The sequence below is a fragment of the Geomicrobium sp. JCM 19055 genome (assembly GCF_000698185.1).
GTDB classification, from domain to species: Bacteria; Bacillota; Bacilli; order Bacillales; family Marinococcaceae; genus Geomicrobium_A; species Geomicrobium_A sediminis.
Window position 1 is genome coordinate 1 of sequence record NZ_BAXL01000004.1, and the last position, 57,671, is coordinate 57,671.

General features: G+C 41.9%; 65 protein-coding genes, 4 pseudogenes and 1 riboswitch (1 of these 70 running past the window's edge). Of the genes and pseudogenes, 41 read left to right on the forward strand and 28 right to left on the reverse strand.

The window, feature by feature from the left end; genetic code table 11:
- A partial coding sequence (locus JCM19055_RS04570) for a hypothetical protein (RefSeq protein WP_265181807.1) occupies nt 1–759 on the forward strand: 759 nt, incomplete at its 5' end.
- Here the strand turns inward: JCM19055_RS04570 and JCM19055_RS04575 are convergent.
- Nucleotides 756–1,328: a hypothetical protein gene (locus JCM19055_RS04575; RefSeq protein ID WP_042358762.1), complete on the reverse strand. Its 573-nt coding sequence runs from the start codon at nt 1,326–1,328 to the stop codon at nt 756–758. The two genes, JCM19055_RS04570 and JCM19055_RS04575, sit on opposite strands and share 4 nt — an antisense overlap.
- Before the next feature lie 175 nt (nt 1,329–1,503).
- On the opposite strand from JCM19055_RS04575, the pseudogene JCM19055_RS04580 reads away from it, so the two are divergent.
- Nucleotides 1,504–2,417 (forward strand): annotated as a pseudogene (locus JCM19055_RS04580) (LysR family transcriptional regulator).
- Nucleotides 2,418–2,435: 18 nt separating this feature from the next.
- Here the strand turns inward: JCM19055_RS04580 and JCM19055_RS04585 are convergent.
- Both JCM19055_RS04585 and JCM19055_RS27065 read right to left on the reverse strand, forming a co-directional pair.
- Nucleotides 2,436–3,539, reverse strand: coding sequence for a 5-methyltetrahydropteroyltriglutamate--homocysteine S-methyltransferase (locus JCM19055_RS04585; RefSeq protein WP_042358764.1), 1,104 nt, complete (start codon nt 3,537–3,539; stop codon nt 2,436–2,438).
- A gap of 123 nt (nt 3,540–3,662) precedes the next feature.
- Nucleotides 3,663–3,765, reverse strand: a riboswitch (SAM riboswitch).
- A 353-nt stretch (nt 3,766–4,118) separates the two neighbouring features.
- On the reverse strand, nt 4,119–4,271 hold the full coding sequence (locus JCM19055_RS27065) for a hypothetical protein (protein WP_193745308.1): 153 nt from the start codon (nt 4,269–4,271) through the stop codon (nt 4,119–4,121).
- Nucleotides 4,272–4,475: 204 nt separating this feature from the next.
- Between JCM19055_RS27065 and JCM19055_RS04595 the strand changes: the two genes are divergently transcribed.
- Entirely contained in the window at nt 4,476–6,368 is a 1,893-nt protein-coding gene (locus JCM19055_RS04595) for a bifunctional 2',3'-cyclic-nucleotide 2'-phosphodiesterase/3'-nucleotidase (RefSeq protein WP_042358766.1), read from the forward strand.
- Between the two features lie 34 nt (nt 6,369–6,402).
- Here JCM19055_RS04595 and JCM19055_RS22775 read toward each other — a convergent pair whose 3' ends face one another.
- From JCM19055_RS22775 to JCM19055_RS22785, 5 genes are all read right to left on the reverse strand, one after another.
- Nucleotides 6,403–6,618 (reverse strand): hypothetical protein, encoded by a 216-nt coding sequence (locus JCM19055_RS22775; protein ID WP_052365926.1) that lies wholly within the window; start codon nt 6,616–6,618, stop codon nt 6,403–6,405.
- Nucleotides 6,599–6,907, reverse strand: coding sequence for a hypothetical protein (locus tag JCM19055_RS22780; RefSeq protein ID WP_052365927.1), 309 nt, complete (start codon nt 6,905–6,907; stop codon nt 6,599–6,601). Before JCM19055_RS22780 ends, JCM19055_RS22775 begins: the two co-directional genes overlap by 20 nt.
- Entirely contained in the window at nt 6,904–7,608 is a 705-nt protein-coding gene (locus JCM19055_RS04605; RefSeq protein ID WP_052365928.1) for an AraC family transcriptional regulator, read from the reverse strand. The genes JCM19055_RS22780 and JCM19055_RS04605 overlap by 4 nt, the downstream gene beginning before the upstream one ends.
- 73 nt (nt 7,609–7,681) lie before the next feature.
- Nucleotides 7,682–8,320 (reverse strand): HAD family hydrolase, encoded by a 639-nt coding sequence (locus tag JCM19055_RS04610; protein ID WP_052365929.1) that lies wholly within the window; start codon nt 8,318–8,320, stop codon nt 7,682–7,684.
- Nucleotide 8,321: 1 nt separating this feature from the next.
- Nucleotides 8,322–8,522 carry a hypothetical protein gene (locus JCM19055_RS22785; RefSeq protein WP_052365930.1) on the reverse strand — a complete coding sequence of 67 codons (201 nt, stop codon included), beginning with the start codon at nt 8,520–8,522 and terminating at the stop codon, nt 8,322–8,324.
- Between the two features lie 196 nt (nt 8,523–8,718).
- Here JCM19055_RS22785 and JCM19055_RS31265 point away from each other — a divergent pair, with 196 nt between their 5' ends.
- From JCM19055_RS31265 to JCM19055_RS04690, 21 genes and pseudogenes are all read left to right on the forward strand, one after another.
- Nucleotides 8,719–9,036, forward strand: coding sequence for a PhnD/SsuA/transferrin family substrate-binding protein (locus JCM19055_RS31265; protein WP_370542998.1), 318 nt, complete (start codon nt 8,719–8,721; stop codon nt 9,034–9,036).
- A 106-nt stretch (nt 9,037–9,142) separates the two neighbouring features.
- Complete coding sequence (locus tag JCM19055_RS31270) at nt 9,143–9,607, forward strand: PhnD/SsuA/transferrin family substrate-binding protein (protein WP_370542999.1); 465 nt, start codon at nt 9,143–9,145, stop codon at nt 9,605–9,607.
- A gap of 83 nt (nt 9,608–9,690) precedes the next feature.
- A pseudogene (gene phnC / locus JCM19055_RS04620) lies at nt 9,691–10,513 on the forward strand (phosphonate ABC transporter ATP-binding protein).
- Entirely contained in the window at nt 10,510–10,890 is a 381-nt protein-coding gene (locus JCM19055_RS28495) for an ABC transporter permease (RefSeq protein ID WP_265181808.1), read from the forward strand. The pseudogene phnC and the gene JCM19055_RS28495 overlap by 4 nt, the downstream one beginning before the upstream one ends.
- Nucleotides 10,865–11,014, forward strand: a complete 150-nt coding sequence (locus JCM19055_RS28500) for a hypothetical protein (RefSeq protein WP_265181809.1) — start codon at nt 10,865–10,867, stop codon at nt 11,012–11,014. The genes JCM19055_RS28495 and JCM19055_RS28500 overlap by 26 nt, the downstream gene beginning before the upstream one ends.
- 20 nt (nt 11,015–11,034) lie before the next feature.
- Nucleotides 11,035–11,313 (forward strand): ABC transporter permease subunit, encoded by a 279-nt coding sequence (locus tag JCM19055_RS28505; protein WP_265181849.1) that lies wholly within the window; start codon nt 11,035–11,037, stop codon nt 11,311–11,313.
- A complete protein-coding gene (gene phnE / locus JCM19055_RS04630) occupies nt 11,313–12,110 on the forward strand; it encodes a phosphonate ABC transporter, permease protein PhnE (RefSeq protein ID WP_052365931.1) in 798 nt (265 codons plus the stop codon). The genes JCM19055_RS28505 and phnE overlap by 1 nt, the downstream gene beginning before the upstream one ends.
- A 361-nt stretch (nt 12,111–12,471) precedes the next feature.
- On the forward strand, nt 12,472–12,849 hold the full coding sequence (locus JCM19055_RS04635) for a peptidoglycan-binding domain-containing protein (protein ID WP_042358767.1): 378 nt from the start codon (nt 12,472–12,474) through the stop codon (nt 12,847–12,849).
- 104 nt (nt 12,850–12,953) lie between these two features.
- A complete protein-coding gene (locus JCM19055_RS25175; RefSeq protein WP_081833434.1) occupies nt 12,954–13,427 on the forward strand; it encodes a 3D domain-containing protein in 474 nt (157 codons plus the stop codon).
- A gap of 179 nt (nt 13,428–13,606) precedes the next feature.
- Nucleotides 13,607–13,963: an Lrp/AsnC family transcriptional regulator gene (locus tag JCM19055_RS04645; protein ID WP_052365932.1), complete on the forward strand. Its 357-nt coding sequence runs from the start codon at nt 13,607–13,609 to the stop codon at nt 13,961–13,963.
- Nucleotides 13,964–14,179: 216 nt separating this feature from the next.
- Nucleotides 14,180–15,457, forward strand: a complete 1,278-nt coding sequence (locus JCM19055_RS04650) for an aminotransferase class I/II-fold pyridoxal phosphate-dependent enzyme (protein ID WP_052365933.1) — start codon at nt 14,180–14,182, stop codon at nt 15,455–15,457.
- 180 nt (nt 15,458–15,637) lie between these two features.
- The gene (locus JCM19055_RS04655) at nt 15,638–16,477 is read left to right on the forward strand and encodes a VOC family protein (protein ID WP_042358769.1); all 840 of its coding nucleotides are present in this window, start codon (nt 15,638–15,640) and stop codon (nt 16,475–16,477) included.
- The gene (locus tag JCM19055_RS04660) at nt 16,470–17,465 is read left to right on the forward strand and encodes an aliphatic sulfonate ABC transporter substrate-binding protein (protein ID WP_042358770.1); all 996 of its coding nucleotides are present in this window, start codon (nt 16,470–16,472) and stop codon (nt 17,463–17,465) included. The genes JCM19055_RS04655 and JCM19055_RS04660 overlap by 8 nt, the downstream gene beginning before the upstream one ends.
- 17 nt (nt 17,466–17,482) lie before the next feature.
- Complete coding sequence (locus JCM19055_RS04665; RefSeq protein ID WP_042358772.1) at nt 17,483–18,250, forward strand: ABC transporter permease subunit; 768 nt, start codon at nt 17,483–17,485, stop codon at nt 18,248–18,250.
- A gap of 11 nt (nt 18,251–18,261) precedes the next feature.
- The gene (locus tag JCM19055_RS04670; RefSeq protein WP_152549756.1) at nt 18,262–19,014 is read left to right on the forward strand and encodes an ATP-binding cassette domain-containing protein; all 753 of its coding nucleotides are present in this window, start codon (nt 18,262–18,264) and stop codon (nt 19,012–19,014) included.
- Nucleotides 19,015–19,322: 308 nt separating this feature from the next.
- Nucleotides 19,323–21,356 (forward strand): gamma-glutamyltransferase, encoded by a 2,034-nt coding sequence (ggt, locus tag JCM19055_RS04675; RefSeq protein ID WP_370543000.1) that lies wholly within the window; start codon nt 19,323–19,325, stop codon nt 21,354–21,356.
- A 121-nt stretch (nt 21,357–21,477) separates the two neighbouring features.
- On the forward strand, nt 21,478–21,609 hold the full coding sequence (locus tag JCM19055_RS28510) for a hypothetical protein (RefSeq protein ID WP_265181810.1): 132 nt from the start codon (nt 21,478–21,480) through the stop codon (nt 21,607–21,609).
- A 14-nt stretch (nt 21,610–21,623) separates the two neighbouring features.
- Nucleotides 21,624–23,006, forward strand: a complete 1,383-nt coding sequence (locus tag JCM19055_RS04680) for an ATP-binding protein (RefSeq protein ID WP_265181811.1) — start codon at nt 21,624–21,626, stop codon at nt 23,004–23,006.
- A 58-nt stretch (nt 23,007–23,064) separates the two neighbouring features.
- Nucleotides 23,065–23,277, forward strand: coding sequence for a hypothetical protein (locus JCM19055_RS22790; protein WP_052365934.1), 213 nt, complete (start codon nt 23,065–23,067; stop codon nt 23,275–23,277).
- On the forward strand, nt 23,234–23,770 hold the full coding sequence (locus tag JCM19055_RS22795; RefSeq protein ID WP_193745309.1) for a response regulator: 537 nt from the start codon (nt 23,234–23,236) through the stop codon (nt 23,768–23,770). The genes JCM19055_RS22790 and JCM19055_RS22795 overlap by 44 nt, the downstream gene beginning before the upstream one ends.
- Before the next feature lie 81 nt (nt 23,771–23,851).
- Nucleotides 23,852–25,534 carry a DASS family sodium-coupled anion symporter gene (locus JCM19055_RS04690; RefSeq protein WP_042358774.1) on the forward strand — a complete coding sequence of 561 codons (1,683 nt, stop codon included), beginning with the start codon at nt 23,852–23,854 and terminating at the stop codon, nt 25,532–25,534.
- 130 nt (nt 25,535–25,664) lie between these two features.
- Here the strand turns inward: JCM19055_RS04690 and JCM19055_RS26215 are convergent, their stop codons facing one another.
- Nucleotides 25,665–25,817, reverse strand: a complete 153-nt coding sequence (locus JCM19055_RS26215; RefSeq protein ID WP_265181812.1) for a hypothetical protein — start codon at nt 25,815–25,817, stop codon at nt 25,665–25,667.
- A gap of 165 nt (nt 25,818–25,982) precedes the next feature.
- Here JCM19055_RS26215 and JCM19055_RS04695 point away from each other — a divergent pair, with 165 nt between their 5' ends.
- The gene (locus JCM19055_RS04695) at nt 25,983–26,828 is read left to right on the forward strand and encodes a GNAT family N-acetyltransferase (RefSeq protein ID WP_081833440.1); all 846 of its coding nucleotides are present in this window, start codon (nt 25,983–25,985) and stop codon (nt 26,826–26,828) included.
- A 52-nt stretch (nt 26,829–26,880) separates the two neighbouring features.
- Here the strand turns inward: JCM19055_RS04695 and JCM19055_RS04700 are convergent, their stop codons facing one another.
- From JCM19055_RS04700 to JCM19055_RS04710, 3 genes are all read right to left on the reverse strand, one after another.
- Nucleotides 26,881–27,735 carry an alpha/beta fold hydrolase gene (locus JCM19055_RS04700; RefSeq protein WP_042358776.1) on the reverse strand — a complete coding sequence of 285 codons (855 nt, stop codon included), beginning with the start codon at nt 27,733–27,735 and terminating at the stop codon, nt 26,881–26,883.
- Nucleotides 27,736–27,740: 5 nt separating this feature from the next.
- Nucleotides 27,741–28,796: a tartrate dehydrogenase gene (locus JCM19055_RS04705; RefSeq protein WP_042358777.1), complete on the reverse strand. Its 1,056-nt coding sequence runs from the start codon at nt 28,794–28,796 to the stop codon at nt 27,741–27,743.
- Nucleotides 28,797–28,959: 163 nt separating this feature from the next.
- Nucleotides 28,960–29,667, reverse strand: coding sequence for a hypothetical protein (locus tag JCM19055_RS04710; protein WP_193745310.1), 708 nt, complete (start codon nt 29,665–29,667; stop codon nt 28,960–28,962).
- A 377-nt stretch (nt 29,668–30,044) separates the two neighbouring features.
- On the opposite strand from JCM19055_RS04710, the gene JCM19055_RS04715 reads away from it, so the two are divergent.
- Entirely contained in the window at nt 30,045–30,338 is a 294-nt protein-coding gene (locus JCM19055_RS04715; protein WP_042358780.1) for a hypothetical protein, read from the forward strand.
- A 103-nt stretch (nt 30,339–30,441) separates the two neighbouring features.
- Here the strand turns inward: JCM19055_RS04715 and JCM19055_RS04720 are convergent, their stop codons facing one another.
- The 12 genes and pseudogenes from JCM19055_RS04720 to JCM19055_RS04755 all read right to left on the reverse strand — a co-directional run bounded on the left by JCM19055_RS04720 (nt 30,442) and on the right by JCM19055_RS04755 (nt 39,780).
- Nucleotides 30,442–32,010 (reverse strand): ABC transporter substrate-binding protein, encoded by a 1,569-nt coding sequence (locus tag JCM19055_RS04720; protein ID WP_042358781.1) that lies wholly within the window; start codon nt 32,008–32,010, stop codon nt 30,442–30,444.
- Complete coding sequence (locus JCM19055_RS28515) at nt 32,007–32,351, reverse strand: amidase family protein (RefSeq protein WP_265181813.1); 345 nt, start codon at nt 32,349–32,351, stop codon at nt 32,007–32,009. Before JCM19055_RS28515 ends, JCM19055_RS04720 begins: the two co-directional genes overlap by 4 nt.
- Nucleotides 32,329–32,664, reverse strand: coding sequence for a hypothetical protein (locus JCM19055_RS28520; protein WP_265181814.1), 336 nt, complete (start codon nt 32,662–32,664; stop codon nt 32,329–32,331). The genes JCM19055_RS28515 and JCM19055_RS28520 overlap by 23 nt, the downstream gene beginning before the upstream one ends.
- The gene (locus JCM19055_RS28525; RefSeq protein WP_265181815.1) at nt 32,648–33,442 is read right to left on the reverse strand and encodes an amidase family protein; all 795 of its coding nucleotides are present in this window, start codon (nt 33,440–33,442) and stop codon (nt 32,648–32,650) included. The genes JCM19055_RS28520 and JCM19055_RS28525 overlap by 17 nt, the downstream gene beginning before the upstream one ends.
- Nucleotides 33,443–33,669: 227 nt before the next feature.
- A complete protein-coding gene (locus JCM19055_RS28530; protein WP_370543001.1) occupies nt 33,670–33,834 on the reverse strand; it encodes an MlrC C-terminal domain-containing protein in 165 nt (54 codons plus the stop codon).
- A gap of 23 nt (nt 33,835–33,857) precedes the next feature.
- Nucleotides 33,858–35,000 (reverse strand): M81 family metallopeptidase, encoded by a 1,143-nt coding sequence (locus tag JCM19055_RS04730; RefSeq protein ID WP_265181816.1) that lies wholly within the window; start codon nt 34,998–35,000, stop codon nt 33,858–33,860.
- A gap of 130 nt (nt 35,001–35,130) precedes the next feature.
- Nucleotides 35,131–36,084: an ABC transporter ATP-binding protein gene (locus JCM19055_RS04735; protein WP_305047331.1), complete on the reverse strand. Its 954-nt coding sequence runs from the start codon at nt 36,082–36,084 to the stop codon at nt 35,131–35,133.
- A 111-nt stretch (nt 36,085–36,195) separates the two neighbouring features.
- Nucleotides 36,196–36,756: an ABC transporter ATP-binding protein gene (locus tag JCM19055_RS31275; protein WP_370543002.1), complete on the reverse strand. Its 561-nt coding sequence runs from the start codon at nt 36,754–36,756 to the stop codon at nt 36,196–36,198.
- Nucleotide 36,757: 1 nt separating this feature from the next.
- Nucleotides 36,758–37,162, reverse strand: a complete 405-nt coding sequence (locus tag JCM19055_RS31280) for an ATP-binding cassette domain-containing protein (protein ID WP_370543003.1) — start codon at nt 37,160–37,162, stop codon at nt 36,758–36,760.
- Between the two features lie 17 nt (nt 37,163–37,179).
- Nucleotides 37,180–38,114: pseudogene (locus JCM19055_RS04745) on the reverse strand (ABC transporter permease).
- Between the two features lie 18 nt (nt 38,115–38,132).
- Nucleotides 38,133–39,083, reverse strand: a complete 951-nt coding sequence (locus JCM19055_RS04750; RefSeq protein WP_042358782.1) for an ABC transporter permease — start codon at nt 39,081–39,083, stop codon at nt 38,133–38,135.
- 487 nt (nt 39,084–39,570) lie between these two features.
- Nucleotides 39,571–39,780: a hypothetical protein gene (locus JCM19055_RS04755; RefSeq protein ID WP_042358783.1), complete on the reverse strand. Its 210-nt coding sequence runs from the start codon at nt 39,778–39,780 to the stop codon at nt 39,571–39,573.
- 100 nt (nt 39,781–39,880) lie between these two features.
- Here JCM19055_RS04755 and JCM19055_RS04760 point away from each other — a divergent pair, with 100 nt between their 5' ends.
- Nucleotides 39,881–40,393, forward strand: a complete 513-nt coding sequence (locus tag JCM19055_RS04760; RefSeq protein ID WP_052365937.1) for a GNAT family N-acetyltransferase — start codon at nt 39,881–39,883, stop codon at nt 40,391–40,393.
- On the opposite strand, the gene JCM19055_RS04765 is transcribed toward JCM19055_RS04760, so the two are convergent.
- Entirely contained in the window at nt 40,390–41,112 is a 723-nt protein-coding gene (locus tag JCM19055_RS04765) for a metallophosphoesterase family protein (protein WP_042358786.1), read from the reverse strand. The genes JCM19055_RS04760 and JCM19055_RS04765 overlap by 4 nt on opposite strands.
- Nucleotides 41,113–41,427: 315 nt before the next feature.
- On the opposite strand from JCM19055_RS04765, the gene JCM19055_RS28535 reads away from it, so the two are divergent.
- Nucleotides 41,428–41,706, forward strand: a complete 279-nt coding sequence (locus JCM19055_RS28535) for an LLM class flavin-dependent oxidoreductase (RefSeq protein WP_052365938.1) — start codon at nt 41,428–41,430, stop codon at nt 41,704–41,706.
- Between the two features lie 5 nt (nt 41,707–41,711).
- Nucleotides 41,712–41,918, forward strand: a complete 207-nt coding sequence (locus tag JCM19055_RS28540) for a hypothetical protein (protein ID WP_265181817.1) — start codon at nt 41,712–41,714, stop codon at nt 41,916–41,918.
- Nucleotides 41,919–42,320: 402 nt separating this feature from the next.
- On the opposite strand, the gene JCM19055_RS04775 is transcribed toward JCM19055_RS28540, so the two are convergent.
- Nucleotides 42,321–42,983 (reverse strand): tetratricopeptide repeat protein, encoded by a 663-nt coding sequence (locus JCM19055_RS04775; protein ID WP_042358787.1) that lies wholly within the window; start codon nt 42,981–42,983, stop codon nt 42,321–42,323.
- A gap of 253 nt (nt 42,984–43,236) precedes the next feature.
- On the opposite strand from JCM19055_RS04775, the gene cls reads away from it, so the two are divergent.
- Nucleotides 43,237–44,688, forward strand: coding sequence for a cardiolipin synthase (cls, locus tag JCM19055_RS04780; protein ID WP_042358788.1), 1,452 nt, complete (start codon nt 43,237–43,239; stop codon nt 44,686–44,688).
- Here cls and JCM19055_RS25185 read toward each other — a convergent pair.
- Nucleotides 44,619–45,347: a YitT family protein gene (locus tag JCM19055_RS25185; protein ID WP_193745311.1), complete on the reverse strand. Its 729-nt coding sequence runs from the start codon at nt 45,345–45,347 to the stop codon at nt 44,619–44,621. The two genes, cls and JCM19055_RS25185, sit on opposite strands and share 70 nt — an antisense overlap.
- Nucleotides 45,348–45,598: 251 nt before the next feature.
- Between JCM19055_RS25185 and JCM19055_RS04785 the strand changes: the two genes are divergently transcribed.
- From JCM19055_RS04785 to JCM19055_RS04810, 6 genes and pseudogenes are all read left to right on the forward strand, one after another.
- A complete protein-coding gene (locus JCM19055_RS04785) occupies nt 45,599–46,963 on the forward strand; it encodes an FAD-binding oxidoreductase (RefSeq protein WP_042358789.1) in 1,365 nt (454 codons plus the stop codon).
- 13 nt (nt 46,964–46,976) lie between these two features.
- Nucleotides 46,977–47,967 (forward strand): annotated as a pseudogene (locus JCM19055_RS04790) (bile acid:sodium symporter family protein).
- A gap of 168 nt (nt 47,968–48,135) precedes the next feature.
- On the forward strand, nt 48,136–49,719 hold the full coding sequence (locus tag JCM19055_RS04795; RefSeq protein WP_042358790.1) for an ABC transporter substrate-binding protein: 1,584 nt from the start codon (nt 48,136–48,138) through the stop codon (nt 49,717–49,719).
- A gap of 17 nt (nt 49,720–49,736) precedes the next feature.
- Nucleotides 49,737–50,846 carry an o-succinylbenzoate synthase gene (gene menC / locus JCM19055_RS04800; RefSeq protein WP_042358791.1) on the forward strand — a complete coding sequence of 370 codons (1,110 nt, stop codon included), beginning with the start codon at nt 49,737–49,739 and terminating at the stop codon, nt 50,844–50,846.
- A gap of 223 nt (nt 50,847–51,069) precedes the next feature.
- Entirely contained in the window at nt 51,070–51,726 is a 657-nt protein-coding gene (locus JCM19055_RS04805; RefSeq protein WP_042358793.1) for a MurR/RpiR family transcriptional regulator, read from the forward strand.
- A gap of 18 nt (nt 51,727–51,744) precedes the next feature.
- Nucleotides 51,745–52,764 (forward strand): amidohydrolase, encoded by a 1,020-nt coding sequence (locus tag JCM19055_RS04810; RefSeq protein WP_265181818.1) that lies wholly within the window; start codon nt 51,745–51,747, stop codon nt 52,762–52,764.
- Nucleotides 52,765–52,890: 126 nt separating this feature from the next.
- Here the strand turns inward: JCM19055_RS04810 and JCM19055_RS04815 are convergent, their stop codons facing one another.
- Nucleotides 52,891–54,012 (reverse strand): S8 family peptidase, encoded by a 1,122-nt coding sequence (locus tag JCM19055_RS04815; protein ID WP_042358795.1) that lies wholly within the window; start codon nt 54,010–54,012, stop codon nt 52,891–52,893.
- A 266-nt stretch (nt 54,013–54,278) separates the two neighbouring features.
- Here JCM19055_RS04815 and JCM19055_RS04820 point away from each other — a divergent pair, with 266 nt between their 5' ends.
- From JCM19055_RS04820 to JCM19055_RS04835, 5 genes are all read left to right on the forward strand, one after another.
- Nucleotides 54,279–54,911, forward strand: coding sequence for a GerAB/ArcD/ProY family transporter (locus tag JCM19055_RS04820; protein ID WP_042358797.1), 633 nt, complete (start codon nt 54,279–54,281; stop codon nt 54,909–54,911).
- A gap of 11 nt (nt 54,912–54,922) precedes the next feature.
- Nucleotides 54,923–55,183 carry a hypothetical protein gene (locus JCM19055_RS28545; protein WP_265181819.1) on the forward strand — a complete coding sequence of 87 codons (261 nt, stop codon included), beginning with the start codon at nt 54,923–54,925 and terminating at the stop codon, nt 55,181–55,183.
- 195 nt (nt 55,184–55,378) lie between these two features.
- Nucleotides 55,379–56,779, forward strand: coding sequence for a spore germination protein (locus JCM19055_RS04825; RefSeq protein ID WP_042358798.1), 1,401 nt, complete (start codon nt 55,379–55,381; stop codon nt 56,777–56,779).
- 11 nt (nt 56,780–56,790) lie between these two features.
- Entirely contained in the window at nt 56,791–57,246 is a 456-nt protein-coding gene (locus tag JCM19055_RS04830; RefSeq protein ID WP_042358799.1) for a hypothetical protein, read from the forward strand.
- Between the two features lie 40 nt (nt 57,247–57,286).
- Nucleotides 57,287–57,671, forward strand: the 5' portion of a protein-coding gene (locus JCM19055_RS04835) for a Ger(x)C family spore germination C-terminal domain-containing protein (RefSeq protein ID WP_081833444.1). The gene runs 239 nt beyond the window's last position; 385 of the gene's 624 nt are visible here — the first part of the coding sequence; it begins with the start codon at nt 57,287–57,289; its stop codon lies beyond the right edge, outside the window.

Consider the following 57,671-nt stretch of genomic DNA (forward strand, 5'->3'; position numbering starts at 1 on the left):
CTTGCACCACGACCGCCCCGTCTTGCACCACGCACCCCTTGCCTTGCACCACGACCGCCCCGCCTTGCTACACAAATCTTATATCTTAAGAAGCAAGCTGTTTTAATTCACTGTCCATCGGGTAATCATGATACGTATGTAACTAAACTATTGGCGGTGTCGACTTTGTTTGACTTCTTAGATTTTCTTCGTTTACTTATGTCAGCTTTTATTATTTTACCGATTGTTTCTCTCATTCGAGAGGCTGGGTATTATGCAGTTGTTTCAATGTTTGGTGCTACGAATAAGCAAATTGTCATCGGCTGTGGGCCTGTCTTATTTCGCTTCCCTTCAATTGAAGTGAGACGGTATTTCTTTATGTTTAGTTGGTGTCATTATGATGAAATTAAACCTAATCATAAATTTTGGCATGCCTTTATCTACGCATCTCCAATGCTCAGTAACATTGTCGCGGCAATCATCGTAAACGTATTACTCGGACTCGAGCTTATGCCTGGCAGTGAGACATTATGGAATACATTTTTGTTTTATACCTTTTATTTCGTTCTTTTTGACGCCTTACCGGTCTACATGCCAGATGGTCAACCGACGAACGGTCGGGCGATTTGGGACTTGTTCCGACACGATCGTTGGTACACTTCCGATGAACGACAAAAAGAAGAGCATACAGAACGTACAGAAGAGCAAGAAGAGACGATTGAAAACCGCGACCGCGATGAACGTGAGCGCGACGATCACCGGGAACCTGAGCACGCCTAAAACTTGTGGTAATCATCTTGATCCCACTTCAAGGCGCGCTCTTCTCGCGTCTCTCCAGTTACACCATCCAAGACAATAGAGCGATGAAACTCACCGATCCTAAGGGAAACAAGAATCATAGGCTCGTAAGCAAGAATAATCTCCTCTCGGTCATAACTTGGTCGTTTCCCTACATATTGGCGGTTCCAATAATTTTCTAGATCAACCATATAGGGTCGTAGAATTCGCTCATTTTGAATAACCGCTTCTACGATTGGGACTGAATGATCAACATTGTCAGTAAGAGAAGGGAGCGCATCGATTTCAGTGCGGTATCCCGACACTGCATCAATAAATGCATACACACGCTCCTCTTTTGGAGGAAACAATCCCCTTTCGCACGTTCTCTTAAATGCAACGAGCCAACAAGGATGATAAAACTTCATGTTCTCAACGATGTAATGACTAAACTGAGTGAGCATCGCTTGACGTTTTGCTACTTTATCTAGGCTTTTGTAAATGGATACGTGTAGTTGATCGGCAGAAAGCTCAGAAAATGTTCCGATCATCTTAAGGTCGTTAATCGCCATCACAGCACGCTCCTCTCGTCTATACCGATAGATTCTCCTTCATTTCGCTCAGTTCCTTTATCGAATGACCGCTACTTTTGTCGTAACATTCCTTTCGCTTTCAATCCGTTAGCAGGGAATTCTTCACTATAAATCGAAATTACCAAGGATAGTACGATTAAAAAGGTGGACAGACATGGATATTCGACATTTAACTTACTTCATTGAAGTCGCGAAGCATTCAAGCTTCACGAAAGCAGCCCGCACCTTACACGTATCTCAACCTTCTCTAAGTAAAACGATTAAGCAACTTGAGCGAGAGTTTGACGTACCGTTATTCTATCGTTCTTCAAAAAAACTCGAATTAACCGATGCTGGAGAAGCGGTATTAAAGAATGCCCAAAACGTCATTGATGCTTTTCAAAATTTGCAAGCAGGAGTGACCGATCTTGCAGACATAAAAAAAGGCCAAATCCGAATTGGACTGCCGCCGATTATTGGAGCCGCTTTCGTCTCTTCTCTCATTAGTTCATTCATCGAAGACTTCCCGCTCATCGACTTACGCTTAAGTGAGGTTGGAAGCATCGCGATAAAAAAAAGGCATTACTGAAGGCTCACTTGATGTTGGGTTCATTTGCAATGTTCCTTTGCAAGGGGAAGATTTTGAATGCAAGCAAATTCTTCATGACCCCCTTGTAGCGGTCATGCACCACGACCACCCATTATCGTTAAATGAACACATTCCTTTGAAAGCACTTGAAGAAGAACACTTTGTTCTTTATCGCAATGACTTTTCATTGCATCGCTCAATTATTGAAGAGTGTTTACGACAAGGTTTTTTTTCCAAACGCTGTATGTGAGAGTTCTCAGAAAGATTTTATGCTACAAATGGTTGAAGCGAAGCTCGGGATTGCCTTACTTCCTGAACATATCGCAAAAACGATGCAATCCCATGTACTTTCTTATGTTCCACTAGAAGACAATCCGCTTCACTTAGAGCTCGTGATGATTTGGCGTAAAGATTCATACTTACCCTTTGCTGCACGAACATTCATTGAAGAGGCCAGCTCATATTATTCAACCGCACAAAAAGAAGCTAGGGGCTCCTAGCTTCTTTTGTGGTTCGTGTTAGTTTGTTAGCTCTTTAGATAGTTCAACAATATAACGTAGTTTCTCCCACTGCTCTTCTTCCGTTAAGATGTTACCGTGATGAGTCGATGCAAAGCCACATTGAGGGCTTAGACAAATTTGCTCTGCAGAAACGTGTTGTTTCGCTTCTTCAATACGTTCTTTAATCGTCTCTTTATCTTCAAGTTCCCCATGCTTTGATGTGAATAAACCGAGTACCACTTGTGGGCCATCACTCGGAATGTGATCGAGTGGACCGAAGTCACCAGAACGATCATCGTCGTATTCTAAGAAGAAGCCGTCCACATTTTCTTTGGCAAACAATGTGGGTGCAATCTTTGCGTAGCTTCCTTTAAAAGCCCACTTTGAACGATAGTTTCCACGGCATAAGTGCGTCGTAATCACTAAGTCTTCTGGTTTATTTTCAAGCACCGCATTTGCTACTTTTAATGCGTGTTCAATTAAGTCTTCTCTTGAATAACCACTATCATTAAACGGAATGTCATCTGAATTAAGTCCAGCGATATACACATCATCGAGTTGCAAATAACGACAACCCGCATCATAAAATGCTTGAATAGCATCGCGGTACGTTTGAACGATGTCTTCTGTGTACGCGTCTAGGTCTGGATAAATGTCTAGATTACGAATTCCCGCATTAAACAATTGATTCGGACTCGGAATCGTTTGCTTTGCAACTGCACGATCTCCGACAATTTCTTTGAACTGAATAAATTCTTTTACGTGCGGGTGATCTTCGTTAAATGAAATCTTACCAATCACTCTTACATCATAACGCTCTGTTTCCTCGCCTTTGAATTGGAAACCATGGTCAGGCACGTAACCTTCGATTCCGTTTAAGTGCTCAAGAAAATCTGTATGCCAAAAACGACGGCGGAACTCTCCATCTGTAACAGCTTCTAGACCCACTTCAATTTGCTTATCAACAACTCGAGTAATCTCTTCGGTTTCAATGTTGTATAACTCTTCAGCGGTAATGTTACCTGCTTGAAAATCTTTTCTCGCAATATGAATTCGTTCCGGACGTAATAGGCTTCCTACGTGATCTGCTTTAAATGGTGCGTGCGTTGCTGTTTTTGTCATGATAATCTCTCCTCTATGTGTGTAGTCTCCTAGTTTTAAGCGATCAATCAACAATCGTTACGAACAAAACCCCCTCTTCTTGTAATAAGAAGAGGGGGTAAATGGTTGCCATTCATCCGACTCTTCTCATCTTTGTAGTATCGCTACTACTGGAATTGGCACAGTACTTAAAAAGTCCGCTGCCGAGGTTTCAAAGGGCCAGTCCCTCCACCTCTCTAGATAAGAAAAATGAATTCATTGAATTTATTAAATCTAATACTAACATCCACAAAATGATTGTCAACAGAAAAGTATATTTTTATTGAATATTATTTCAATGTAATTGTTTCGTCAGTAGGTATTGCCGGTCATTCATCGTTTTCACGTTCTTTTTGCTTTTTGTCACGATTATAGGTTACGAGTTCTTCTGATTTTACGTTCTCTTTATCTTTTTTTCGTGACCATTTCTTCAGACCGAATCTTCTTACCAGATAACTCTTCTGATTTTACTTTATGTTGATCAGACATCTTCTTACCTCCTTGTTGCACTCATCGTTACAATTCAGCTTTGACGTCTAAGCTGCATTGTATTCCATGAACTTATAGTAGATTGATTCCATACCTGACTAAAGCCAGAATGGCGATTACGATCAGGATGACTACTGTAAAAATAAACATGCCATAGAAGACAGCGCCAACACCGTGAGCAACATCGAGCCCGACTTGTTTTAATAAATGTCTTATTCTACTCAATCGAAAACACCTCAACGATTAGAACTTAGTTCATTAAATTATAACAACGAAACGCTATAGACATAACCTTTTGCGCCAATTATTTGACTACAACTCATTCTTTTCGCTTAGCCATCGTAGTGCAATCCTCTTGATCGTCCTCCCAGTTATTGTTCAATCAGACGAACGTTGCTACCATAATGGGTGAAATCAGGAGGGGATTTTATGGGAAAAACAAAAAGATTTTCCATTTTTATGGGGAGCACCTTACTCGTTGGGATGCTAGCAGCCTGTGGGGATGATGAGGAACAATCGGCAGATCCAGTCGATGAGGAAACGAATAACGAAACAAATGAAAGCGATTCAACAAGTACATTTACTGTGTTTGGAACGACTGATATTCATGCTCACCTTTTGCCTTATGATTATATGAATGATGAAGAAGACTCAACAATTGGATTAACGAAAGTATACTCTCTTCTCGAAGAACTTCGTGAAGAGTATCCAAATCATATGCTTGCGGATAACGGAGATACAATTCAAGGGAGTATTTTAGGCGATATGCCTGCCCAAATTGAACCACTTGCAGATGATGAGTCTCACATCGTGATGGATGCGATGAATGAGATGGGATACGACGCAGCTGCACTTGGAAATCATGAATTTAACTTCGGTCTCGATTTCCTTGATGAGACGATGGAAGATGCAGATTTCCCATGGTTATCGGCCAACGTTGTTGAGCCTGGCACTGAGACGCCTGTCTATGAGCCGTACACCATTGTAGAACAAGAAGTGGACGGTGAAGTGCTTAATGTAGGCTTTATCGGGTTCGTTCCACCACAAATTATGAGTTGGGACGCTGCACACCTTGAAGGTGAAGTCGAGACGTTAGAAATTGCAGATGCCGCTGAGAAATTTGTGCCACAACTTCAAGAAGAAGGTGCAGACCTTGTCATTGCACTTGCTCATACAGGCATTAATGATGGCGATCGTATGAGTGAAAATGCCGCACTATCCATTGCTGAAGTTGATGGCGTGGACGGAATGTTACTTGGGCACCAACATAACCACTTCCCAAGCGAAGACTATGAAGGTGTTGACGGTGTGGATGTAGATGCAGGAACAATCCACGGGGTACCAGCAATGATGCCAGGCTCTTGGGGAAGCCACCTCGGCGTGTTAGCTTTTGAATTAGAGAATGCTAACGGAGAGTGGAATGTCGTTTCAGCGACTTCTGAAATTCAAAGCACTGAAGATCAACCTTCACACGAGGGACTTGAAAACCTCGTCATGGATGCTCACGAAGCGACGGTAAGCTACGTAAATAGCCCCGTTGGCGAGATTACTGACGATATCCATACATTCTTCGCACGTGTTGAAGACAATGAAGTTGTACAGTTAATTAATGACGCACAACTCGATTATATGGAACAAATGCAAGCAAGCGGTGAACTAGAAGAAGACGTTCCCCTTCTATCAGCTGCTGCCCCGTTTAGAGCAGGACGCGGTGGTGACTTTACGTATGTTGAAGAAGGTGACGTTGCCATTCGTGACATGAATGACGTTTACGTCTTCCCGAACACATTGCACGTCGTTGAAGTGGACGGCGATCAACTGAAGAACTGGTTAGAATACTCTGCCCTTAACTTCAATCAAATTGATCCAGATGAAAACAATGAGCAAGCATTGATTAATGAAGACTTTGCAAGCTATAATTTTGACGTCATCGAAAACGTTACCTACGAAATTGATGTCACGCAAGATGAAGGTGAGCGAATCGTTGACCTACAACATGAAGGTGAAGACGTAACGAGCGATGACCGTTTCTACGTCGCGACGAACAACTACCGTGCTGGTGGCGAGGACCATCTTGATAGTTCAGTAGAAACTGTCCTTGAGACGACGGACGAGAATCGCCAAGTCATTATTGACTACATCGTGAATCATGACGGTGCCTTGAACGTTGAACGTAGCAACAACTGGCAGATCACGCCATTTGAATCTGCTGGAGAAGTCATTTTCGAAACTGCTTTAGAAGCACAAGACGCAAGTGACGATCACGAACGTATTGAATTTATCGAAGAAGACGGCGACGGCGCAACATTTAGCTTCAACTAAAGAAAAGGGGACAGTCCCCCACCACTGCACAGAATTAACGCAGTGGGGGACTGTCCCCTCTGTTTGTCATGAGTAGAAATTCAACGTCTGTTTCGCCGTAATTCATGAATGTCATTTCGGTGTTAAATCCGAACTTCTTGTAGAGAGTAACGGCTCGTTGATTCCACCTCGCAACGCTTAACCGAAAGAATTCTGGCGCATACAATTCTTCACCTACGCTAAGTCCGAGTTCAAAAAAACTGAAGTCCATACCCTTGCCCTGTGTATACCGGATTCATACCTAAGCCAATATCGATTGGGCGTTGATCGTCGTAACACCCTTCTCGCTTTCCACCCGGTACTTTTGCACTTTCACCATAGCAATAGAAACCAAACACATCATCTTCTGCTGTTACAACAACATAGTAGTTACCGTTAAGCAATTCATCTTGTTGCTCTTTACTCTCACTCAAACTGTATAAAGAGTACGGAGGTTCATATGTCCAACTCATAATAATGGACGCCTCTCGCTTACTCATCGGCAACACATTTAGCTTCATCGCTTTATCCTCCGATACGATGTAGGAGTTACTCCAGTCACTTTCAAGAACGTTCTGCTAAACGTCGAGCAGTACGTATACCCGACTTGCTTCCCTACTTGAGCAATGGAATGATTCGTCTCAATTAATAAATCCTTCGCCCGTTCAATTCGGTAATCTTCCAAGTAGACCCGAGGCGTTTTCCCCGTTTTCTGCTTAAACCATTCTACATAATACACAGGATGAAAATGCTCTATGGACGCCAAACTTTCTACTGTAATCGGTGAAGAAAACTGTTCATGAATATGAGCAATTGATGCGTATTCATGGGTAGATACTTTTTCTTTCATTATAGCAACAAGGTGAGGAAGTAAGTGGCCTTTTGCTTGATTTGTATTCTCGAGTAGTAGCTGACGAATCGCGTGCCAGGATTGATCTTTCTGAAACCTTCGCTCACTTCGCAAGTCTTTCGTATCAACGTAAAACTGCGGAAGATCGACGACTAGAAATTCGTTATAGCCCTTGCAGTAAAACGAATGTTCCAAATTCTGAGGGAGTAGTACAATGCTCTTATCCTTCAACGTCAGTTTCCCATTTACCGTCTCAATTTCCATAGAGCCTTGTAATGGAAATAAAATTTGCGCATACGCATGACGATGTGTGTACGGTTCTTCCCGATACGTTCGCCTCTCACAAATCATCGATTGATTGTCTGCTCCCAAAGCCAATCCTCCTCATTCTCTCATTACGTTACAGTGAGCGAAGCTCTCATGCCTACCATTCAATCAAAGCGCATTAGACTTCTTTCATTTCTTCGATTAATTCACTAACACTCGTTACTTTACGATCGCCATAAGCGACAGCACCATTATCAAGATCAATATAAATTGCCTTCATTCCCTCTGCCTTTGCAGGAATAATCTCGTTTAAATAATTGTCCCCAATGCTTAGTGTCTGTTCAGTAGTCACATTGTACCTTTTCATAATCGAGATAAAGTGCGCCCTCGTCTCCTGTGGCTTCATCGCATTTGTAACGACTTCGTGAAACACGCCTTCTAAATGAAGAAGCTTGAGCAAACGCTCTACATCATCATCTGTACTGTTCGTAAGTAAAACAATTGATTTCTTCTCTTTCAATGACAATAATCCTTCACGAAGTCCTTCGATAACCGATAGTGTAAACGCATCCGTTGCCATAAACTCTTTCGTTTTATGATATGCCGGCTGAGGATCTTTCACACCGTAATGTCTCGCCGCTACATTTGGGAGCCACCATCCATCACCGATTGCAATGACCTGGTCGAAATCGTACTCTACTGGCCCTTCGTGAATCTCTCTCCAGGTGGAGTCTGCCACTTTCTCCCCTTCCCATGTTACGACACGCTCAATGTTTCCTGTAAAAGGGTCGACGTCTAAAACCCAATCGTTTTGCACATCATAAGCCTTTCCAATTGAAACTGCGTGATTTCCTTTTTTTCATATGTTCATAGTCGCTAAAAAACGACAGCTTGTGCTCTTCGATGACTTCCTCTGATAACGTTTTGGCATAGTAATCGAAATGATCAGTATCTTCATATAATGTTCCATCAAGATCAAATATAATCAGTTCACTTTCTTTAAAAAGGTTTGTCTCCATGTTGTCCCCTCCTATGCTTTGATTATAAAGTAAAGGATTTTGTTGATATCGTCAATTTTTCCTATGTAAATTGTTAATTTGCTCTAGATTTAAACAATTCAATATAAAAAACATGAAATATTGTGGTAGAATAGTGGGGGTTATTACCAATCATGTTGGTAAATCTTACATATTACGGGAGGGGGAAATCGTCATTATGAGAAAATTTACCATTGCAAGTACAGCAGTGCTCATGACTACGATTTTAGCAGCGTGCGGAACAGGGGCAAGTGACTCGCCTGACACGCTTTCTATGGGGTTTGTTCCATCACAAGATGCCGATGAGTTGGCAGATACTGTCCAACCATTAGCAGATCGCTTATCAGAAGAACTTGGTATGGAGGTTCAAGCAGAAGTTGTTACGAACTATGTTGGTTTAGTCGAGGCTATGGGGAACGACCAAGTCGACATAGGTTCTTACCACCACTTGGATTTGTTCAAGCAGAGCAACTACACGATGTTGAAGTGCTATTGAAATCCGAACGTTTTGGAGATTATGAATACTTAGCACAATTCAACGTTCGTGCTGACAACGATGAGATTGACAGTATCGAAGACTTAGTGAACTCCGAAGGCCTCGTTTGGCATATGGCGATACGTCATCTGCTGCCGGATTCTTGTTCCCAGCTAACGAATTAATGGATGCTGGCGTTGAAGATCTTAACTCACAGTTCCAACATTCTCAAGTCGGTGCACACGATACTGCTTTGATGGCAGTCCTTGACGGAGATGCAGACTTCTCCACCTCATTTGATGATGCACGTGATAATCTTGAAGACGATTATCCAGACATTAAAGATGACATCAAAGTAATCGGTTATACACAACCAATTCCTAACGATACAATTTCAGCTCGTCCTGGACTTGATGAAGATTTGAAAAACCAAGTCATTGAAGCCTTCTTAAGCTTTAATGATGATGATGAAATGTTAGAGGTCCTTGACAGCATTTATAACTGGACAGGCATTGCAGAAGCAGACTCTGCGGATTACGAAGTCGTTCGTGATACGTATGAGCGTTTCCAAGAAGATGTTTCATTAGATTAATGATAGGAACACACAAAAGGGAGTGCGCAAGCTCTTCCTTTTTTTTAGAATCAATCTTTTAATAGAAAGTAGGAGAAACGCAAATGATCGAATTTAAAGACGTTTCTTTAACCTATCCTAACGGACACCAAGGACTCAAAAACGTCAATCTAAAAATCGAACAAGGCGAAATGATCGTGGTTGTTGGCCTTTCTGGCGCCGGAAAATCAACGCTCATTCGCAGCATTAATCAACTCGTTAAACCGACATCTGGTGAATTAATGGTAGACGGGAAGAACTCACTTGCATTTAACGAACGCGACCTCCGCAAAATGCGAACCGACATCGGTATGATCTTCCAAAGCTACAATCTTGTGCGACGCATGTCCGTCCTGCGCAACGTGCTTTCTGGAGCGCTCGGACGAACGAGTACGGCACGAAGTATATTTGGCTTATTTAAGCATGAAGATAAACAACTTGCCCTTCGTAGTCTAGACCGAGTAGGAATTGCGGAGAAAGCTTATTCGAGAGCGGATCAACTGTCGGGTGGTCAACAACAACGGGTGAGTATTGCACGCGCACTCACTCAGAAGACGAAAGTATTCCTTGCGGATGAACCCGTTGCCAGTCTTGATCCTCCAACATCACATATCGTTATGAAAGACTTAAGGAAAATTAATCGCGAAGACAACATTACGATGATCGTCAACTTACACTTTATTGATATGGCGATGGAATATGCAGATCGTATTATTGGCATGCGTAATGGCGAAGTCGTTTTTGATGGTCCTGCATCAGAAGTTACTGAAAAAAACGTTCGAAGACATTTACGGTCGTCCAATTAAAGAAGACGACAAAATGAGTGAACAAGACGAGGAGACGGCTGAAAACGAAACAGCTAGTCATAAAGAAGGTGATTCCGCTTGACGCCTGCACCGAAAATGGACAAAATTCCAATCTTACCTCGTCGTTCTAAATTAAACATTTTATCCATTCTCGCCGTAGTAGCTGGTCTCTACATTGCAGCCGCTTATTTAACAAATGCTGCTCCTGACCGAATCATTAACGGATTACCACAGATTATTAATTTTGTTTTCGGAAACTTAATTCCACCAAATTGGGGCTATTATGACACAGTTGCTTCAAGTCTACTTGAAACGTGGAACATTGCACTGCTTGCAACGACGCTATCGGTCATCTTCTGTTTACCGATTGCCTTTTTATCTGCATCGAACGTGAACCCGAGCTCTATTCTTTACAATGCTGTTCGTTTTTTTTATGAATGTGTTGCGTACCATTCCTGATCTCGTTCTTGCAGTTATTTTTGTCGGTCTCGTTGGACTCGGTGCAATGGCTGGTGTGTATGCGCTATTCTTCTTTAGTGTAGGTATCTTGCGAAACTTATTAGTGAGACGATTGAATCCATAGATCCTGATCCGCTTGAAGCGATTCGCTCCACGGGTGGAAATACGCTCCAAGTTATTTGGTACGGCGTTATGCCACAAGTGTTGCCTCATTACATATCTTACAGCTTATATGTATTAGAAATTAACGTACGAGCTTCAGTCGTTCTTGGTTTTGTCGGCGCTGGTGGTGTCGGTCTCATACTCAATCAACAGCTGAACTTCTTTAACTACGGGAATGTTTCTCTCATTATCATTATGACGTTTGTTGTTGTTACGTTGATTGATATGGTGAGCATTCGCTTGAGAGAGAGGATCGTCTAATGAGAGAAATCGAAATTACGAAGCCAAAAAAGCCACCAATGTATTGGGTTAAGCTCGGCGGTATTGTTGCTTTTATCATTATTGCTTACTCGATCGCTTTTACAAACCTTGATCTTGACTCAGCATTTCGCTGGGAACAAGCGTCTACGATGTTACAGCGCCTCATTTTAGGTCCGTTTACCGATGCGGCGGCAATTGAGCGTATTCCTGAATTGTTTATGATGATGATGGAGACCGTTGCTATTGCTTACGCGGGTGTACTCGCAGGCTCCATTTTAGCCATTCCATTCGCATTCTTTGCGTCTAGAAATATTGCAAAAAGAGGTTCAATTGGAGGAAAAGGCGTCTTAAACGGAATTCGGTCATTCCCAGAATTGCTTTTTGCCATCATCTTCGTATCTGCTGTCGGTATTGGGCCACTAGCTGGTGTCCTGGCGATTACGATTAACTCCGTCGGGATGCTCGGGAAGCTTTATTCCGAAGTCATTGAGTCGATTGATCAAAAACCTCTAGAAGCATTACGAGCGAGTGGTGCTGGTAAAATCCAAGTCATTTGGTACGGTGTACTACCGCAAGTGTTACCTGAATTTATGAGCTATGCGTTATATCGTTATGAAATTGATTTACGATCTGCAACGGTACTTGGAATGGTCGGTGCCGGAGGACTCGGTGCCCCGTTAATTATCGCATCACGTTCAAGAGAATGGGAACAAGTCGGTATGATGTTGCTCATCATCATCGTTGTCGTCACGCTCGTAGACATTCTCAGTCGTAACATCCGAAAACGCATCGTTTAACTTCCTGAACCTAAGAAGAGTACTCTTCTTAGGTTTTTTTATTCGTCCGAACACCAAGTAAATAATCCGTTCATCAATGAATCAATGAAACTTTCCATCTAGTAACTTAATCTTTTACCCGCTTAAATACAAACTAAAACCGTTTTTATCCATGTAAGTTATTTACACTATGGTAAAGTGACGGTAATTCGACATGAAATCTATGTAAATATGTAATAAAAGTTGGATAATGACGGAAATAGGTTACAATGAGATTTCAAAACGATTAAATAGCAGAATAACCCTTGTACCCCTCCGATTCTGTTGTTAAGATGCAACTTGTGGATTGAGATAACTACTAACAACCACTAGGAGGGTAACAATGAAATCTATTAGAAAGATTGCTTATAGCCTCGGTTTCACAGCATTCGCTGCGGGATTTGCTTTCATTACAGCACCTACAGCTGCAGATGCTAGTGATTTCAACACAGACCTAGAGAACAGCTCAGACGTAGAACTACTACAAGAAACGTTAATCGATAAAGGCTATTTAAATGAATCAGAAGTTACAGGGGAGTATGACAGCACAACTACAGATGCTGTACAAGCATACCAGTCTGACTTCAACCTATTAAGTGACGGCATCGCTGGCACACAAACACTCGGAGCACTTGCTGCTCTATCATTAGAAGATGAAGGCGAACTCGTTGAAGACTTCAATCAAAACTACAAAACAAAGGGTTTGACCCAGTATATGTAGATGGAATCTTCGGTCCACGCACTGAAGAAGCCGTACGTGATTTCCAATCTGCAGCAGGTATTAGCGTTGACGGAATCGCTGGCCCTGACACTTTCGGTCAGTTAATGTACAATGACGCACCCGTTGCAAACAACAATCGCAGTGAAGAAGAACCAGTAGCTAAAGAAGAAGAGCCTGCTGAAGAAACACAATCTGAAGAAACTGTAGCTTCTGAATCCACAGAACCAACAGAATCAACTGAAAGCAGTTCATCAGAATCTGCTAGTTCTTCAAGTGAGTCACCTGAAGGCACAACAATGACAATGGAAGCAACAGCTTACACAGCTGATTGCGAAGGTTGCTCAGGAATTACTGCAACAGGAATTGACCTTCGTAACGATCGCAATGCAAACGTAGTCGCAGTAGACCCTAATGTTATTCCACTCGGTTCAACAGTTTATGTTGAAGGATACGGAGAAGCAATTGCCGGAGACACTGGTGGCGCGATTAATGGAAACAAGATCGACCTTCACATGGCAACAACTGAAGAAGCACTTAACTTCGGTCGCCAAAGTGTTGAAGTAACAGTCTTAGACTAATTCTATAACACAACCTCTGATGCCCTGTGCATCGGAGGTTTTTTTGCGTTCGAATAATTTCCGAAATCCATCTCTTTTTTTCATCGCTTTAGAAGATTCTTCGATTATACTTAGATTAACAGAAGGAATCACGTTATTTTTCCTATTATTTAGAATAAATAATGTTCAGGGGTGAAATCATGGTAAAATTAGTTGACAGTACAGATCGACAATTATTAAAAGCACTCCAAGAAAATGCACAAATTGCAAATGTTGATTTAGCAAAGCGAATTAACTTGTCGCCATCTGCCACTCACACACGCCGTAAGAGACTAGAGAGTGAAGGAATTATCCTAAGCTATGAAACAACGATTGACCGACAAGCATTAGGCTATGATTTACTCTGTTTTATCTACATCGCAATGAATGCGCATCAACGAGACGATATTACTCAATTCCAACATAATGTCACTTGCCTGCCAGAAGTATTAGAATGCCACCATGTTACCGGAGAATACGATTATATCCTCAAAGTCGTACTAAAAAAACACGAATGATCTCAAACATTTTATCGTTGAAAACCTAAGTTCCTTGCCTAGTGTGACGAGAATTCAAACGACCGTTTCTTACGGTGAAGTGAAGCAAACGACTGCACTACCACTCTAATTCGTAGGGGGATTTCAAATGAGCCAACAAGTAAAGACAGGCATGCAACACTACATTGAAATTGGACAACAAAAGCAACAAGCTGAGCAACAATACCGGGAAAAAAAATGCGCAAAAAACGTTTTGACACGATTGCTGCCCACGGGATGTACAGCCTTGAAGAAGCTTCTTCGAACTATGGAAGTACGATGGAGCCTCTCGTCATCTCTCCAGCCCAACATTTTGAGAACTCCGACCATCTTGAGGCGGCATTGTCTTATGCAACTCCTGCGTGGGGATATACACGTATTCATAACCCTTCGCTTCATTATTTAGAAGAAACGTTATCTCTTTTAGAAGGATACGGGTATCATGGTGAAACAAATGCAACTGTAACAAGCTCTGGGATGTCTGCAATTTTCATGGCCACTCAGCCCTTTTTAGAAAATCCCGTATCGGGTGTGAACTTTATTGCAGATGCAAAGTGCTATGGCGGTACGTTTATGCTATTTAACGAACGTTACCACAAAGAGCGGAATATCGATGTGCGTTGGATTGAAGATTCATCTGATCTTTCTCATTGGGAACGTTCGATTGATGAACATACGCGCTTTCTCTATGTAGAAATGCCATCAAACCCAAGCTTAACTGTTGTCGATCTTGAAGGTTTATCAGCACTTGCACATCACCACAATCTTCCTTTAATTGTCGATGCAACGATTGCTACACCTGCGCTCATGCGTCCCCTTCGTCACGGTGCTGATATTGTCATCCATTCGTTAAGTAAAGCGATCGGTGGCAGTGGTTCAGCAATTGCTGGTGCAATTATTGCTAAGAACCACATTACGACGAAACTTGACAATGACGACTTAAAGGCAAACTTCACAGGGTATTTAAAGCTTTGGCCAATGCGCGATCACGGACCAGCATTATCTCCGATGAGTGCTCATTTTCTACTCAATGACATCCGCACACTTCGTACACGCGTAGATGCAATGAGTAAAAACACATTAACCGTTGCCAAGCATTTAGAAAGTATCCCATCAGTAGAATCCGTTTATTATCCTGGTCTCCCATCAAACGCAGGCCATACGACAGCAAAACGTTACATGCAACTGGTCGACCACCCTGAACAATCAAACCGGTATGGACACCTAATCAGCTTTACAGTGGCAGGTGGCGCTCAAGCAACAAGGGACACACTTGATCGACTCTCGCTCATTTGGCGGGCAACGGACCTTGGACGCCACAAATCCGTTGCTGTTATCCCTTCAATTTCGACCCATCAACAACAAGGAGAAACGGGTCGCTCGCTTGCATCAATTCCAGCGAATTTGATCCGCTTATCCATTGGCATGGAACATCCTGATGATCTTATGGCCGATTTAGAGCAAGCACTTCAATAAGCAGCTTTCAACTGTAGTAGAAACCAGTTACTCTTTGTAACTGGTTTTTTATTTTCTAGCATACCTATTTTCTTTTTAATTTTCATAAATTGATTGACATCAATCTGCATTTTACATAGACTAAAAACATAAACTCTATATTTCATATGAATTTAATCGGGAATGAATCGGAGGATACTAATGAGCTTAAACATTTCATTTGACCATGTAATCCACTACATTAATGACGCTCATGAGCTCAAAGATGAGTGGTTAAATAAAGGCTTTCATGCAGTTGAAGGCGGCCGTCACGAACATCGCGGTTCATACAATACGCTTCTTCATTTCGGGATTGAATACATCGAATTTTTAGCGATTGATGATTTCGAACTTTTCAAGCGTGTCGGTGCACAGGATGTAAAAGATAGTCCATTTTATGCAATCGGTGACGATCAATTCGAAGAAGGGTTCTACAAGGTATGTATACGAACGAGGAACTTAGATGCTTTAGCTGAACGCTTCCGTGAAAAAGGGCTTCAAGTGAATGGTCCTGTTCCTCTTAGCCGAAAACGACCAGACGGTACGCTTCTCGAATGGTCATTGTTATTTGTTGGTGACGAATCTTCGGATTTACCTTTGCCATTTTTCATCGATTGGCATGAAACAGATGAAGAACGAATCGCTGGTTTAAAAGACGCCAACGTTATTCATTCTCATGAAGCTGGCAACACATCAATTACAGGCTTTACGATGGCGGTTCACGACGCAAAGCAAACAGCCGATAATTGGTCAACATGGTTTGAGCTAGACGTAGAAGAACCTGCTTTTGACGAGACGCTTAACGCGACTGTTTATACAGTAAATTTACCAGGGGCAAAGTTGCATTTCGCCGAGCCAAAAGGAAACGGCCTCGTTCAAGACACGTTAACGAAACGAGGAGAGCGACCGTTTGAGCTTCGCTTACACAATGCGAACAACGTAAGCTCCTTCACGACAAAAGGTGCCCATTATACAATCTCAGGAGGAAACAACCATGCGTAAATCAACACTGATTGTCGGTTCATTTTTACTAGCAAGTGGAGGCGTACTCGCTGCTTGCGGAAATGATACCGATTCTTCTGAAGCGAGTGGAAATGATACCATTCGCATCGGCTTTCAAACAGGTAATACATTAAATGTACTTCGTGATAGCGGTTATCTCGAAGATCGAATTGAGGAAGAGGAACTAGATGTTTCTGTAGAATGGATTGAATTCGACCAAGGTAATGCCGTTATGGAAGCCTTGTCTACGAATAACATTGATTACGGCAACGCTGCTGACGGACCAGGGATTTTCGCTCAAGCGCAAGGTCGAGAAATCGTTTACGTCGGTGCTAGCCTTCCCCATGAAGAAGGCGTTGGGATCATGGTGCAAGCAGACTCTGGAATTGAATCAATCTCAGATCTTGAAGGGAAAAGCATCGCTGCACTAGAAGGCGGAAATCATCATTACCTCGCATTACTCGCACTCGAGAATGCAGGAGTTGCTATTGATGATGTTGAGTTCCGCTATATGGGAGACGCTTCACAAGGTCGTGCAGCACTTGAAACCGGAGAAGTTGATGCGCTTGCCTCTTGGGATCCGTTCTTTGCAGGTGTTGAACACACCCTTGATGTAACAACACTTGATGATGGGGTTACTGATTATCCGAACCGTACGTTCTATTACGCGACACCTGAATTTGCTGAACAATCACCTGAACTCGTTCAACTCGTATTAGAAGAAACAAACCGCTCAGACCAATGGGCAAATGACAATCCCGATGATGTTGCAGAGCTTCTCTCTGGCTTGATTGGTATTGATAAAGAAATTCTAGATACAGTTGTAAACCGTCGTGATTACGGTGTTGAGAATATTAATGAAGAAATTATTGCTGCTCAACAAGCACAAGCTGATGATTATTACCGATACGAACTCATTCCAGAGGAAATTGACGTTTCATCAATCATGCCACTTGAACCTGCTTGGGCGTCTGACAACATTGAGTAAGAAGTAGGTGGCCGACAATGTCAAACACATTCCAAAAACAAATATTACCTTGGCTATTACCGTTTGTCGTTTTGATCGTATGGCAAGTTGTTTCAATGTTAGAAGTTGTATCGCCAAGCCTGTTCCCGGCTCCAACGGCTGTACTTGAATCCTTTTATGATTTAGTCGTTTCAGGAACATTGGCTGAGCACATTCAAATTAGTCTCTATCGTGCCTTTGTTGGTTTGATCATCGGAGGAAGTATCGGGTTATTACTCGGAATTCTAAATGGATGGTCAAAGTGGTCGTTTTTCACATTTGATACTTCCATCCAAATGGTTCGAAACATCCCCCATCTCGCGTTATTGCCTCTTGCAATCGTGTGGTTAGGAATCGGTGAGACATCAAAGATCTTCCTCGTCGCACTTGGGGTTATGTTCCCGATCTACATTAATACGTTACACGGCATACGTAGCGTAGATCGAGGCTACGTTGAGATGGGCCGTATGTACGGCTTACGAGGGTGGCAACTATTCCGCCACGTCTATCTACCAGGTGCTCTGCCTTCCATCTTCGTTGGGTTACGGTACGCATTAGGTGTGATGTGGTTAACACTGATCGTTGCAGAAACGATTGCAACGAGCGATGGACTCGGTTATCTTGCAATGAATGCACGTCAATTTATGCAAACAGACATTATTATCGTCACGATTATTATTTATGCGTTGTTTGGTAAATTGGCCGATATGATTGCTCAGGTCGGTGAAAAGAATGCCCTTCGTTGGCATCCAAACTATCGGAAATAGGAGGAGCTGTTTTGACGAACTCAGCAGAAGAACACGGTGTCAGAATTAACGTCTCACAACTCCAAAAATCATTTGGAGACAACGAGGTATTAAAAGACGTCGATCTCACCATAGAAAAAGGTCAATTTATCGCGATTGTCGGGAAGAGTGGTAGCGGTAAAAGTACACTATTACGTCTCGTTGCCGGACTTGAACAACCGTCAAGCGGTACGCTATTGTTTGATGATCAAACGATTAAGAAAACAGATGCGAGTGTCACGATGATGTACCAAGACTCTCGACTGCTTCCTTGGAAAACTGTTATTGATAACGTAGGGCTTGGACTTAAAGGCGATTGGAAAGACCGGGCACTTTCCGTGCTTCAAGCAGTTGGACTTTCCGAGTTTCAAAAAGAATGGCCTGGTACGTTATCTGGTGGTCAGAAACAACGAGTCGCTTTAGCAAGGGCGCTCATTCGTGAGCCAGACTTACTCATGCTCGATGAACCCCTTAGCGCATTAGATGCACTGACACGAACGGAAATGCAAGATTTAATAGAACAAATTTGGAGAGACAATCAATTTACATCTCTTCTCGTTACCCACGACGTTCGAGAAGCAGTTAAGCTTGCTGATCGCATCGTGTTAATTGAAGACGGTGAAATTACGCTCGACCTTGAGAATCCGTTGCCAAGGCCACGAGATGTCACCGACGAACGACTTGTTGCACTCGAAAAACAAGTAACAAGCAGAATACTCGAAGAAGAACCTTCAACAAGCCATTGAGAGATTCCCCTCTCAATGGCTTTTGTTCGTTAATAAGACGAGCTCTTCATTGCTATTCACAAAAACAGATTGCCATTGCCTATTCGAGCATTAGAGAAACTTTTATAGTCATAAATGCTCAATGCACTCTGTGCTTTTTATCACATTCTATAATAAGTAACTAAGTACTAGTTTTTGCACCTCCACCCTCTCTAGCCATCAATGACCTGCTTCCCACGTAATAATTGACTAAAACGAATGTAACTAAGTTATCCAACTTTTACCTTATAACTCTTAAGCATAAAAGAAGTTAGATTAGTTAAACTTTTATGAATGTTATACTATTTATCTATCATCTCAAGGAGGGGTTTTTATTGAAAAAGAAGGCGGTCTCATCGATTACGAGTGCAGCAATGGTTGGTTCTCTCATCCTAATGAACGTGCAGCCTGCATCCGCAGAAGAGCAATCGGTTCCTGTAGACTTAGCAGAGCATGGAATGGTCGCAAGTTCACATGACCTCGCCACTCAAATTGGCCAGCAGTTTCTGAGCGAAGGGGCAAATGCCGTTGATGCAGCGGTAGCGGTTCAGTTTGCATTGAATGTTGTAGAACCACATATGTCCGGAATCGGTGGTGGTGGATTTATGATGGTCTATGACTCAGACACGGGTGAAACGACGATTGTTAACAGTCGTGAACGTGCTCCACTTGGTGCTACTCCCGATATGTTCCTTGACGAAGACGGGAACGTCATTCCTTTTGCAGAACGTTCAACAAGCGGTCCAGCGGTCGGCGTACCTGGAACGTTAGATGGGGTGAATGCCGCACTTGAAGAATGGGGTAGTTTCGAATTAGAAGAACTCATTCAACCTGCAATTGATTTAGCTGCAGATGGCTTCCACATTGATCGTCAACTTGCCGATGCCATTTCCGATAATCAAACGAAGTTGCTTAACAGCACAGCCAAACACGTATACTTACCCGATGGCGAACCTTTAGAACAGGGAGATTTTATCATTCAGGATGATCTTGCTCATTCACTTAACCTCATTCAAGAGCATGGTCTAGATGTGTTTTATCACGGTGAAATTGGAGATGCCATCGCAGAAACCGTTCAAACATATGGTGGCACAATGACTAAAGACGATATCGCACGTTTCAACTCAACGATTGAACAACCGGTTTGGGGAGAATACAACGACTATTCTATTGCAAGTATGCCTCCACCGAGTTCAGGTGGTCTCACCTTACTACAAATGCTTTCTATCCTAGATGGCTTTGATATTGGACAATACGATCCAAGAGACCCGATGCGCTACCACATTCTAGCTGAAACGATGCGTCTGGCTTATGCAGACCGTGCTGAGTACATGGGTGATCCAGAGTTTGTTGAAGTCCCATTCGACGGGTTGCTGCACCCTGAGTACATCGAGCAGCGTCGCGACCTTATTCCACTTGATCGCTCTTCAGAAAACGTCGAAGCTGGAGATCCTTGGGCCTTTGATGAGCGTAAGGATGACTCGCTTGTCAGCCAGTATGAAGATCAAGACGGCATGGGCGAAACCACTCACTTCACGGTCACTGATGCCGACGGGAACATGGTGAGCTACACGAGTACGATTGAATCCTTGTTCGGTACTGGAATTATGGTCCCAGACTATGGAATTATGCTTAATAATGAATTGACCGACTTCGATGCTGTACCAGGTGGTGCGAATGAAGTTCAACCAAACAAACGTCCTCTCTCAAGCATGACGCCAACGATCGTTTTTGATGGTACTGGCGAGCCTGTCATGAGTGTTGGTTCTCCAGGTGGTCCTCGTATTATTAATGCTGTATTCCAAGTCATTACAAACGTACTTGATCATGGAATGACCCTTGAAGAAGCCGTTGATGAACCGAGAATTCATAGCATGGGCGCGAAAGACATTACGTACGAAGATACGATTCCAACTTCTGCAATTCGCGCTTTAGAAGAAATGGGCCATGAGTTTAACACACAAATGGCAATCGGGAACGTCCAAAGCATCCGAGTTACGAGCGAAGGTCTTTACGAAGGTGTCGCTGATAAACGCCGCGACGGTGCCTCACTTGGACTGACTGTTGATGCAACCTCCATGCGTTCTTTAGTACGTGAATTAGAAGCAAACGAGGAGATCGAAAGCGCTGACGTGGCTGATGAACTTTACCGTGATCTTTCCGTCATTCGTCTGTTTCAACTGCACGGCTTCACACGTGAAATTGTGAGCCATACCGAAGCCTTTCAAGACACAATCGATGCCCTTTATGAAGAAGGAGAACTATCATTTAAAGTACATCGTATGCTCCACGCACAAGCATCCATCATTATTCATTACGCATAGAACCTTCCTTCGTCCACTTTACTGGTTGTAAAGTGGACGATTTACGTAGTAAAACAGGAATTGGCATATGTTGTTAAAATTCCCTATAATAGAGCAATACATGTTTGAAGGGGTGAGGCACATGTTCCGTACAAGAAAATTACCATTGCAATTTCGAGTCATGATCTATGCGATGGCGATGCTATTTGGCACCATTTTATTAGGCGGAATATTTGTAGCTTCTCACAAGCTCAACAAGCAAGACAATCCTTAGAAGATCAAGTGTTGTTGAGTGCTAGTCACCTTGCAGAAAGTCCTATGGTTGTTGAAGCGTTGCAGGATGACTACGTTGACGAAACATTACGTACAATGCTTCAAAAATTACGTGTTGAGAATGACTTACTTTATATTGTCATTGTCGACATGACAGCTACACGCCTCACACACCCTAACCCATCAGAAATTGGGGAATTATTTGTAGGTGATGATATCTCCGATGTATTAGAAAACGGGCATACATATACATCAGAATTTGAAGGTACTTTAGGACCCTCACTACGTGCATTTACACCGGTTAACAATCTTTCAGACGAACAAATTGGAGCAGTCTCTGTCGGCATTTCGACTGATCGGGTCGACGCCTATGTATCTGATCATTTAAGTTCGCTTTTCATTAGTGTTGGCATTAGTTTGATGATCGGAATAATTGGGTCATTTTTCCTTGCCAAACGTATTAAACAATCACTCAATGGCATGGAGCCAGAAGAGATTGCCCACCGTCTCAAAGAACGTGAAGCCATGCTTTCAAGCGTGCAAGAAGGGGTCATCGCAACAGACCAAAGCGGGATGATTATCGTAGCAAATACTTCTGCTAAATCGATCTTTAACTCGAAGCTAATTGGTTTGTCAATATATGATGCATGGCCTGACTTACCAATTAAACAGCAATTAGAACAGCAACAAATGGCGAAAGACGAACTTCACCACTATCAATCAACAGAAATGATTACGAATCGAATACCCGTGATTGTGAATGAATCGACAGTAGGTACATTGATTACATTTCGAGATAAAAGTGAGCTAGACCATTTGGTAGAACGACTTGCAGGTGTTGAAAATTATGCTCAACAGTTACGCATGCAAACACATGAATTCATGAACAAACTCCACATCATCGGTGCAATGGTGTGTACAGAGTCTTATGATGAACTTGAAGAGTACATCGAGACACTTTCATCATCCTATCAAGCTGGTGTGAATGAAGTTGGGAAATATGTGAAAGACGTAACTTTAGCAAGCTACCTTTCTAACCAATTGGAACGACTTCATCAATCGGGTGTTCAAATTACCGTTACTGGTGAAGGAGCTTGGCCAGAACTACACTATTCGAGTCAATTGGACACATGGATTACCGTCATTGGAAATGCGTTAAATAACGCCTATGACGCCATAAATCAACAAACCAATCGAAAAATCACACTACGGTTCTCAAGTGAAAGCACAAACCTTGTGCTTAAAATTAGCGATAATGGTAACGGGTTTACAAATGAGCAATTATCAACCTTTAAGCAACAAGGTTTTTCTACAAAAGGAGCTGACCGAGGGTTTGGGTTAACGATTATGCTAAATGCCATTACTACTGCCAATGCACGTATGAATTTAATAGTTTAGTAGGTAGAGGAACAACGTTGAAAGTGAAAATCCCATATAAGAAAAAGGAGGATTAGTGATGTATTCCATTGGAGCAATTGATGATGAACCATTAATTATTAAATTTCATGAGCTTTACACGGATAAAGTTAATGGCTATGTGTGGAAAGGTTCTGCAAACACATTGGCTTCAGGCAAAGAAATGATCTTAAACAAAAAAATTAGATTTGTTATTGCTAGATATATACTTGGACCAAGAAAACGGCCTCCAATTATTACAGTTCATACGTAATGAGAATATTGACCTTGACGTAATTTTAATTACTTCAGCAAATGATTTGGAATCCATCACTCTCGGGAAAAGGTATGGAGTTATTGATTTCCTCGTGAAACCCTTTACTTTTGAACGTTTCAAAGAAGCATTAGAGCGCTACCAATCCTTTCAGAAACTTGCAAAACCGTTAAATCAACAAACGGAAATTGATCAACTTTTTCATGACCAAAGATTCGAAGGATTCTTACCTAGAGACCTTCCAAAAGGGATCACAAAAGAAACAGCGATACGAGTTCTCCATGCTTTTAATGACTGTACAACTTGGTTGACTACCGCCCAACTTTCAGGTCAAACCCAGATCTCTCATGTTTCATTGCGAAAATACTTACGTTTCTTTAGCGAAACTGGTTTGCTTTCTAAGGAAGTGATTTATCAATCTTCCGGTCGACCTTTACAACAATATCAACTTACAAGCAAAGGAGAAGAAATAAAACAAAATGGTTTCATTTAATTAAAAAAAGCTAGTCGAAACGTGTCTAAATATGCAAAATGTAAGTAAGCGTTTTCAATCGACATCAAGGAGGGATATTTTATGAAATCAACCTTTATAACGACTTGGAATAGTTTATGGAGACAACACAATCGCACGAAAGACCTCCTAAACATTTTCTCTTATAAAAAAGACATCGACAAAGCTGCTGAACAACGTAAAAACAAAGAAGAAGCAGATACGACAAACGGTTCAGAGCCACCTTCTTCTACAAATCAGCCTAAAAAGGCGTATTCAAAAGCTCAAATGATCGGGCTATTACTCGGTCCAACACTGTTTATTCTCACAATGGCTTTCTTCAATCCAGAAGGTCTGGCTTCAGAAGCAAGAGCTGTATTGGCGGTTACATTGTGGATTGCGACTTGGTGGGTCACCGAAGCCTTGCCGATTCCAGCAACTTCATTACTGCCTTTAATTTTGTTACCGACTACTGGTGCTCTTGAAGGAAGTGCGGTTGCCTCATCATACGGTGACGATGTTATCTTCTTATTCCTTGGTGGTTTCTTCATTGCTACAGCGATGGAAAAGTGGAACTTACACAAACGCATGGCTTTATTAATTATTTCTTTAATTGGAACAAGCACACAAAGAATTTTGCTAGGGTTTATGGTAGCTACCGGATTTATCTCAATGTGGGTATCTAATACCGCAGCAGTTATGATGATGATTCCGATGGGACTTGCAATTACCGCTCAAGTAGCTTCTGCATTAAAGGACAAGCCTGAAGAAAAAGACTTTCCAAAATTCGAAAAGTCCCTTATTTTCGGTATCGGTTATGCAGGTACGATTGGTGGCGTAGGTACACTCATCGGTACACCACCAAATATTATACTTGCTGGACAAATGCGAGAAATTTTCGGAATAGAAATTTCATTTGCTACTTGGATGTTATTCGGTATTCCAGTTGTTGCAATTATGCTTTTCTTCACTTGGTTCTATCTTGGTAGAATTGCTTTCAAAACCGAAATTAAATCTCTCCCAGGTGGTAAAGCCGTTATTCAAGATGAGCGAAAAAGCCTAGGTAAGACTTCTTATGAAGAATGGATGGTAGGAATTGTTTTCCTATTCGCTGCATTTATGTGGGTAACACGTACCTTCTTCTGGGATTATGAGAACGGAATTATCTTAAATATTCAAGGTTTAAGTGATGGTCTAATTGCAGTGCTCGCTGCTGTGTTACTTTTCTCCATCCCAGCAAGTCGAGCAAAGGGTGGCCGTATTCTAGTATGGTCAGATTCTAGAGACATCCCTTGGGGCGTATTATTACTCTTCGGTGGTGGTCTTGCGATTGCTCAAGGATTTACTGCATCCGGATTGTCAGACTGGCTCGGTCAACAACTGACGATTCTAGATGGATTTAATTTATTAATTATTATCTCTGCCGCTACAATTCTCATTATGATTTTAACTGAGATCACATCGAATACTGCTACAGCTACAATGATTTTACCGGTCGTTGCAGCACTAGCAATCGCTCTTAATGTTCACCCGTTCGCACTCATGATTCCTTGTGCAATGGCTGCGAACATGGCATTTATGTTACCTGTTGGTACGCCACCAAATGCGATCATGTTTGGAACAGGCAAGCTTAAAATAATCGAGATGGTAAAAACAGGATTCTTCGTAAACATTGTTGCAACCATAATCATTATTTTCGGTGTCTACTATGCTGTACCACTCGTATGGGGAATTGATTTATCAGTATTCCCAGAATCACTTCAATAAAAAAATCTCCCTTCTTGGGAGATTCAGATTGTCGAAAAAGTGCTGTTCTTATATAAATGAAGTAGAGAGTTAATGAATTTGTAGATTTTAAAGTGTTGAAGTTATACATTTTACTTTTGCTTTTACAAACTCAATATGCTGTATAAAAGCGGCTGTCGTGGCGAAGACGCCTGCGGCGGCCTGCAAAGCAGGTTGGTTCGACACCATTGCTATAAGCAATGGCTGTTGAACTTCCTTTATTCGTTAGCCGAAGATCATCGTGCGAAGCACTAAGCTCGTGCAACGCCCGCGGCAAGCGTAGCCACAGAAGCCGCTTACTCATTTACGAGTACGCTTTTGGTCCGTTTAAGTTTCTCAACAGCCTGAATCTCCCTTCTTGGGAGATTTTTTATTTGGCAACATGCAAAACAATCGTCATACTAAACATGACGAAAGGGAGGGTTAACCATTGATTCGCCAATTACATCCAGAAGATCAAACGTACTATGAACAAATGGACACTGGCATCGAGGACGATTACATTGCAGCCATTTTTCCGTACCTCGTTACAGGGCCTAACAAAATGTATGGACTATTCATTGAGAATCAACTCGTTAGTACAGCCGGATTTACGATTTACCATTCGGTCTATGCCATGCTTGGAAGATTGCGCACCGACCGTCGCTATCGTGGACAAAACTTAGCAACAGAAATTCTAAACAATGTGTTAGACCGAGCTTGGGAACATTCAGCGATTCAATGGGTTGGTGCCAATACCCAACAATCAAACGCACCCGCTCAAAAAGTACTCCGTAAAATTGGGTTAACACCACGGATCACTTTGCAATCAGCGACAACAACATCGCCTAATCAATTGGCTGATGAACACACTCAATGGACGGAGATCACAAGTCTTACAAAGAAGAAAACGTTACTTTCAGAACAATATGTCCAACCAGGACGAGTATTCCCATATGAATGTTATTATCCGTTCGAAGCGAAAACTGAATTGTTCCACGATGATGAAGTTGCTATGTGGCGTTTCTTTGAAAATCATCAATGCGATCGCTTTTTTATAACGAAATACGACCAAAAGAAATATCACTACTTGCATGTTGTCTATCCATTTCAAGATCTATTCAATCAATCCGGTTTATGGGCGACGATCACTCACGCACATAACGACTCCCAGTCACAATTCGAAGAAGACGTTCACGTTTGGGTGGACATAACAAGCGATCAAATTTCAAAGCTTCCGACTCAACACCCTTTTGACCTACCTTCACCGTGGAACCTGTATGTTGACCAACGATAATTCTCACCTCAATCGATGCCCGATTCTAACAGCTTGATTGAGGTGAATTGTTTTAGAGAGTTGATTGATCAAACGCTAGAATATGCTCCGCAATTTCCTTTGGCTTCTCTTCTGGCACGTAATGACCGCACCCTTTAATCTCATACCCTTGAACGTGGTCAATCGTCTTTTTCCATACATCCACGACTGGTAACCCAGCCAAGTTGCCATGTTCTCCCCAGAGCACTAACGTCTCCTTCGACAACTTGCCAACCCCTTGTTCATATTCAGGAAGATCGGTACGATAGGTTGCTCGGTAATCACTGAGCGCTGCTTGAACCGCTCCTGGTTCTTTAAACGCTCGTAAGTACTCATCAAAAGACCCGTCTTCCTTTAGGCGTTCGTATAAGCCTTCACCACGACTCAATAGAAACGTTAAGTACTCTTCTTCTTTCCCCTCAATTAACGTCTCAGGAAGGTCTGGAACGATTTGAAATACCCAGTGCCAATACTTCTTTGCTGCTTCTTTTGCCGGCAATTGATAGACGTATTCCATAGGCATAATATCGATGAATACAAGCTTTCTTACAAGTTCTGGACGTAAGTAAGCAAGCTTTCTTGCAACCCTTGCTCCTCGGTCATGACCAACGATTAGTGCGTTACGAATGTCTAGTCTGTCTAGAACAGATGCGACGTCATGTGCCATCACATCATTCTGATACAACGCTTCTCCGATTGGCTTTCCTGACTTACCGTATCCTCTCAAGTCAACTTTAATGACACGATAACGCTCTGTTAGATGAGGACTAACATACCTCCACGTTAACGAGCTCTGAGGAAATCCATGTAGCAAAAGGCAAACCGGCTTATCAATCGCTCCATCATCCTCATAATGAATCCCTACGCCTGCAACTGAAACCTCCCCCACCTTCGTCACCTCTTTAACTCTTGAATAATGGCATTCGTCACTTCTTCAGTTGTACAATTGCCACCTAAATCAGGCGTCACCATTTGTTGACGTGTGACCTGCTCAATCGCTTCAAGAACTTTTGTCGCTGATTCTTCTTCCCCTAAATGATCGAGCATCATTTTTGCAGTCCAAATCTGACCGATCGGATTCGCAATCCCTTTGCCAATAATGTCTGGGGCGGAACCGTGTACAGGTTCGAACATAGATGGGTACTTCCCATTTACATTTAGGTTTGCTGCCGGAGCGACACCGATACTTCCCATAATCCCTGCACCGATATCCGTTAGAATATCCCCAAACAGGTTGGAGGCAACCACAACATCTAACGTCTCAGGCTTCGTAACGAGAAAGGCTGCAAGGGCATCAATGTGTTGTGATTCAGTCGTCATCTCAGGGTAATCTTGGCTTACATCTTTGAAAACCTCATCCCAAAACGGCATGCTATGAATAATGCCGTTTGATTTCGTTGCGCTTGTCACATGATTTCTACGTTTCTTCGCTTGTTCAAATGCAAAACGCATCGCACGTTCTGTTCCTTTTCGTGTAAATACAGCGTTTTGAATCGCAATTTCTTCTTCACCATTGCCAATTCGGCCACCGCTAGAACTGTATTCTCCTTCACTATTTTCTCGAACGACGACAAAGTCAAATTGATTAGGGTTCGCCAATGGCGAGGCAATGCCTGGTAACACTTTTGCAGGACGCATATTAATAACTTGCTCGAATTCTCGGCGAATTTTGATTAATAATCCCCAAAGTGAAACATGATCGGGAACGAGCTGTTCATTACCGACAGCACCAAGAAAAATCGAATCAAATGAGGCTAATGTTTGAATCCCGTCTTCTGGCATCATCACACCATGTTCTAAGTAATATTCTGAACTCCAAGGAAAGGACGTAAATTCAAATTGAAACCCACCATGAATATCTGCAATTGTATTCAACACTTGTTCAGCTGCAGGGACTACCTCTTTCCCAATGCCATCACCTGGAATGCTTGCAATGCTCCATTTCTTCATCGTTAGTTCCTCCTGTTTTCACTTTCTGTCGGCTGTCGACAGGTATTAGTTTTATTATACATGATTCTTGAGGAAGAACGTACAAAGAAAAACTGACATCGTCTAAATAAAAAAACGTGCGCGACTGTCTGCACACGTTTTCTAGACACAAACCTTCGTGTCTTTAAGGTTCTGTATGGTCGTCTCGCACTGCTTCATCCCGATCTCTGTTCTCTTTTGTTTTCTTCTGCGTTTCCGTGAAGTTAGTATCTTCCCCCTCGTCTGAACTGTCACTAGAAGGGTTTGTGTGATCGCCTCTTTCTTTGTCATCTTGATCTCTGTTCTGCATCGTTTCTTCCTGTGCTTCTGTGTAACTACGCTGATTGTCGCTTTTCTTGTTATCTTCTCTTTTCCGTTTAAAGTCTGATCGCTCTCCGTGCCAAATGAGGTCAAAGATCGCTCTACCGTTCGTAGGTTGTCCATCCGGCAAGTACACAGGAATGACATCAAACAACACGTAATAAAAACAATAAAAAATGAATGTTGTCCAGAAGATATTATCTGCTAATACACCGTTTAACACTAAAGAGTTTGCTGTAAAAGCAATACCACCAGTCATCATAATCGGCGCAGCATAGATTAACCCGTGCCAAAAACGATTTTTAGGCTTGAGTTCATCGTACTCCATCCAGCTATACATAAAAAAATACCGTCGAACCTCGACAGTAGGTATCGTAAACAATATAGGTCCACTACCAACAATGAGCTTCTTATTCTCACCTCGTAGAAGCGTCGCCACAAGATAATAACCAGACTCACGAATGACCGTGACAATTGGCAAGATAAAAAGCGCTGCCATAAATAGTCTGAACCAGTCGATTAAACTAAACATATACTCTCCTTTTCTCTCTGTTTTGTTTGTAGTTATATCATTGATTTAAATCGTTTATTTTAATGACGGACGTACTATACTACATGGTATAGATCTACGATGCAAATGTAGAACTCTATGTTCAATTGACAAAAACTTGTGTCATTTTTGCAGAAGACCTTTTTAATGCGTGTTTTAGATTTACCAAAAAGGGAAAACCTTGAAGTAAGAAACTAAAAATATAAAAGGTCGGTATTCCTTATGATCCGCCCTTTAGAAAACTGTCCTCTAAAATCACACTCATTATTCTTATATAGACACGATCATAGAAGAACAATAAGATCCGCTCACCTTCAGGTAAAGCGACCGCTCCATAATTAATAAAGGACGTGATGAATTTGAGTAAGCCAATGTTTAAAGAATTTAAAGAAGAAAAAGATGCACTTGAAGCAGTAAAAAAAATGCGAACAAAATTCTCTCCTAGTTGTATAAATGTTATTAACCCTTATCCACAAGATCGTCATACACTATCAGCTGCGGACTATGGATTACCAGAGGAGAATGTTTGTTATAAAGGCGTTCAACAAAGTTATCAATCCAAACTTATTTCATGCGGATTTAACGCGAATGAAATAACACAATTAGAACGAGAAGTACAAGAAGGTACGCTATTAGTTATAGTTTGTCAATAAACCTTCCTTTCATCCCTTTTAAATCTTCCAAAATGAAAATAGGAGGAGGGAACTTGAATTGATATGCTCCCTCCTCCTATTTTTATTTAAATAAACGTTTAATTTATTCTTCAACCTGAACGTTCCAGAAGATCGGCCCCATTAATAATTCATAATCTATCAGACGATCACTTACTGCCTCTACATTGTCATAATGACCGATGTTCACGACCGGTACGTCTTCATAGAACAATTCTTGCAATTCTTCAAACAACGCGAGTGCCTCATCTTGTGTTTCGGCTTGATCAATTTGATCAAAGTATTCTTCATAGCCAGGGTGATCTGTCCAACCAGCCCAACTTGGATTAAAGAATGGGTATTGATGAGGAACAGCATAGACAAAGAATGACGTGACAAACATCTCATACTCATTTGGGTCATCACGCAGACTGAGCAGTGTTGCCCAATCCACTACGTTAAGCGTTGCATTGATTCCCATCTCTTCAAGCTGCTGATGAGCAACGACCGCGACATTATAATGAAAATCATAATCCCGACTCGTCAGAATGCGAATTTCTTCCCCGTCATACCCTGCTTCTTCAAGCATGGATAATGCGAGTTCTGGATCATTCACATCGTAATTCTCTTCTCCAGCTCGTGTGTACCAATCCGTTTGATCCGGGATCATTAAGCCAGGCTCTAAGCTGTAGAAGTCCTCATAGTTAAATGCCGCTTGCAAAATCGGTTGCTTATCAAGAGCAATGTTCATTGCTTGTCTTGCTAATGGATCCGAAAATAACCCTTGCTCTTTGTTAAATACCAGCACTTCCATTCCGCTCGGTGTTGTCATCAACTCAATGGAATCATCCGCTTCTAACATTTCGTAATTATCAAAAGGAACTCCGTTAATCGCATCGTACTCACCTGTCTGCATTCCAGATAACCTCGTCTGTGAATCAGGCACGAAATGAACTAGAATTTCATCAGCATACGCATTCTTTTCACCGCTCAGCCCGTCAGCTGGTGCATCCACGCCAACATAATCTTCAAATCGTGTTAATTGAACATGTTGGTCTTGGTGCCACACACCAAACTCGTACGGACCTGTACCGATGTACTCATCGACTCCTGTCGCAGGAGCGTTTGAAGCAATCTCTGCTGGCATGATTGCCGCCATTTGGCTGATATCTGCTAACAGATGTAAAGCCGTGTTGTTCATTTCATCTAGCAACACATTTACGGTATAATCGCCATCTGCCTCGTATTGTGCTTCAGGTAAAACGTTAGAAACTTCTTGCCAACGTTGCATCGAGGCCACAACATCTTCTGATGTCATTTCTTCACCATTATGAAATAGGACACCTTCGCGAAGCGTAAATGTGATCGTTTTACCATCTTCACTTACATCATAATCTTCTGCGAGCATCGGGGCTACTTCGTAGTTACTATTTAACGTAACAAGTGATTCGTAAATGGAACGACTAATATCTCTAGTTGCAGCCGCTGTCGTGAAATGTGGGTCCAACACTTCAGGTTGAGTACTGTATCCGTAGTTGATTGTACCTCCAAGATTCGAACTCTCTTCTCTAGTTCCTTCTTCAATCGCTGCCTCTTCGTCAGAGCTACCTCCGCAACTTGCCAACAACATGACTCCTACCATTGAGCCAATCAGCGGCATCATTCGTTTCTTCATAACGGCTTACTCTCCTCGACATTCATTTTTGGTTGCTTTTGATAATGCTTTGTGACACTTTCATACGCGTGCGCCATTTGCAACAGCTCAAAGTCTTGCCCAATTGGTGCAACGAGTTGCAATCCAAACGGTAACCCATTCTCTGTAAATCCTCCTGGTACTGAAATCGCTGGCGTATTTAAGACCGAGATGAGCGAACATGATTGCATCCAGCTCGTATACGACTTCATCGCTTCACCCGCAATCATCGTCGGATATTCAACGTTGGCATCAAACGGCTCGACTTGCGTCGTTGGCAGCATAAAGAAATCATAGTCACTAAAAAAAACGAGCCATTTCATGGACGAGCTCTGTTTGCTTACGTAATGCACGACCGACTTCTGGACCCGTCAGATTCATGCCCTTTTCAACATTTTTGACATACGTCGTTTTTAATTCTGCTCGGTGCTGTTCAACAAAAGCGCCACCGGCAGCTTCCATTTCAAACGCACGCAACGTTTCAAAGACGTCTGCGGCCTCCGCTAAATCCGGTGCTACGTCCACAAGTTCACAACCAAGGCTTTCCCAAACCGCTAATTGGTTTTTAAATGCTTTTCTCACGGGCTCATCTAGTGCAAGTAGACCACCTAAGTCTTCGCTATATGCAATCTTCACTTTTTTTGTCATCAAGTTCAAGACGTTGCAAAAACATGATCCCCTCTTCACGTAAAGCAATTGGTACACGCTTGTCGTACCCAGCGATTACCGACATCATATAGGCAACGTCAGATACCGTTTTTGCTAACGGACCTTGTACCGATAGGGTCCCAAAACCGTTCGCTTTCGGATACGTAGGAACTCTTCCGGGTGATGGACGCAACCCTACGACGTTATTGAACGCTGCAGGATTCCTGCATGATCCTCCCATATCTGAACCGTCAGCAAGCGGAATCATTCGTGCAGCAAGAGCTGCAGCTGCCCCGCCACTGCTACCACCAGCACTCTTTTCTACGTTGTATGGATTTCTCGTTAGCCCAAACACCGGATTAAATGTATGAGATCCTGCCGCAAATTCAGGTACATTTGTTTTCCCGATTCCGATTGCCCCCGCTCTCCTTAAGCGAGACACGAGCAGTTCATCTTCTTTTGCGACGTTGTCTTTTAGCACCGTGCATCCTTTCGTCGTCTTAAATCCTTTTGCATCATGCGTATCTTTGAACGCCATCGGAATGCCATGAAGCGGACCATCAACGTTTCCTTTTGCAAAACGCTCATCTGCTTTTCTAGCTTCTGATAATGCATACTCCGGTTGAAACGATACGATCGCATTAATGCTCGGGTTGTGCGTTTCAATTTGCTTAATAAACGCACTCACCACTTCATGGGAAGAGACTTCTTTCCCCTTAATCATCGCGACTAGTTCCACTGTCGTAAGATCAACCAATGAACTCACCGAATCCCCCATTTCTCATTTATAAACCTGAAGAAAGCGCTTACTTTTGTTGTCATTCAGCGGAAGTGCCAGTGTAATCTTTACTTCTATAAGAAGTGCACCAAACGGCACGTATACACATTTGGCGCAGTCTCATTGACTGAATCAGTTACTTCTCGAAATGACGATCGAGCGGATAGATCGGTCGGTTCACATTCACATATTCAAAGTGATCGAGTGAGTAACTGCTAAGTCCAGGAGAATCGACAGTAATGATTTTTTTTCGCTAAATCTTGGAAACCCGCACGGAAATGCTGGCTTGATTTTAAAGCAATTATTTTATAATCTAATGGATTAATTCCTGTTAATGAGATAATTTCTGGATCAAAGGTTTGTGTGCGTACAGAGATCACAATGACTTCAACTTGACCGATGACTAGCCTAGCTGTCTTCCCATAATTCGATTTTTTTTGCCGGCCATCATCGGGTTCGTGTGTACGAACACCCCATCGGTAAGTGCTACTACCTTTGCTGTGACTCTTAGCGGTTCACCGTGAAGGTGATCCGTTTTTCCACCAAGTTCTACGTCAAGTGTTGCGCCATTGCCTTTTTCATGGGCGAGCGCTGCCACGTCAGGGTCGTATATGCATGCAAAAACGGTATCAGGTAAGTCTTGTCTCAGTAAATCTTTTAATAGATTCGTTCCGTCTCCAGGGGTTCCTGCACCTGGATTGTCACTCGTTTCATTGATCACGACAGGCTTTCCTTCTACGTTTAAAGCCGTGTCGATCCCTTCAGCAGATGATAGCAATTCGACGATAAAGTCGGATTTGGCATCCCAAAGGTCTTGAGCTACTCGCTTTGAGATCGCTTCTGCTAATTCACGTTGATTGTTCGTTGTCGTTAAGATGGCACAACCAATATGTGCAACATCTGTATGTGGGAACGAATGGTAGAACGTACAATCTAGTACATCTCCAAGCTTTTCTTCCTCGAGTGTGAGCTTCATGTCAAAAGCCGGACCACTTATTGTATGTGTAGTCGGAATCATCATCGGAAGCTTCGTCATGTGCATAACTGGGATAACCTTGTTAACAACTATTTCTTTGACGAGCTTAACAGCATCCAAACCTCGTTCATAACTATCCACATGTGGATATTCTTTCACACCGAGTAATGCACTCGCATTCTCGACCATTCTTTCTGTTAAATTTGTATGTAAATCGAGGGTTACGACAATTGGAATCTTCGCATCAAGTGCACGCCTTAACTCTTCTAATAACTCTCCTTCAAGATCATCAATTCCTTCAACAACACCTGCACCGTGAAGTGCTAGACAAACTGCGTCCAACTCTTTGATTTCAAGAATACGATTGATTAACTCTCGCTTCATCGTTTGGAATGTCTCCAAAGGAATAACACCTGAAGGGTTTGCTCGAGCAGAAAACGTCGGAATGACGGTATACCCTTCGTGATTCGCTTGATCAATCATGCCACCAATGTAATCTCGCACTCCATCGTAATGCTCAAAAATCTCTTCTCCATATAACCATTCATATAATTTAAAAAAAATTCTCATCAGAACTTACATTTGAGAACGTATTCGTTTCGTGTTGAATGCCTCCGACTGCAATGTTCAAAACGCTCACCTCTCTTTAAGTCTATACAAAACGATTGATTTTAAAAAAAACCAATCGCCTTGTACGTGTCTATGCATTTACTACTTCCTTCTCTTCCGTTGTGATGCCTTCATCATGCAAATGACATCTGACCGTATGATTACCTGCTAGATGTAATGATTGTGGAATCGTTGTTTTGCATACGTCCATTGCAAACGGACAACGTGTATGGAACACACACCCAGAAGGAGGGTTTAACGGTGACGGAATGTCTCCTTGTAAAATAACGCGTTCACGTTGTACGTTCGGGTCAGGTAACGGTACCGAACTAAGTAGAGCCTTCGTATACGGGTGCTTCGGATTTTCGATCACATCATCTGTATACCCTTCTTCAACGAGGTTCCCTAAATACATAACCCCGATCCGGTCAGAGATATGTCTTACAACGCTAATATCATGAGAGATAAACAAATACGTCAATCCAAGATCTCGTTGTAAACTTTGCAAAAGGTTAATAACTTGAGATTGGATGGATACGTCCAAAGCAGATACTGGCTCATCGCAAATAATCACTTTCGGATCGACGACTAACGCTCTTGCAAGACCGATCCGTTGGCGCTGCCCACCTGAAAACTCATGTGGATATCGATAATAATGATCGACTTGCAAGCCAACCTTGCTCATCACTTCCATAACAATGTCTGTACGCTCACTCTTATTACCGATGTTATGAATGTTTAGCGGTTCTTCTAAAATGTTGCCAATTCGTTTTCTTGGATTCAAAGAAGAATAGGGATCTTGAAACACCATTTGCATATCTTTCCGAACCTTGTTCATCTCTTTATTCGAAAGCTTGAAAAGATCTTTTCCGTTATAGATCGCTTCACCTTCTGTAGCATCGTGCAGTCGCAATAATGTTCGACCCGTTGTACTTTTGCCACACCCTGATTCTCCTACAAGTGCATAGGTTTCCCCTTTTCTTAAGTCAAAGGAAACACCATCCACTGCTTTGACATAAGTGTTGCCGCTTTTAAGTTTGTTCAAGCCTTTTTTTTGCCTGATAATACTTCTTCATGTTTCGTACTTGAATTAAGGCAGTCTCCTCATGTTGAGCTTGCATGGACGTGACCTCCTTCTTCCCTAGCAATGATTTCTTCATAATGCCAACAACGCACTTTTTTTCGTATCGCTATGTGTCTTAAGTGGTGGCATTTCCTCTAGACACTTCTCATCTGCGAATTCACATCTCGTAGAGAAACGGCATCCTTTAGGCTTATTTGTAAGGCTTGGGACATTGCCTTTAATGACACTTAGTTCTGACTTACGTTCGCCAGTCATTTGCGGAATCGATTTAATCAATCCCCGTGTATATGGATGGAGTGGCTTTTCGAAAAGCGTCTTTACATCGGCCTCTTCAACAATCTGACCTAGATACATAACCATGACACGATCACAAAGCTCAGCAACAACGCCCAAGTCGTGAGTAATAAAAATAATGCCCATCTGTAGCTTTTTGTTCAAGTCTCGCATTAGGTTTAAAATCTGCGCTTGAATCGTTACATCGAGTGCAGTTGTTGGCTCATCTGCAATTAATAATTTCGGCTCACACGCAAGCGTAACGGCGATCATCGCTCGTTGGCGCATCCCACCTGAAAGTTGATGAGGGTATTCATGAACTCGCTTTTCTGGTGATGGAATTCCTGTTAATACAAGCAATTCAACAGCACGTTCGTACGCTTCTTTTTTTTGATTTTTTATGATGGAGCATTAACGGTTCGGCAATCTGCTTCCCGATTGTAAATACAGGATTTAATGAGCTAAGTGGATCTTGGAAAATCATCGAGATTGCGTCGCCACGAATCTTTTGCATCTTTTTAATCGGATAGTTGAGGAGATTGTCACCGTTGAATTCGATTTTCCCTTCGTACTCAACCATATATTCATCATATAGACGCATGATCGATTGGGACGTCACACTCTTTCCACAACCTGACTCTCCTACTAAACCGACAATCTCACCTTCGTGAATCGTAAAACTCACATCATCAACTGCCGTAACCGTACCTTTTTCCGTATAAAAATGCGTTCTTAATTCCTCTACATTAAGCAATTCAGTCGCCATCAGATTTCCCCCTATCTTTATCCACGTGCTTTTTGAGAATTAAAACGAAAGAGGTTAACACGTTTTTTCTTCGATCTCGGCTTTGTATGTGGATCAATCATATCTCGAAGCCCATCGCCCACGAAGTTCAACCGATTACGGCAAGGATAATCATAATTCCAGGGAATACAGTCATCCACCACGCATTAAAAATAACGAGTTTTCCGTCGTATAAAATGTTCCCCCAACTCGGGTCAGGTGTCGGCACCCCAGCACCGAGGAAACTTAATGCAGCTTCTGTGATAATACTATCCGCAAAAATAAACGTCGCTTGAACAACTAGAGGTGAGATCGTATTCGGCGCAATATGTAAGAATATAATTCTAAGAGGACTCGCACCTTGTGCCCTCATTGCCTCCACATACGTCTCCTCTCGAATCGATAACGCTTTCGATCGTACAACCCTAGCAATGTGAGGGGTAAAGACAATACTCAAAGCGATAATTACGTTTTGCGTCTGTGGTCCAAGTGCTGCCATTAGCGCAATTGCAAAGAGAATTCCAGGGATTGCCATTAAGCCATCGCATATTCTCATAAGAATATGATCGAGTGTTTTGTAGTAACTTGCGAGTAAACCGATGACTAATCCGACAACAGAAGTAATGACTGCTACAGCAAGACCTACACCTAATGAAATTTGTGCACCGTAGACGACTCGAGAGAATAAATCCCGTCCAAAGTTATCTGTACCAAGTAAGTGTTCTGCACTTGGCGGACTTAACCGGTTTTCGACGACCATTTGATACGGTGTATAGCTTAAAAAGAACGGACCAATGAGCGCTACACCGACGACAAATAACATGATGACACTACCTGTTAATAACAGTTTATTTGACAGAAAGCGCTTGAGTAACAATGAGCGCTGCTCTTTCTTTAATTCTTTTCGAATGTTCGATAAACTCGTCGTTGACATGTGACCCCACCCCTTTCCTTATTTACTATCAAGTCGTACCCTCGGATCGATGAATCCATAGAGTAAATCAATGATTAAGTTAATCGTTACATAAATGAGTGTCACGAATAAGACGATGCCTTGAATAATCGTATAATCACGTCGCTCAATTGAGTTAATAATAAGCTGTCCAATTCCCGGAATATTGAAAATTGTTTCTGTAACAACTGCCCCAGTTACGAGTGCTCCAAAAGTTGCTCCAATGACCGTAAGAATCGGTAGAAAAGCATTTTTAAGTGCATGACTATAAATAACTGTCCGCTCTTTCATCCCTTTAGAACGAGCCATCTTAATGTAGTCTGTATTAAGTACTTCTAACATCGATGCACGCGTCATTCGAGCAATTAACGCTGCCTGAATCGCACCTAATGAAATGGCAGGTAGAATTAAATACTGCAAATGATTCCATAGACCATTCGATAACGGTTGATATCCTGCTACTGGTAACCACCCGAGTTGCACTCCGAAAATTAAAGCAAGAAACAAGGCAAGTAGAAAGCTCGGAATCGCCATACCCATTAATGATACGACCATAACGGATTGGTCCGTTGCGGTTCCCCTTTTAATTGCTGCAACAATACCAATAGGAATAGAGATCGACAGTGCAATAATCTCTGCAACAATGGCAAGGGATAACGTCGGCCCTATGTGAGAAAATATCGCATCAAGTACCGATTGATTCATAAAATAGGAATCACCAAAATCCCCTTGTACAACTCCCCCAAGCCAGTTCAAGTATTGAACAGGTATTGGATCGTTTAAGCCTAATTCTTCACGTAATTCATTGACTTGCTCTGGTGACGCTTCTTCCCCTAGCATGTAGGAAGCTGGGTCCCCAGGGGTTAAATGTACAATCCCAAAAATAACAACGGAAACGACAAATAACACTGGTAACAATGAAAGTATTCGTTTGAGAATATAGATTCCCATCACGCTTTGCCCCCTCTTTGTATGGTTGTCCTCTATCTTTGTCTAACACGATAAAGTATAAATAGTCAGATAAATTAAGGTTTACCTGACTGTCATGCGTGCATATCTAAGTTTTTTCCTATATATAATACGAAAGCATCTCTGCTCATCACATCATTCTCTTAAATACGTTCATTATGTATGAGTTGATTCGTCTAGACTTTCTTCGTATGCTTATTATCCGAAGCAAATGCTTTATGTTTTTATGATTATGAAGTATTTCCTGCTATAAATCAATATAGTATTTAAAATTTTTAAAAAGTTCTTGTAAGATTTCCTCACGGTCAAAACTGTTTCTGTAGCGATTTCTTACATTCTTGAATTGCTTACGATTTTTTTTCGCCCTATTCACTAGAATGATCTAACCATTTATCGCAAGCTTGAAACGATGAACTACCTCAAAATACGCACTAAAAAAAGCCTCCCCATTACGAAGAGACTTACGTATTTACTGCTTTTCTTTGTCTTCCATCTTCTTTGCACGATCTCGTCGAACCATATTCACGAAAACGGTTACTGCAATCCAAATGATGAGAAACAATAAAATCATACCGTACCAAGGCAATTCATAGCCAAGTGTATTCAAAATCGTTATTAAGACGAAAGCAATGATAAAATAAATAAACATGCTCGTCCAATCAAATTGTGTTCGCTTCATACCTTCTAATCCCCTTGAATCGTCCTTATGATTAGCATATCGGAAATCGCTCCTCACTGCAACGCTCATGCAATTCAGCCAATTGAAAGGAGTCACATTGATGTCCAACTACACTGTTCGTGCTGCTACTGCACACGATGCATTGCAACTCTCAAACTTACGCCAACTCGTCGACAAAGAAACGGATCATCTAGACCGAGAAGAAGGTGAACAAGTCTTAAGCGAAGCGCAATTTCGCGAGATTCTAATTAAAGATCACGAAGAAGAAAACCGGTATTGTGTTGTCGCTGAACACAATCAAAAGCTCGTCGGGTTTGCTAGGTTACAGGGAAATAGCTTACACCGGTTTAAACATCACGTTGAATTTGGGGTTGCCATTCAAAAGAGTCATTGGGGCAAACGACTTGGCACGAGATTATTACAAGAATGTCTGTCCTATGCAGACGATCATCAACTCGCAAAAGTAACTTTGCGAGTTCAAGAATCAAATTCTAAGGCCCTTCAACTCTACAAAAACTACGACTTCGTTATTGAGGGAACCTTAAGAAATGATAAAAGAATGCCTGACGGAACTTTCCAACATACTGTTCTCATGGCTCGCTTTCTTACTTAAACCTCATCTTCGATGTTTACAGCAATAACTTCCGGCTCCCCATCAAGAGCTACCTTTAATCCAAGTAATGGTCCCCCAAACACCGCCCCACCATCAATACCAATCTTCGTTCCACATTCAGAAAACCAAGCCTCATCGCGCTCGTCTGCATGCAAACGTTGGACAGGGGTATGACCAAAGATAATCGTTTTGCCAGAACGATTGTAGCCATCATGAAAGGGTTCGCGAACCCATAAATAATCTTCTTTCGTTTGATCTGCTAACTCTTTATCGACGTTAATGCCAGCATGTACAAAGAAATAGTCACCCCATTCATGGAAATGGGGTAGCTCTTTCATAAATTGCAACTCTTCCTCAAATTCCTCTTCAATGATCTCTCTAAACGCTGTGTAAGAACCTTCTTCAAATGTTTCACTTTGCTCAATCATTGAATCTAACGTTTGCACACCACCATTTCGTAGGAAACGTTCGATCTGTTCCTCATTCATCCAATCTAAGAACATATCTTCATGATTCCCCTTTAATGCAATCACGTCATCGTATTGATTTTGAAGCTCCATGACACATTGAACAACTTGTAACGACTTCGGACCACGATCAATGTAATCCCCTAAAAAAACGAGCATCTCTTCGTCACGATTCCAATGCTCGAGCAATTTTTGTAATTCATCATAGCATCCGTGCAAATCTCCGATTACAAATGCTTTTTGCTTCTGCATAATATCAGCTCTTTTTCCCTTACTATAGCATAAGGTTTCTCTTACTTGCACCGACCTACAATTCTTCTGTTTTTAATGACTTAGTTACGATACGCAGGATCACGCTGAGTTTTCTGTCTTAATTCATAATGTGCAATAAAGAAATACACTTAATCAAAGCGTATGCTCGTCTGGTTTGAAACGCACGATAGAGGGTATACAAAATTTGCACCCGTAACAAAGGCAATTGTCTTAAAAGCGTAATGAACAAACGAATGATTGTAATCGACTGATACACTATATGTAACAGACGTTAACGATAAGGACGTGAATTTTATGCAGCTAGGCATTCTCGATCAAATGCCAACTCCAAAGAATCTGACTGCTGAGCAGACTGTACAACACACCCTCTCACTCGTGGAGTTAGCAGAAGGTTGGGGTTATTCTAGCTACTGGTTCGCTGAGCATCATGGAACGAAGGGCATGGCCTCAAGCTCACCCGAAATTATGATGGCTGCCGCCGCAAGTCGGACAAAGCAGATTCAAGTAGCAGTGGCGGAATTCTTTTACCGCAATATAGCCCATACAAAGTCGCTTCTCAACTCCTCCAATTAGAAGCGTTGTTCCCTGGACGAATTGAAGCCGGTGTTGGTCGCTCTCCTGGAGGAAATGAAACGATCCGTTCACTTCTAGCGAATGGAAAAGAAAATGAGATGGGGATTTTCCGACAAAAGGTACAGCAATTACACAACTATGTAAAAGGGAATACAAAAATCAGGCGACTCCCCGAACGCAAGAACCACCCCGATTATATGTACTTGGACTAGGACCGAATAGCGCAAGGCTTGCCAACGATGAACAAGTTGGATATGTGTTTGGACACTTTATCCACCTGAACACGGTGTAGAAACTCATCAAACATTACGCGAGCTTCATCATACACACGATATAAAGACTGCCGTCTTTGTAATCTGTGGAAAAGATAATGAACATGCTGAAAAACTGGCATTAAGCCAGGATCTTTGGCTTTTAAACGTAGAAAAAGGATTAGACAGTCGGATCCCTTCTTACGAAGAAGCTAGTAGACAAACATTCTCTTTGAGTGATCAAAAGAAAATCAAACAGAATCGAAAACGGATGATTATCGGGGGACCAGAACGAGTAAAAGAGGCGATGAAACGTCTAGTTGATGACTATCAATCAGAATCCTTTCTTCTAGTCGCGTCGATCTATGATCCATTAGAAAGAGAGCGATCGTTTAAGCGGATTATTGAGCTTTTTTTAAATGAAGTGACCTTCGTGCGTTTGCTCTGGATCGCTCGTTGTTGATGACTCGTTTTCTTTCCTTGATTAAACGCAGTCGTTTTTCGCTCACTATAAAAACCAATGTCCTCTCGTAGTATCGACTCTTTGCTACTAAAAGACATTGCCCTTCTAAAATATACGTCTGCTTGATAACTGTTGTTCAGTTCTAAATAGCTTTGCCCTAGATGATTATAAAAGAGTACTTTCTTCTCTTCACCAATGCCATGCATGTACTCTTCTGCACGGTGATAAGAATCAATCGCTGAATGATAGTTTCCTTGTTCATGATTCAGCTTTCCAATCAATGTATGATGCAGAAACGATACAGCTCTTTTTGTTTCGTCAACCATGGGGTTTAACTCTTGCTTTACTTTTGGTACCGTTTGATCTAATACACGATGATACGTAATATTGTAATAGAATAAAACAAGTTCATAATACATCTTGATTGTCGACTGCATCTCATGAGGCAGACGCCTTTCAACGTCCAGCTTCATTTGGTGGACCTCTCGTAACTCTCTACCTTGAATCATACTCTCGTACCATTCACCGATAGATTGAACGATGGTCTGCTCCTTATGATTCACCTGTAATTCCTCCTTAAGCGCGTATCTCTCTTTTTAGAATTGTAAGTTAAACAATTAGAATCAAAGTCTAAATTGTTTAAAATCAATTATCTCCTATTCAATGTAATATAAAATCTAGCAAATCTCTATATCCTAAACGGATTTAAGATATTTGAAGCGCGATTTCGACATGACTCGAGACAATATTGGTATTACTTCCTTTTTTTTGCTTACAATAATGATAGCCAATTTCTTAAAGAAAGGGCTTGATGCAATGTCTTTCATTACAGGCACCTTTTCAATTGTTTTACTCATTAATATACTTCTCGCTTTTATTATCGTGTTTATTGAACGACGAGACATCGGTGCTACGTGGGCATGGATTCTCATTTTGTTCTTCATACCCATTGGTGGGTTTATTTTGTATCTCATATTCGGAAGACATCTAAAACAAAAGAACTTCTACAACCTCTCAAAAGAAGAACGTGAATACTTAAAGATCGCTGTAGAGGCTCAAGTCTATCATTTGCAACAACACTTATCTGTGTTTCAAGATCAAAAGCTTCAAGATAAGTATGAACAATTAATGCTAATCAATTTGCAATCGTCTACCTCCATCATAACGACAGATAACGAGGTAGAATTGTTCACTGAAGGAAAGACGAAATTCGATGAACTGTTCCATGATATTCGCCAAGCTAAAGAAGAGATCAACATTCAGTATTACATCATTCAAAGAGATGAACTTGGCATAAAACTACGTGATGAATTGACGGCCAAAGCTAAAGAAGGGGTAAAAGTCAGACTCCTTTATGATGATATCGGCTCTAGGAGATTAAATCGCTCATTCTTCAAGGAACTTATTGAGCACAATGGTGAAGTTGCCGCATTTTTCCCTTCAATCTTTAAAGTCGTTAACCTTCGTATTAACAACCGAAATCACCGTAAGCTCTGTATTATCGACGGAGATATCGGTTACATTGGAGGGTTTAACGTAGGGCGAGAGTATTTAGGGAAGAAAAAGAAGTTCGGTTACTGGCGAGATACCCACTTTCGTATTAGAGGTGGTGCTGTAGATCATATCCATGGCCGGTTCATCCTTGATTGGAAGCAAGCAACCAAACAAGATTCAATCAACCTCTCTGAATATGCTGGTCGAAAAGAACGTCATAGTGGCTCTAGTCCTGTTCAAATCGTCGATAGTGGACCGAACTCAGAAACTGAACACCTTAAGAATATGTACATCAAGCTCATTATGACAGCGAAGAAAAGCATCAAGATTCAAACGCCTTACTTTATTCCCGATACGAGTTTTATGGACGCAATCAAGATCGCACTGTTAAGTAACGTTGATGTACACATTATGATTCCTAACAAACCTGATCACCCATTTGTCTATTGGGCGACACTTGCGCATGTAGGCGAGCTCTTGAAGTACGGAGCAAACGTCTGGATTTATGAAAAGGGATTTATGCATGCAAAAACGATTGTCATTGACGAAGAAGTCTGTTCAGTCGGTACAACGAACATTGACTCAAGGAGTTTTCGTTTGAACTTCGAAGTGAATGCAACTGTGTACGATGAAGCTGTCGCACAAAAATTGCACAACCTTTTTCTAGACGACATGAAAGACAGCACGTTACTTACTCCACAGCTTTATAAGGAACGCTCACTATGGATTAAAATCAAAGAAGCTGTGTCTCGCTTGTTATCACCGATTCTATAAACAGTCGAAAAAGACCCTCTAAAAACGAGGGTCTTTTTCATTTCCCGGGAAATGATGACAATTTCCCTTAAGTTTCGCTGACAGTATTCAACGTTTTTTTTCGCTATTGCTTGTTTAGAAAGGCTTATCACAACCGAACAGACAAATATGTTCACAATCGTCAACAAGCCTTGATGAACACCTAAGATAAGAAATGATATAAATGCAACAAATGTATCGAAACAAAAGATAACAATTCCAGGATCTATTCGATATCGCTTTTGTAAATATACAGCAAGAATCGTTGCTCCACCCATCGAAGATTGGCTTAAGAAAATTAGCACTGCACCAATTCCAACAAGTAGCCCTCCAATTACAGAACCAATTGCCGTTGGAATCTCCATTTGAAACCATTGCCCACTAAAAACAGTCATAATTGAAACGATAATAACAGAATAGAGGGAGTTTAAAGTGTAGTCTTTGCCAAGTTTTATGAGAGACAAAATGAAAAAGGGTATGTTGACGAGAATAAACAATAAGTAAAAGGGCAATTCAATTATTCCCATTAGCGTAAGTGACATACCCGCCGCTCCAGAAGTTGCTAATCCGGCTAGACCAGTCACTTCAATCCCAGCTGTCAATACGAAACAACCGAATAGATTTAATAATAGTCGTCTCACCTGCTCCACCTTCTTCGTATCGATCTTATCTCTATCCTACCACTTCATTCAATTAGCCAAGTATACCATTACACATTAGTATTTGCCGATCGATTTACGACGTTCACATGCAGTTGTCCGATAACTTGGTATGCCATGCTCATTGTAGATACTATTCTTGTTATATAATCTTTCAAAATAGTTATAACGTTTCGTTTTGAATTCGTGTATAATGCTCTTTATATCTATTTTTGTTTCGGAGGGATACACAAATGTCCACCCTGATTGGATCATTACAGGAAGTTTTACAAGAATCTCAACTCTCTACGAGTGAAAGTGTACGAGGGCTACATAGCCAAGATGAGTCTTATCATGCGCCCATTTTGCCTGAAGTCGTCGTGTTTCCTCATAGCACAGAAGATGTACAATCCATCTTAAACATCGCAAAACAAGAAAATCGCCCCGTCTATCCATATGGAATGGGCACGAGCTTAGAAGGTCATATTATTCCAACAACCGATGGCATTTCAATTGACTTTTCAGAAATGAATAACATTATTGAAATTCTAGCGGATGACATGCTCGTGAAAGTTCAACCTGGTGTGACGAGAGACCAATTAAACAAAGAATTAAAGAAGCATGGTCTTTTCTTCTCTGTCGATCCTGGTGCAAATGCGACTGTCGGAGGCATGGCTGCCACCAATGCGAGTGGAACGAGCTCCGTTCGTTATGGCATCATGCGAGATCAAGTTCGCAATTTAGAGGTTGTCCTTGCAAATGGTTCTGTCATTCATACAGGTAGCTTAGCTGCTAAATCGTCGTCTGGCTATAACCTCAATGGATTGTTTGTCGGTTCAGAGGGGACTCTCGGTTGCTTTACTGAGCTCACATTGAAAGTGTACGGAATTCCAGAACAAATTGTTGCTGGTCGTGCAACCTTCCCGTCCGTTGATCACGCCGTCCAAGCAGTTGTACAAATTCTTCAAGCGGGTATTCCAGTAGCACGATGCGAACTCGTTGACGAGCCCTCTATTCAAAAGGCCAATGAGTTTAGCGACACAAATTACTCCATTCAACCAACATTGTTTTTAGAATTTCACGGAAATGAAGCTGGATTAAAGCAAGACGTTGAATTTACAAAAGAAATTGTTAAAGAGTTCGGCTGTAAAGAAATTGAATTTGAAAAAGACACGGCTGCTCGGAACAAATTATGGGAAGCAAGACATAACCTTGCTTATGCACACGTTCACAGCTCACCAGGGAAAAAAATGATGGTAACAGATGTGTGTGTACCAATTTCTAAGTTGGCCGCTGCAATCACCCACGCTCGGGCAGTTGTCGATCAATCGAGGTTTGAAGGTGGCATTGCCGGTCATGTTGGCGATGGAAACTATCATATCTTAGTAATGTTTGATCGTGACGACCCGGAAGAAGTTGAAGCTGCCTCCAAACTTAATGAAGAAGTTGTTGAATTTGCCCTTTCTGTTGGGGGAACTTGTACCGGTGAACATGGGGTTGGGCTCGGTAAAAAGAAATACCAACAGAAAGAACACGGAGAAGCACTTCAACTTATGAAGGTTCTAAAGCAAACATTTGATCCAGATAATCGTATGAATCCTAATAAACTTATCAACTAATGGGGGAATAACGATGAAGTTCCTTGCTTCAGTGAGTACATTTGCAGGTCGTTACTTCGCTGTACTCGTTATCATCGCAGCATTCACTGCTTTTCTTATGCCAGACCCATTCATCCCGATCAATAGCTACGTTCCGATCTTACTCGGGATCGTTATGCTTGGAATGGGAATGACGTTAAAGCCTGTCGACTTTACACTCGTAGCAAAAAAAGCCGACGCCCGTCTTATTAGGTCTTCTCTTTCAATATACAATTATGCCACTCACTGCTTTTCTTATTGCCTTAGCATTAAGCTTACCGCCTGAGCTTGCTGCTGGACTCGTTCTTCTCGGCTCTGTACCTGGTGGAACATCATCAAACGTTATGGTTTACTTAGCTAAAGGAGACTTGCCTCTCTCCATTACGATGACGTCGATATCCACACTCGTTGCGCCAATTGCAACACCAGCCATCTTATTCTTGCTTGCCGGACAGTGGATGCCAGTTAACTTTATGAGCATGTTCACCATGATTATTCAAGTGATCATTATCCCAGTAGCCATTGGACTTTTACTTAGAAAGTTCGTACCAGCATTTGTTGATAAGACGGTTACTGTTATGCCACTCGTATCGGTCGTTGCTATTCTTGCAATCATGTCTGGTGCTGTTGGTGCCAATGCTGATACACTCGCTTCAGCTGGCTTAATCGCATTCGTAGCTGTTATGCTTCATAACGCCGCTGGCCTTGCACTCGGTTATGCAGCAGCTACCATTTCTAAATTAACTCCTAGTCAACGACGCGCCGTTTCCATCGAGATCGGGATGCAAAACACAGGGCTTGGTGTAACACTTGCAACCGCACACCTTTCGCCTCTTGCCGCAATCCCTAGCGTCATCGGAACGGCTTGGCATAACATTACCGGACCAATCATGGCTACCTATTGGTCAAAACGACCACTAAAGCAAGATACACCAAAGGATCAAGATCCAAAAACAACAGAGCTTAACGCTACATCTCACTCATAGAGACTGCCTTCAAATTCTCAAACCTAAGAGAATTTGAAGGCTTTATTATTTGTAAGAATATTTTAAAATCAATATTGATTTCTTGAAGGATAAACTTCATACTTATATAAAAATAATCAGCAATCACTTCAATGACAACATAACTGAAGTGATCGTTAGGGGGACATCATGAAAACATACTATTCTACCAAAGGGCTTTTCGTTGTAAGTACGCTAGTTTTACTAGCCGCTTGCGGCAACGACGAACCGCAAGGTACGACCGAAGCTGAACACACTTCTTCACCAGATGCAACGAGTGAACTTCGTGTGGCCTTTAACGCTCAACCACCATCACTTGATCCTTACATAACAACAGCCGTAGCAACGAGAGACATCGCTCGCCACATTTACGAAGGTCTCGTAACGTTTGATGAGAATTATGAGATCCAACCTTGGTTAGCGGAAAGTTATGACGTTAGTAATGACGGGACGAGCTATACGTTTGCACTGCGAGAGGATGTTTCCTTTCATAACGGTGAAACGATGACTTCTGACGATGTTGTTGCTTCCATGGAGCGTTGGTTTACTACAGCAGCTAATGCAAAAGAAGAATTCAGCGATGCAACAATCTCTGCAGTGGACGAGCATACCGTTTTATTGGAATTAGAAGAACCTTCAGCTGTTGCTATTACAACGCTTGCTTCTCCAGATGAAATTGCTGCAATTACCCCTGCAGACCTTGCAGAGAGTGCTAGTGCAGATGGCATTAGTGAACACATCGGAACCGGCCCTTATAAGTTAGAAAATTGGCAACATGATCAACATATTCATTTATCGAGATTTGAAGACTACGAAAACCCTGAACAAACATCCACAGGCCTCGCTTCTCTACGCGAAGCGCATGCAAGTGATATCTACTTTGAATTCGTTACCGACCCGTCCACACGAGTTGCTGGCATGCAAAGTAATCAATACGATGTAGCGAATGCGATTCCTTTTGACAATGTCGAGCAATTAGAGCAAGACGCTAACGTTGTTAACCATGCGGATCAAAACGGGTTTAATGCGTTAATCTTTAATAAAGAACAAGGGGTATTTAGCGACCAAGCCATTCGCCAAGCAGCAAACACTGCACTGAACATGGAAGCGATCCAACAAGCTGCATTTACAAATGAAGATTATTATAAGATCTCCCATGACTTTATGACAGAAGATCGAGCAGACTGGTACACTGAAGTCGGTTCAGAATACTACAATCAAAATGATCCAGAGCTCGCGCAACAACTGTTAGAGGAATCGGCTTATAATGGAGAAGAAGTCGTTATTTTAACGTCTAGAGATTATGACGATCACTATAGTGCTGCGGTAGTTATTCAACAAGAATTAGAAGCGATCGGCATGAACGTGACATTAGACCTTTATGACTGGCCTACCGTATTAGAAAGACGAGCAGATCCTACCGCTCATGACGCATTTGTCACTGGCTTCCAAACACCTGCATCACCAACCCAATACGTATTCCTAGAGTCTAGTGCCGGTTGGCCAGGTTGGACGAATAGCGAAGAAATTGACCAACACGTTGACAACATCCGTACCGCAGTCGATCAAGATGAAGCGATGGGATATTACGAAGATTTACAAGAAGAGATTTGGACATACCTGCCCCTTATTCGCTTCGGAGATAAAACGACCATTACGACTGTTCGTGAAAACGTAGATGGCTATGACTTTCAACAAGGTTTAATACTTTGGAATACACATGTTACTGATTAACTAAAGGAGCTTTGACATTGAAAATTACTGACCTTACCTTAAGAACCGTAGAAATGACGATGAAATTCCCCTTCGAGACGAGCGTTGGCGTAACGGATACGAGAGAAATTCTATTAATTGAAGTTACCGATGGAGTGCATGTCGGTTACGGCGAGTGCGTAGCAGATATCGATCCTTACTATAGCGAAGAGACGGTTGAAACAGCGCTTCATATTATTAAAGACTTCATTATTCCTAGATTAAAAGGTGAGTCCATTCAGCACCCTTCTGACATTTCTAGTCTGTTAGCACCGATTCGCCGTCATCAAATGGCAAAAGGTGGCGTTGAATGTGCACTGTGGGATTTGTATGCAAAGCAACAAGGAAAGCCCCTTTCCGTAGTGCTCGGCGGCACAAAAACGGAAGTTCCTGTTGGCATTAGCATTGGGATTCAAAAAGATGTAGAAACACTTATAGAAAAGATTAGCGCTTACGTGGATGAAGGCTATCAGAAGATCAAAATAAAAATTAAGCCAGGGTTTGACTATGAGATACTCAAACAAGTTCGTGAAGCATTCCCAGCTGTGTCAATTATGGCAGACGCCAATTCCGCTTTTACGCTTCAAGATCTCGAGCTATTCAAGAAAATAGATACACTCGACTTACTGATGATTGAACAACCACTTGCTCATGACGACATTGTTGATCATAGCAAGTTACAAGCTGCCATCCAAACACCGGTATGCCTCGATGAAAGTATTCATTCATTTGAAGATGCTAGAAAAGCAATTGAATTAGGTAGTTGTAAAACGATCAACATCAAAATCGGTCGTGTCGGTGGATTGTTCGAGGCGAAACGAATACACGACCTTTGTGCTGAAAACAACATTCCGGTCTGGTGCGGAGGGATGTTTGAAACAGGAATCGGACGTGCTCATAATGTAGCAATCTCTAGTCTCCATAACTTCTCCATTCCTGGAGACACTGCCCCTTCTGCCCGTTATTGGGATAAAGATATTATTGAACCTGAGATTACGATGAGTGAAACTGGTACCGTCGCTGTTCCTATAGAACAAGGCATCGGTGTCACGGTTGATCAAACTCATGTCGACTCAATTACGAAAAGACTAGAAACGTTCTCTATGTAAAAGAATGGATGGTGTAGCACGTGATTCAGTCCAAATTGCATCAGCTTTACCCGAGCCTTTCCAAATCCAAGCAAAAAGCTGCCCACTACATGATTGAACACCCAGAACAGGTTGCATTATATCCTGCTCAGAAAATTGGTCTCTCGCTAATACGAGCGAGACGACCATCATTCGTCTTTGCCAAGATTTAGGATATAACGGCTATAAACCACTACAAGAAGCGTTGCAAGCGCAAATGATTACCGATGAATCTGAAAGCTCAAATGACTTGCTCGGTCGTTTCGAAATGAAAACGAACACGCTCAAACATGAACAAGATTTAATCGAGTATGAGAAATACAACGCTCTTTTTGACTTGAAAGAGACATTTGAAACCGTCTCACAGCAAACGCTCCACCGTTTCGTTTCAGCGATTACTTCTGCTGAAGAGATTGTTGTCATCGGCTTAAGAACCTCATTTTCTGCTGCACACTGGCTAACGTATTCATTAAATGCGTTAAAAGGAAATGCAACCCTCTACCGAAGCGGCATTGATGAGAACATTCATCTACTTAATCGAACCTCCGAGAAAACTGTTCTCATTGCTTTTTCTTTTTCAAGATACACAAAAGAAACACTCACGTTTACTCGCGCTGCCAAATCTCGCGGTGCCACTGTCTTAGCAATTATCGATGAACACCGGGCACCGATTCACGAAATTGCGGATTGCTCAATGATCGCTGGTAAACAAGATTCAATCGTTCCTTCAAAACGCATGATTTCACTCTTTGCCATCATTCATTTGTTATTATCTGCCCTTTCGGTCAATGACTATGAAAGCGTTGCAAAACATTTAAATGACTATGAAAAAGCAAATCTTAGCGTATCACCGTTCATTTGAACGTGTTAGGAGATTTTTATGGATGAACAAACGAAGCACCTCAACCTTATAAACATCTATCATGATTTACACGAACTTGCTGAAATTAGCGGAGAAGAGTATCAAACTACCCGCTATTTAACGAATCTCCTTGAACAATTAGGCCTTCATGTACACCATTTTAAAACGACCACGGGTCTGTATGTTGAAGTTGGACACGGCAAGCGCGTCATTGCACTGCGCGCTGATATTGATGCTGTTGACCAACAAGTAAACGGTGAATGGAAAGCGAATCACTCTTGTGGCCATGACGCTCACATGACCATCGCTTTAGGTGTTATTTCAAACCTTTTAAACGAGCAGAGTACATTACTTGAAGACCATACGTATCGCTTTATTTTTCAACCTGCAGAAGAAACCGGCTTAGGCGCAATGTCTCTATGTAACGAAGGGGTTATTGATGACGTCTCGATGCTGTTTGGAATGCATCTTCGTCCGATTCAAGAGCTATCGTCAGGACAATACTCACCTGCCATCCAGCACGGCGCCTCTCGTTTTATTACTGGAACAATTACTGGTGACGATGCTCACGGTGCAAGGCCACATTTGAATGTAAATAGCATTCAAGTTGGGATGGATTTTGTAGCCAAGCTTAATGCCATGACACTAGATCCGATGGCTACTTATTCTGCGAAAATGACAGCTTTCCACGCAGGTGGAAAAAGTCCGAACATCATTCCAGGGAATGCTCAATTCAGTTTAGACCTTCGTGCAGATGAAAATGACACGATGGAGCTTATGACAGCGAACATTATGAATATCAAGGACACACTTCGCTCTTATTACGGTGCGGAAATTGAATTAACGATTGGTGACGACACACCGGGTGCAGTGATTGACGAAACAGCTGAAGCAATTCTATCCAAAGCGATTGTCGAATGTGTTGGAGAACAAAACCTTAAACCACGTCTCCATACACCCGGAAGTGATGATTTTCATAACTACACAATCTATCATCTGCGCTTAAAGCCACCATGCTCGGTATTGGATGTAACTTAGAACCTGGGCTTCATCACCCTGCCATGCATTTTGATCTTGATCAGTTAAGTCCAGCGGTTCGGATTTTGTCTCATGCAATGCAGATTTCTACGTAAAAAGTTCGACTGGAAGTTCCAGTCGAACTTTTTATTCGATTTCTCCAAAGGCTGCTTCTAATTGCATAAGTCCGTGTCCATACTCATGATGCTCCCCAAGCGGCATAGCAGTATCAATCATCATTTGTCTAAGTTCCGATGCACTTGCATGAGGGTTTTTCTCACGTAACAATGCAGCAAACCCGGCCACTTTCGGTGATGCCATCGACGTCCCACTTAATGTTTGATAACCGTCAGTGCCATATGTGCTATACACTTGGTCACCCGGAGCCATAATCGTTAATTCGGGACCTACGCTTGAAAACGGAGCGCGTCCATTTGACTGGTTTGTTGCTCCTACAGCAACAACTGAATCATACGCCGCTGGATAACTAACCGTACTGCCCCCTGTTTGACTTGCACCTGTATTACCCGCTGCTGCTACGACGACAATATCTGCTTCTTCTGCTGCATGAATTGCGTCAGACATGACTGTAGAACCTGTTGAAGAACCGAGACTTAGGTTCATCACATCCATGTCATTTTCAATCGCCCAATAAATCCCCTGGATGATGCTATTTAAGCTACCAGATCCATTGCCAGCTAATACTTTTACTGCATAAAGATTCGCTTCAGGTGCAACGCCAACAACTCCAAAATCGTTATCCAACGCTGCAATCGTACCGGCAACGTGCGTGCCGTGACCGTTGGAATCGACAAACGGATCTTCATACACGAAGCTTTCACCACCAACGACATTCAAATCAGGATGTTCGGCTTGAATCCCTGTATCCAATACCGCAACATCAATTCCTTCTCCTGTAAATCCATTGGAATAATATGCTGGAGCACCAATATGTTCAATCCCCCAAGGAACCTGTTGTTGCTCTACATTGACGACTTGGTCTCTTTCTATATAGTCAATCTGCTCAGAACGTTCGAGCTCAGCAACTTCTTCATCAGTCATTGAAGCGTATAAGACCTTTAACTCGTCATACTCATATTCAACGTCTAATTCAAAAGAGGTTTCAATCTCCTCACGTTCGAACCAAGATGAATCTTTAACCCCAATAAAGTAACCTTCTGTTTCTTCTGCGTGAACGACATCTGTCGAAAAAGCAAACAAACACGCGAAGCCACAAGCTGTTACCCCGTTTACTCCCCTTTTCCCCATGTCTAGTTCCCCTTTTTAAGTAATTTTCGTTACTATGCGTATTGTACAAATCGAACGAAGGGGCATCTATACAAAAAAATATGTCAATCTAGTTGACGTTTTCTATCTATGGTAGTTTTATGAATTTTTTTCTTTAGTTGTATTTACTATCACTTAACGAGAATCAAGCGCGCCCGCTTATTTTTAGCACCTTTACCAAACCTGTATAAATTCTCCTTTCATGGTAACGATAACTTTGAACCGTTGTTATGCAGAGGAGATTGAACATGAACATTGGCAGATTACAACCTATTCATATTTATATTTTAATTATTATTGCCACTGGCTTTATGGTGCATGTTCTCCTCATGCCTAGCCTTTTGAATTCCGCTGGTCGAGATGCTTGGCTTAGCGTGATAACTAGCCTTTTTACACTGCTGATTATCATTACGCTTATCGCACTGATGATTCGCAAATTAAATGGCAAAGACCTCGCTACGTTTCTTAAAGATCACTACCCTGCACCTGTGGCATGGACGATCTTAACTTGTTTTATGATCATTTTCTTTGCCGAATCACTGATTTCATTAAAGTTCTCAGTGGATTGGGCAAAGTCTAATTACGCAGCTGAAGCTCCTGAATTGTTTATCGCGTTCGGTTTTATTTTGATTTGTTTTTATGCTGCATATAGAGGGTCATTTGTTCTCGGATTAATCGCTGTCATTCTTTTCCCGATTATATGTTCATTTGGCATTCTTGTTGGTGTTGGAAATTTAAAAAGTAAAAACTACGATCTTCTGCTTCCAATACTAGAGAACGGGTTCACTCCAATGTTTGAAGGAGTATTGTACACAAACTCTGGCTTTCTAGAAATGATCTATATTCTATTCCTGCTCAGTTACACGAAGAAAAAAAATTAACGTTCAAAGGCATGTTATTATCTGGATTTGTTATTTTCATTCTCATCCTTGGTCCACTTACAGGATCACTCGCTGCTTTTGGTATTGCTGAATCACTAAAACTAAACACACCTGCCTATGAACAATGGCGGCTCCTTGCACTTGGTCGATACATAACCCGACTCGATTCCCTATCGATCTTTCAATGGTTTAGTGCTTACTCGTACGAGTTTCGCTTTTCACAATCTTACTCAACCAACTACTCCCATTTAAAAAGAAGAAGATTTCCTTAGTCTTGATTTACATTATGCTGTTCATTCTTATCATCATGCCTTTTTCACATCGAACATTTATCGATCTCATGCACAACGTTTACTTCCCCTTTACGTTTTATTTTCTAAGCAGTGCGTTGATTCTGCTCTCAATTCTCGTGACGATCAAAAAAGGAGGCGACACCCATCAGAAAAGCCAAAGACGTACCCGCACAAATTAATGCTGTATTTACATCGACTGATGACGTGATCATCTCCAAACACGAGCTGCCGGATGATGCAACGTATACACTCGTGTATTGTGAAGGGTTAATTGACACGAATCTTCTATATCAATCTCTTTTACCCAATTTGAGCCATGTTGTTGGGCAACCAAAGCGACAAAAAGGAGCCGCATTAGACCGTTACTTCGAGCCAGTCCCAATTTCTCTTCTAGAAAACTATATGGACACTGTCGAAAAGCACGTTTTTTTAGGGTCGGTCGTTGTGTATATTCATGAAAGTCACTTCCTTTATAGCATCTCAATTCCAAAGATCATGAATCGTAACGTCGAAGAATCAAACATGGAAGTATCCATTCGTGGTCCAAGAGATGGTTTTATCGAAAGCGCAACCGATAACGTCTCCTTAATCCGAAAACGACTCAAAACGAGCGCATTAAAAGTTAAAACTTACTCTATTGGTCGCAGAAGTCACACTCAGGTGAAGTTGCTTTATATGGATGACGTCATTGAACCAAAACTTCTGACTGAAATAGACAAACGTTTAAAGAGCATTGACATCTCAATCGTTGCAAGTAGCTATCAAATTGAAGAACTGCTTTATGACAATACTTATTCACTTGTACCTTTAGTCGAGTACAGTGGCCGGCCTGACTTTGTCGTGGATGCTCTTAACGAAGGGCGCTTTGCGGTCATTATTGATGGAAACCCAAGTGCATTAATTGGACCAACAAACTTCTCACTGCTCATTCGTTCTGCTGAAGATACACAATCAAGTTTCTTCTATGTAAATGCAGAGCGACTCATTCGAATCACTGCGTTAATTACGAGTATCCTTTTACCAGGATTTTGGTTAGCGATTACGTCCTATCAAATTGATCAAATCCCCTTCCCACTCGTGGCCACCGTCGCCCAATCACGGGTAGGTCTACCTTTATCTTCGCCGCTCGAGATCTTTCTCATGCTCCTCTTCTTTGAGTTGTTCAAAGAAGCTGGGATTCGCTTACCTAAACCCGTTGGTCAAACCGTTGCCGTACTCGGTGGTCTAATCGTCGGTGATGCTGCTATTCGAGCAGGCCTTACATCACCAGCAACACTCGTCGTTGGAGCAATCACACTCATTTCAACCTACACACTTACTGATCAAAGTCTTGCTGGGAACATTCTAATTATCCGCTTTTTCATCGTCGGACTTGCCGCGCTCCTCGGTCTTTATGGCTTCTTTATCGGGGTATTTCTGTTACTCATTTATATCGCATCATTAACGAGCTTTGGCTTCCCATTTGTGAGTCCTTTAAACCGCATGAAAAACATCAATGATAGTGTGTTTCGCCTGCCTGTGAAAAAGGATCGCAACCGAAGCGTGGCCTATTATCCAACAGACCCGAAGAAATAAGGTGGATAACGATGAAAGGAATACAGATTCTACTTATAATGATTTTGGTAAGCCTGTTATCTGGATGTTGGGGAATCAAAGAAATTCAACACCAAACATACATTACAGCGATCGGAATCGATTATGAAGACGACCTCTATCAGTTATACTTCCAATCATTAAGTTATAGCTCTGTTGCAAAAGTCGAGGGCGGTGGCGCTGACACTACTGAGTCGCGCATTATCGTCGGTTCAGCGAGCGGTAGTACAATTGAACAAGCATTAGGTCGGATTGAACAAGTTGCTCAACTGCCCGTTAGCTACTCACACATTAATACGATTTACGTCTCCCCAACGATTCTAGAAGAACAACAAATGAAAATTGTTAAAGACTTTTTGGGGCGATGGCCTTTTCTTCGCTATGACACGTGGTTGTTTGCCGTCGATGACCCGATTGATGAGATTATGTTAAAAAACGACTTTTTTTAGTCGTGCACCGGTCTATTCATTTACGTATGACCCCGCAGAGTTGTTACGAGAGAATTCATTTATTCCTGTGTTAAGCTATCAAACGCTCGTCCAACATTATGATGAACCGTTCGGTTCAATATTGATTCCTGCGTTAACGATTAAAAACAACGCATGGAAAGATGAAAATGCTGATGAGCCAATCCTTAATGTTAATGGTGGCTACTTTATTGAACAACAAGAATTAAGAGGGTTCCTAGAATTAGATGAGTTAAAAGGTATGGACTGGTTTAACAAGAAAACCGAGAAGCTTCACGTCACATTGCCTGAAGACCTTGTCTCTGCGCAGCTTCTTCACCCAAAACTACATATACATGTTTTAACTGAAGAAAACGAGCCGCGTTTTCAAGTCGAAATGAGTGTGAAAGCCACCTTATTGAGCAACG

Bases quoted from the DNA above. Each gene is read 5' to 3' on its own strand.
- JCM19055_RS04575 (WP_042358762.1), bottom strand. From the start codon at position 1,328: ATGGCGATTAACGACCTTAAGATGATCGGAACATTTTCTGAGCTTTCT.
- JCM19055_RS04585 (WP_042358764.1), bottom strand. From the start codon at position 3,539: ATGACAAAAACAGCAACGCACGCACCATTTAAAGCAGATCACGTAGGA.
- JCM19055_RS04595 (WP_042358766.1), top strand. From the start codon at position 4,476: ATGGGAAAAACAAAAAGATTTTCCATTTTTATGGGGAGCACCTTACTC.
- JCM19055_RS22775 (WP_052365926.1), bottom strand. From the start codon at position 6,618: ATGGACTTCAGTTTTTTTGAACTCGGACTTAGCGTAGGTGAAGAATTG.
- JCM19055_RS22780 (WP_052365927.1), bottom strand. From the start codon at position 6,907: ATGAAGCTAAATGTGTTGCCGATGAGTAAGCGAGAGGCGTCCATTATT.
- JCM19055_RS22785 (WP_052365930.1), bottom strand. From the start codon at position 8,522: ATGGAGACAAACCTTTTTAAAGAAAGTGAACTGATTATATTTGATCTT.
- JCM19055_RS31265 (WP_370542998.1), top strand. From the start codon at position 8,719: ATGAGAAAATTTACCATTGCAAGTACAGCAGTGCTCATGACTACGATT.
- JCM19055_RS28500 (WP_265181809.1), top strand. From the start codon at position 10,865: ATGAATGTGTTGCGTACCATTCCTGATCTCGTTCTTGCAGTTATTTTT.
- phnE (WP_052365931.1), top strand. From the start codon at position 11,313: ATGAGAGAAATCGAAATTACGAAGCCAAAAAAGCCACCAATGTATTGG.
- JCM19055_RS04635 (WP_042358767.1), top strand. From the start codon at position 12,472: ATGAAATCTATTAGAAAGATTGCTTATAGCCTCGGTTTCACAGCATTC.
- JCM19055_RS25175 (WP_081833434.1), top strand. From the start codon at position 12,954: ATGTACAATGACGCACCCGTTGCAAACAACAATCGCAGTGAAGAAGAA.
- JCM19055_RS04645 (WP_052365932.1), top strand. From the start codon at position 13,607: ATGGTAAAATTAGTTGACAGTACAGATCGACAATTATTAAAAGCACTC.
- JCM19055_RS04650 (WP_052365933.1), top strand. From the start codon at position 14,180: ATGCGCAAAAAACGTTTTGACACGATTGCTGCCCACGGGATGTACAGC.
- JCM19055_RS04655 (WP_042358769.1), top strand. From the start codon at position 15,638: ATGAGCTTAAACATTTCATTTGACCATGTAATCCACTACATTAATGAC.
- JCM19055_RS04660 (WP_042358770.1), top strand. From the start codon at position 16,470: ATGCGTAAATCAACACTGATTGTCGGTTCATTTTTACTAGCAAGTGGA.
- JCM19055_RS04665 (WP_042358772.1), top strand. From the start codon at position 17,483: ATGTCAAACACATTCCAAAAACAAATATTACCTTGGCTATTACCGTTT.
- ggt (WP_370543000.1), top strand. From the start codon at position 19,323: ATGAATGTTATACTATTTATCTATCATCTCAAGGAGGGGTTTTTATTG.
- JCM19055_RS28510 (WP_265181810.1), top strand. From the start codon at position 21,478: ATGTTCCGTACAAGAAAATTACCATTGCAATTTCGAGTCATGATCTAT.
- JCM19055_RS22790 (WP_052365934.1), top strand. From the start codon at position 23,065: ATGTATTCCATTGGAGCAATTGATGATGAACCATTAATTATTAAATTT.
- JCM19055_RS04690 (WP_042358774.1), top strand. From the start codon at position 23,852: ATGAAATCAACCTTTATAACGACTTGGAATAGTTTATGGAGACAACAC.
- JCM19055_RS04705 (WP_042358777.1), bottom strand. From the start codon at position 28,796: ATGAAGAAATGGAGCATTGCAAGCATTCCAGGTGATGGCATTGGGAAA.
- JCM19055_RS04710 (WP_193745310.1), bottom strand. From the start codon at position 29,667: ATGTTTAGTTTAATCGACTGGTTCAGACTATTTATGGCAGCGCTTTTT.
- JCM19055_RS04720 (WP_042358781.1), bottom strand. From the start codon at position 32,010: ATGAAGAAACGAATGATGCCGCTGATTGGCTCAATGGTAGGAGTCATG.
- JCM19055_RS28515 (WP_265181813.1), bottom strand. From the start codon at position 32,351: ATGAAATGGCTCGTTTTTTTTAGTGACTATGATTTCTTTATGCTGCCA.
- JCM19055_RS04730 (WP_265181816.1), bottom strand. From the start codon at position 35,000: ATGAGAATTTTTTTTAAATTATATGAATGGTTATATGGAGAAGAGATT.
- JCM19055_RS31280 (WP_370543003.1), bottom strand. From the start codon at position 37,162: ATGGCGACTGAATTGCTTAATGTAGAGGAATTAAGAACGCATTTTTAT.
- JCM19055_RS04750 (WP_042358782.1), bottom strand. From the start codon at position 39,083: ATGGGAATCTATATTCTCAAACGAATACTTTCATTGTTACCAGTGTTA.
- JCM19055_RS04755 (WP_042358783.1), bottom strand. From the start codon at position 39,780: ATGAAGCGAACACAATTTGATTGGACGAGCATGTTTATTTATTTTATC.
- JCM19055_RS04760 (WP_052365937.1), top strand. From the start codon at position 39,881: ATGTCCAACTACACTGTTCGTGCTGCTACTGCACACGATGCATTGCAA.
- JCM19055_RS04765 (WP_042358786.1), bottom strand. From the start codon at position 41,112: ATGCAGAAGCAAAAAGCATTTGTAATCGGAGATTTGCACGGATGCTAT.
- JCM19055_RS28535 (WP_052365938.1), top strand. From the start codon at position 41,428: ATGCAGCTAGGCATTCTCGATCAAATGCCAACTCCAAAGAATCTGACT.
- cls (WP_042358788.1), top strand. From the start codon at position 43,237: ATGTCTTTCATTACAGGCACCTTTTCAATTGTTTTACTCATTAATATA.
- JCM19055_RS04785 (WP_042358789.1), top strand. From the start codon at position 45,599: ATGTCCACCCTGATTGGATCATTACAGGAAGTTTTACAAGAATCTCAA.
- JCM19055_RS04795 (WP_042358790.1), top strand. From the start codon at position 48,136: ATGAAAACATACTATTCTACCAAAGGGCTTTTCGTTGTAAGTACGCTA.
- JCM19055_RS04810 (WP_265181818.1), top strand. From the start codon at position 51,745: ATGGATGAACAAACGAAGCACCTCAACCTTATAAACATCTATCATGAT.
- JCM19055_RS04815 (WP_042358795.1), bottom strand. From the start codon at position 54,012: ATGGGGAAAAGGGGAGTAAACGGGGTAACAGCTTGTGGCTTCGCGTGT.
- JCM19055_RS04820 (WP_042358797.1), top strand. From the start codon at position 54,279: ATGAACATTGGCAGATTACAACCTATTCATATTTATATTTTAATTATT.
- JCM19055_RS28545 (WP_265181819.1), top strand. From the start codon at position 54,923: ATGTTATTATCTGGATTTGTTATTTTCATTCTCATCCTTGGTCCACTT.
- JCM19055_RS04830 (WP_042358799.1), top strand. From the start codon at position 56,791: ATGAAAGGAATACAGATTCTACTTATAATGATTTTGGTAAGCCTGTTA.